The organism is Aurantiacibacter luteus, assembly GCF_001010945.1.
GTDB lineage: Bacteria > Pseudomonadota > Alphaproteobacteria > Sphingomonadales > Sphingomonadaceae > Alteraurantiacibacter > Alteraurantiacibacter luteus.
On the sequence record NZ_LBHB01000002.1, the window covers coordinates 56307 to 111190 of the forward strand.

The 54884-nt window shown below is 68.8% G+C and carries 55 protein-coding genes (2 of these 55 cut by a window edge); 36 read left to right on the forward strand and 19 right to left on the reverse strand.

Annotated features, from left to right (window positions below):
• Positions 1-50: the 3' end of an RlmE family RNA methyltransferase gene (locus AAW00_RS06650; protein WP_047003635.1), read on the forward strand. It extends 616 nt beyond the left edge of the window; the window shows 50 of its 666 coding nt (coding positions 617-666); the start codon falls outside the window, past its left edge; its stop codon occupies positions 48-50.
• Positions 51-71: 21 nt separating this feature from the next.
• Here the strand turns inward: AAW00_RS06650 and AAW00_RS06655 are convergent, their stop codons facing one another.
• The gene (locus AAW00_RS06655) at positions 72-749 is read right to left on the reverse strand and encodes a c-type cytochrome (protein WP_241461660.1); all 678 of its coding nucleotides are present in this window, start codon (positions 747-749) and stop codon (positions 72-74) included.
• Between the two features lie 163 nt (positions 750-912).
• Between AAW00_RS06655 and AAW00_RS06660 the strand changes: the two genes are divergently transcribed.
• The 11 genes from AAW00_RS06660 to AAW00_RS06710 all read left to right on the forward strand — a co-directional run bounded on the left by AAW00_RS06660 (position 913) and on the right by AAW00_RS06710 (position 11812).
• On the forward strand, positions 913-1809 hold the full coding sequence (locus AAW00_RS06660) for a prephenate dehydratase (RefSeq protein ID WP_047003637.1): 897 nt from the start codon (positions 913-915) through the stop codon (positions 1807-1809).
• On the forward strand, positions 1809-2276 hold the full coding sequence (locus AAW00_RS06665; RefSeq protein ID WP_047003638.1) for a GNAT family N-acetyltransferase: 468 nt from the start codon (positions 1809-1811) through the stop codon (positions 2274-2276). Before AAW00_RS06660 ends, AAW00_RS06665 begins: the two co-directional genes overlap by 1 nt.
• A gap of 72 nt (positions 2277-2348) precedes the next feature.
• On the forward strand, positions 2349-3026 hold the full coding sequence (locus tag AAW00_RS06670) for a hypothetical protein (protein WP_047003639.1): 678 nt from the start codon (positions 2349-2351) through the stop codon (positions 3024-3026).
• Entirely contained in the window at positions 3023-4276 is a 1254-nt protein-coding gene (locus AAW00_RS06675) for a DUF4350 domain-containing protein (protein ID WP_052761814.1), read from the forward strand. Before AAW00_RS06670 ends, AAW00_RS06675 begins: the two co-directional genes overlap by 4 nt.
• Positions 4273-5235 carry an AAA family ATPase gene (locus AAW00_RS06680; RefSeq protein ID WP_420911621.1) on the forward strand — a complete coding sequence of 321 codons (963 nt, stop codon included), beginning with the start codon at positions 4273-4275 and terminating at the stop codon, positions 5233-5235. The genes AAW00_RS06675 and AAW00_RS06680 overlap by 4 nt, the downstream gene beginning before the upstream one ends.
• 10 nt (positions 5236-5245) lie before the next feature.
• Positions 5246-6598: a DUF58 domain-containing protein gene (locus AAW00_RS06685; protein WP_241461719.1), complete on the forward strand. Its 1353-nt coding sequence runs from the start codon at positions 5246-5248 to the stop codon at positions 6596-6598.
• Positions 6598-7653, forward strand: a complete 1056-nt coding sequence (locus AAW00_RS06690) for a stage II sporulation protein M (protein WP_047003641.1) — start codon at positions 6598-6600, stop codon at positions 7651-7653. The genes AAW00_RS06685 and AAW00_RS06690 overlap by 1 nt, the downstream gene beginning before the upstream one ends.
• Positions 7650-8558, forward strand: a complete 909-nt coding sequence (locus AAW00_RS06695) for an RDD family protein (RefSeq protein ID WP_241461661.1) — start codon at positions 7650-7652, stop codon at positions 8556-8558. The genes AAW00_RS06690 and AAW00_RS06695 overlap by 4 nt, the downstream gene beginning before the upstream one ends.
• Positions 8559-8655: 97 nt before the next feature.
• Complete coding sequence (locus AAW00_RS06700) at positions 8656-9948, forward strand: mechanosensitive ion channel (protein ID WP_047003642.1); 1293 nt, start codon at positions 8656-8658, stop codon at positions 9946-9948.
• A 42-nt stretch (positions 9949-9990) separates the two neighbouring features.
• Entirely contained in the window at positions 9991-10509 is a 519-nt protein-coding gene (locus AAW00_RS06705; RefSeq protein ID WP_047003643.1) for a GNAT family N-acetyltransferase, read from the forward strand.
• 55 nt (positions 10510-10564) lie between these two features.
• Positions 10565-11812: a sensor domain-containing phosphodiesterase gene (locus tag AAW00_RS06710; RefSeq protein WP_047003644.1), complete on the forward strand. Its 1248-nt coding sequence runs from the start codon at positions 10565-10567 to the stop codon at positions 11810-11812.
• On the opposite strand, the gene AAW00_RS06715 is transcribed toward AAW00_RS06710, so the two are convergent.
• Positions 11809-13578 (reverse strand): cation:proton antiporter domain-containing protein, encoded by a 1770-nt coding sequence (locus AAW00_RS06715; RefSeq protein ID WP_047003645.1) that lies wholly within the window; start codon positions 13576-13578, stop codon positions 11809-11811. The two genes, AAW00_RS06710 and AAW00_RS06715, sit on opposite strands and share 4 nt — an antisense overlap.
• A 12-nt stretch (positions 13579-13590) precedes the next feature.
• Positions 13591-14595, reverse strand: a complete 1005-nt coding sequence (locus AAW00_RS06720; protein WP_047004455.1) for a zinc transporter ZntB — start codon at positions 14593-14595, stop codon at positions 13591-13593.
• Positions 14596-14667: 72 nt separating this feature from the next.
• On the opposite strand from AAW00_RS06720, the gene ispG reads away from it, so the two are divergent.
• The 8 genes from ispG to AAW00_RS06755 are packed head-to-tail and all read left to right on the forward strand — an operon-like array spanning position 14668 to position 20541.
• Positions 14668-15807, forward strand: a complete 1140-nt coding sequence (gene ispG, locus AAW00_RS06725) for a flavodoxin-dependent (E)-4-hydroxy-3-methylbut-2-enyl-diphosphate synthase (protein ID WP_047003646.1) — start codon at positions 14668-14670, stop codon at positions 15805-15807.
• 16 nt (positions 15808-15823) lie between these two features.
• Positions 15824-15967: a hypothetical protein gene (locus AAW00_RS14920; RefSeq protein ID WP_156169987.1), complete on the forward strand. Its 144-nt coding sequence runs from the start codon at positions 15824-15826 to the stop codon at positions 15965-15967.
• Position 15968: 1 nt separating this feature from the next.
• Positions 15969-16568, forward strand: coding sequence for a thioredoxin family protein (locus AAW00_RS06730; RefSeq protein WP_063359810.1), 600 nt, complete (start codon positions 15969-15971; stop codon positions 16566-16568).
• Positions 16565-17299, forward strand: a complete 735-nt coding sequence (locus AAW00_RS06735; RefSeq protein ID WP_241461662.1) for a polysaccharide deacetylase family protein — start codon at positions 16565-16567, stop codon at positions 17297-17299. The genes AAW00_RS06730 and AAW00_RS06735 overlap by 4 nt, the downstream gene beginning before the upstream one ends.
• On the forward strand, positions 17299-18240 hold the full coding sequence (locus tag AAW00_RS06740) for a histone deacetylase family protein (RefSeq protein ID WP_047003647.1): 942 nt from the start codon (positions 17299-17301) through the stop codon (positions 18238-18240). Before AAW00_RS06735 ends, AAW00_RS06740 begins: the two co-directional genes overlap by 1 nt.
• 26 nt (positions 18241-18266) lie before the next feature.
• Positions 18267-18791, forward strand: a complete 525-nt coding sequence (locus AAW00_RS06745) for a retropepsin-like aspartic protease family protein (protein WP_047003648.1) — start codon at positions 18267-18269, stop codon at positions 18789-18791.
• 5 nt (positions 18792-18796) lie between these two features.
• The gene (locus AAW00_RS06750) at positions 18797-19723 is read left to right on the forward strand and encodes a hypothetical protein (RefSeq protein ID WP_047003649.1); all 927 of its coding nucleotides are present in this window, start codon (positions 18797-18799) and stop codon (positions 19721-19723) included.
• Positions 19724-19776: 53 nt separating this feature from the next.
• Positions 19777-20541 carry a murein L,D-transpeptidase catalytic domain-containing protein gene (locus AAW00_RS06755; RefSeq protein ID WP_063359811.1) on the forward strand — a complete coding sequence of 255 codons (765 nt, stop codon included), beginning with the start codon at positions 19777-19779 and terminating at the stop codon, positions 20539-20541.
• A 52-nt stretch (positions 20542-20593) separates the two neighbouring features.
• On the opposite strand, the gene AAW00_RS06760 is transcribed toward AAW00_RS06755, so the two are convergent.
• A complete protein-coding gene (locus tag AAW00_RS06760; protein ID WP_047003650.1) occupies positions 20594-21937 on the reverse strand; it encodes a L,D-transpeptidase family protein in 1344 nt (447 codons plus the stop codon).
• A 155-nt stretch (positions 21938-22092) separates the two neighbouring features.
• Between AAW00_RS06760 and AAW00_RS06765 the strand changes: the two genes are divergently transcribed.
• On the forward strand, positions 22093-22995 hold the full coding sequence (locus tag AAW00_RS06765; protein WP_047003651.1) for a DMT family transporter: 903 nt from the start codon (positions 22093-22095) through the stop codon (positions 22993-22995).
• A gap of 25 nt (positions 22996-23020) precedes the next feature.
• Here AAW00_RS06765 and AAW00_RS14925 read toward each other — a convergent pair whose 3' ends face one another.
• Positions 23021-23197 carry a hypothetical protein gene (locus AAW00_RS14925; protein WP_156169988.1) on the reverse strand — a complete coding sequence of 59 codons (177 nt, stop codon included), beginning with the start codon at positions 23195-23197 and terminating at the stop codon, positions 23021-23023.
• A 147-nt stretch (positions 23198-23344) separates the two neighbouring features.
• Between AAW00_RS14925 and acnA the strand changes: the two genes are divergently transcribed.
• On the forward strand, positions 23345-26017 hold the full coding sequence (gene acnA, locus AAW00_RS06770) for an aconitate hydratase AcnA (protein WP_047003652.1): 2673 nt from the start codon (positions 23345-23347) through the stop codon (positions 26015-26017).
• 61 nt (positions 26018-26078) lie between these two features.
• Here the strand turns inward: acnA and AAW00_RS15395 are convergent, their stop codons facing one another.
• Complete coding sequence (locus AAW00_RS15395; protein ID WP_241461663.1) at positions 26079-26243, reverse strand: PEP-CTERM sorting domain-containing protein; 165 nt, start codon at positions 26241-26243, stop codon at positions 26079-26081.
• On the opposite strand from AAW00_RS15395, the gene AAW00_RS15400 reads away from it, so the two are divergent.
• A complete protein-coding gene (locus AAW00_RS15400) occupies positions 26242-26418 on the forward strand; it encodes a hypothetical protein (protein WP_241461664.1) in 177 nt (58 codons plus the stop codon). The two genes, AAW00_RS15395 and AAW00_RS15400, sit on opposite strands and share 2 nt — an antisense overlap.
• Before the next feature lie 39 nt (positions 26419-26457).
• Complete coding sequence (locus tag AAW00_RS15405) at positions 26458-27246, forward strand: hypothetical protein (protein ID WP_052761815.1); 789 nt, start codon at positions 26458-26460, stop codon at positions 27244-27246.
• Between the two features lie 339 nt (positions 27247-27585).
• On the opposite strand, the gene ruvB is transcribed toward AAW00_RS15405, so the two are convergent.
• Positions 27586-28614 (reverse strand): Holliday junction branch migration DNA helicase RuvB, encoded by a 1029-nt coding sequence (gene ruvB, locus AAW00_RS06780; RefSeq protein WP_047003653.1) that lies wholly within the window; start codon positions 28612-28614, stop codon positions 27586-27588.
• Between the two features lie 65 nt (positions 28615-28679).
• Between ruvB and AAW00_RS06785 the strand changes: the two genes are divergently transcribed.
• Positions 28680-29015 carry a GIY-YIG nuclease family protein gene (locus AAW00_RS06785; protein ID WP_047003654.1) on the forward strand — a complete coding sequence of 112 codons (336 nt, stop codon included), beginning with the start codon at positions 28680-28682 and terminating at the stop codon, positions 29013-29015.
• A 35-nt stretch (positions 29016-29050) separates the two neighbouring features.
• On the opposite strand, the gene ruvA is transcribed toward AAW00_RS06785, so the two are convergent.
• On the reverse strand, positions 29051-29656 hold the full coding sequence (gene ruvA, locus AAW00_RS06790; protein ID WP_047003655.1) for a Holliday junction branch migration protein RuvA: 606 nt from the start codon (positions 29654-29656) through the stop codon (positions 29051-29053).
• Between the two features lie 114 nt (positions 29657-29770).
• Here ruvA and aroC point away from each other — a divergent pair, with 114 nt between their 5' ends.
• The 5 genes from aroC to AAW00_RS06815 all read left to right on the forward strand — a co-directional run bounded on the left by aroC (position 29771) and on the right by AAW00_RS06815 (position 38798).
• Entirely contained in the window at positions 29771-30838 is a 1068-nt protein-coding gene (gene aroC / locus AAW00_RS06795) for a chorismate synthase (protein WP_047003656.1), read from the forward strand.
• Positions 30839-30979: 141 nt separating this feature from the next.
• Positions 30980-33187, forward strand: coding sequence for a catalase/peroxidase HPI (gene katG / locus AAW00_RS06800; protein ID WP_047003657.1), 2208 nt, complete (start codon positions 30980-30982; stop codon positions 33185-33187).
• Between the two features lie 362 nt (positions 33188-33549).
• Positions 33550-35106, forward strand: coding sequence for a catalase (locus tag AAW00_RS06805; protein WP_047003658.1), 1557 nt, complete (start codon positions 33550-33552; stop codon positions 35104-35106).
• A 90-nt stretch (positions 35107-35196) separates the two neighbouring features.
• Positions 35197-36672: an aldehyde dehydrogenase family protein gene (locus AAW00_RS06810; protein ID WP_047003659.1), complete on the forward strand. Its 1476-nt coding sequence runs from the start codon at positions 35197-35199 to the stop codon at positions 36670-36672.
• Positions 36673-36743: 71 nt separating this feature from the next.
• The gene (locus AAW00_RS06815; protein ID WP_047003660.1) at positions 36744-38798 is read left to right on the forward strand and encodes a S46 family peptidase; all 2055 of its coding nucleotides are present in this window, start codon (positions 36744-36746) and stop codon (positions 38796-38798) included.
• 4 nt (positions 38799-38802) lie between these two features.
• Here the strand turns inward: AAW00_RS06815 and AAW00_RS06820 are convergent, their stop codons facing one another.
• Complete coding sequence (locus AAW00_RS06820) at positions 38803-39576, reverse strand: LytTR family DNA-binding domain-containing protein (protein ID WP_047003661.1); 774 nt, start codon at positions 39574-39576, stop codon at positions 38803-38805.
• Between the two features lie 160 nt (positions 39577-39736).
• Between AAW00_RS06820 and AAW00_RS06825 the strand changes: the two genes are divergently transcribed.
• Positions 39737-40270 carry a DUF2306 domain-containing protein gene (locus AAW00_RS06825; RefSeq protein ID WP_052761816.1) on the forward strand — a complete coding sequence of 178 codons (534 nt, stop codon included), beginning with the start codon at positions 39737-39739 and terminating at the stop codon, positions 40268-40270.
• Position 40271: 1 nt separating this feature from the next.
• Here the strand turns inward: AAW00_RS06825 and AAW00_RS06830 are convergent, their stop codons facing one another.
• Genes AAW00_RS06830 through AAW00_RS06840 form a run of 3 tightly spaced genes read right to left on the reverse strand, consistent with a single transcriptional unit; the run spans position 40272 to position 42719 of the window.
• Positions 40272-40838, reverse strand: a complete 567-nt coding sequence (locus AAW00_RS06830; protein WP_047003662.1) for a Smr/MutS family protein — start codon at positions 40836-40838, stop codon at positions 40272-40274.
• Entirely contained in the window at positions 40835-42070 is a 1236-nt protein-coding gene (gene mltA, locus AAW00_RS06835) for a murein transglycosylase A (RefSeq protein ID WP_047003663.1), read from the reverse strand. The genes AAW00_RS06830 and mltA overlap by 4 nt, the downstream gene beginning before the upstream one ends.
• A gap of 16 nt (positions 42071-42086) precedes the next feature.
• Positions 42087-42719, reverse strand: coding sequence for a Tim44/TimA family putative adaptor protein (locus AAW00_RS06840; RefSeq protein WP_047004461.1), 633 nt, complete (start codon positions 42717-42719; stop codon positions 42087-42089).
• Positions 42720-42983: 264 nt separating this feature from the next.
• Between AAW00_RS06840 and secB the strand changes: the two genes are divergently transcribed.
• Genes secB through trpS form a run of 3 tightly spaced genes read left to right on the forward strand, consistent with a single transcriptional unit; the run spans position 42984 to position 46257 of the window.
• On the forward strand, positions 42984-43577 hold the full coding sequence (gene secB, locus AAW00_RS06845; protein WP_047003664.1) for a protein-export chaperone SecB: 594 nt from the start codon (positions 42984-42986) through the stop codon (positions 43575-43577).
• Between the two features lie 36 nt (positions 43578-43613).
• Entirely contained in the window at positions 43614-45224 is a 1611-nt protein-coding gene (gene murJ, locus AAW00_RS06850) for a murein biosynthesis integral membrane protein MurJ (protein WP_047003665.1), read from the forward strand.
• A 13-nt stretch (positions 45225-45237) separates the two neighbouring features.
• A complete protein-coding gene (trpS, locus tag AAW00_RS06855) occupies positions 45238-46257 on the forward strand; it encodes a tryptophan--tRNA ligase (protein ID WP_047003666.1) in 1020 nt (339 codons plus the stop codon).
• Here the strand turns inward: trpS and AAW00_RS06860 are convergent.
• On the reverse strand, positions 46254-46826 hold the full coding sequence (locus tag AAW00_RS06860) for a DUF805 domain-containing protein (protein WP_156169989.1): 573 nt from the start codon (positions 46824-46826) through the stop codon (positions 46254-46256). The genes trpS and AAW00_RS06860 overlap by 4 nt on opposite strands.
• 243 nt (positions 46827-47069) lie before the next feature.
• Between AAW00_RS06860 and AAW00_RS06865 the strand changes: the two genes are divergently transcribed.
• The gene (locus AAW00_RS06865; RefSeq protein WP_047003668.1) at positions 47070-47786 is read left to right on the forward strand and encodes a DUF4136 domain-containing protein; all 717 of its coding nucleotides are present in this window, start codon (positions 47070-47072) and stop codon (positions 47784-47786) included.
• A gap of 60 nt (positions 47787-47846) precedes the next feature.
• Here the strand turns inward: AAW00_RS06865 and AAW00_RS06870 are convergent, their stop codons facing one another.
• Positions 47847-48872 (reverse strand): winged helix-turn-helix domain-containing protein, encoded by a 1026-nt coding sequence (locus tag AAW00_RS06870; protein WP_052761817.1) that lies wholly within the window; start codon positions 48870-48872, stop codon positions 47847-47849.
• 122 nt (positions 48873-48994) lie between these two features.
• Between AAW00_RS06870 and AAW00_RS06875 the strand changes: the two genes are divergently transcribed.
• A complete protein-coding gene (locus tag AAW00_RS06875; RefSeq protein ID WP_052761818.1) occupies positions 48995-49543 on the forward strand; it encodes a hypothetical protein in 549 nt (182 codons plus the stop codon).
• Here the strand turns inward: AAW00_RS06875 and dut are convergent.
• The 5 genes from dut to ubiB form a co-directional block, all read right to left on the reverse strand.
• A complete protein-coding gene (gene dut / locus AAW00_RS06880) occupies positions 49540-49998 on the reverse strand; it encodes a dUTP diphosphatase (RefSeq protein ID WP_047003669.1) in 459 nt (152 codons plus the stop codon). The two genes, AAW00_RS06875 and dut, sit on opposite strands and share 4 nt — an antisense overlap.
• Complete coding sequence (locus AAW00_RS06885; protein WP_241461665.1) at positions 49991-51757, reverse strand: bifunctional phosphopantothenoylcysteine decarboxylase/phosphopantothenate synthase; 1767 nt, start codon at positions 51755-51757, stop codon at positions 49991-49993. Before AAW00_RS06885 ends, dut begins: the two co-directional genes overlap by 8 nt.
• 44 nt (positions 51758-51801) lie before the next feature.
• On the reverse strand, positions 51802-52890 hold the full coding sequence (locus AAW00_RS06890) for a hypothetical protein (RefSeq protein ID WP_047003671.1): 1089 nt from the start codon (positions 52888-52890) through the stop codon (positions 51802-51804).
• Positions 52891-52897: 7 nt separating this feature from the next.
• Positions 52898-53950, reverse strand: coding sequence for a hypothetical protein (locus tag AAW00_RS06895; RefSeq protein WP_052761819.1), 1053 nt, complete (start codon positions 53948-53950; stop codon positions 52898-52900).
• Positions 53951-54021: 71 nt separating this feature from the next.
• Positions 54022-54884: the 3' portion of a 2-polyprenylphenol 6-hydroxylase gene (gene ubiB, locus AAW00_RS06900; RefSeq protein WP_047003672.1), read on the reverse strand. 694 nt of this gene lie beyond the right edge of the window; the window shows 863 of its 1557 coding nt (coding positions 695-1557); the start codon falls outside the window, past its right edge; its stop codon occupies positions 54022-54024.

Below are 54884 nucleotides of genomic sequence, written 5' to 3' on the forward strand. Positions count from 1 at the left end.
GCTCGAGCGAGTGGTACGTCGTGGCGCAGGGCTTCAAGGGGCGCGGCTAGCACCCCTCGCGCGTTATCCGATCAGGTGTTGTTCTGGTTGGCGGTCGCGGGCTGAGCCGTGGGCACTGCGCCGTCCGTCGCGACGGCACCGGCCGCCTCGCCGGGCTGGTCGGTCGCCGCTTCGTCCGCGCCGGCACCGTCGGTCTCGCCCTCGGCGGGCGCATCGGCGGCCACAGGCGGCGGGAAGTCCGGGCCGCCGCCGCCTGCCGAGTGCAGGTAGGCGATCACGTCGGCGCGCGTCTGCGGGTCGGACAGGCCGGGGAAGGACATCTGGTTGTTGGGGATGAAGGTGCTCGGCTTGGTCAGCCACTGGTCCAGCGCCTCGTAAGTCCACTGGCCGCCGTGCGCCTTGATCGCCGCGGAGTAGGCGAAGTCGCTGGCATGCGCGCCGATGGTGGAACCGATTACGCCGTTCAGGTTGGGGCCGAGACCGCTCGGGCCGGCGGTGACCTGGTGGCACGACTGGCAGCGCGCGAAGGCCGCTTCCCCCGCGGCAATGTCCGCCACGGCCAGCCGGTTGCCGATGGGCTCGACCGCTTCGCCGCCGCCCTCGCCGCCCTCGACCGCCTCGATCGGATAGCCGGGCTGCACGCCTTCAGGCAGTTCGGCGCCGTTGCCGTGGAAATACATGTTGGCGACGATGGAGCCGCCCAGAGCGACGCCCGCGCTGGCCAGGACCCAGCCGAAAATGGTGTTCATGCGATCGTTCATGACGTGGTCGTTCTGCCGCTCTTTTAAGGCCAATGCGATTTGGCCTGCGCTCTAGTCACCCGGCGACAAGCGCGCAAGGGGCCAGATGACCGTATGCCGGGCGCAAGGGCGCTTGTCCGCACGGCCATGCGAGGCTAGCGCGCGCTTCACGATGGACTCCTTCCCCGCCCCCGCCCTCGCGATGGTCGAAACCATGCGCGCCGCCGCCGCCGCCGAGCCGGAGCGCGCGATCGCCTTCCAGGGCGCGCCGGGTGCCAATTCGCACCGCGCGGCGATGGAATGGGCACCCGATGCGCTGCCGCTGCCCTGCTTCAGCTTTGCCGCCGCGATCGAGGCGGTGGAGGCGGGCGAAGCGGCCTGCGCGATGATCCCCATCGACAATTCGCAGGCCGGACGCGTGGCCGACATTCATTTCCTGCTGCCGGAAAGCGGCCTCTTCATCGTAGGCGAACACTTCCTCGCCATCCACCACGCGCTGATGGCGACCAATACCGCCGGCCCGTTCCGCGCCGCCTACAGTCACCCCCACGCGCTCGCCCAGAGCCGCGAATACCTGCGCGCGCGCGGCATCGTGCCGATGAGCCATGCCGATACCGCGGGCAGCGCCGCCTGGGTGGCCGAGCAGGACGACCCGTCGATCGCCGCCATCGCCCCCGCTCTCGCCGCCGACCTCTATGGTCTCGTCATCGTCGAGGAGAACGTCGAGGACGCCGCCGACAACACCACGCGCTTCGTCGTCCTGGCCCGCGAGGCGCTGAACCCTGCGGCGCTGGCCGACCAGGCGGCGATGACGACCTTCGTGTTCGAGGTGAACAACGTGCCTGCCGCGCTCTACAAGGCGCTGGGCAGTTTCGCCACCAATGGCGTCAACATGACCAAGCTGGAAAGCTACCAGCGGGGCGCGAGCTTTGCCGCGACCATGTTCTATGCCGACATCGTCGGGGCGGCCGGCGAACCCGCCGTTGACCGCGCGCTCGACGAACTGCGCTTCCACTGCAAGAGCGTGCAGATGTTCGGCAGCTATCCGATGGCAAGGGCGCGGGGGTGATGCCCGCCTTCGTCATCGCGGCGGAGGACCCCGCAACCCCCGATATCGCCGCGCTGGTCGCGTCGCACCTTCGCGAGATGCACGCCTGCTCTCCCGCCTGCAAGGTCCACGCGATGCCCGCCGCGCGACTGGCGGAGAGCGATGTCATCATGTTCGCCGCGCGGGTGGACGGAGAACTCGCCGCCATCGGCGCTCTCAAGGCGCTGGGGCCGCTCGAGGGCGAGATCAAGTCGATGCGCGCCGCCGACGCCTTTCGCGGCACCGGGGCCGGGCGGGCGATCCTGGCACACATCCTCGCCGAGGCACGGGCGCGAGGGCTTTGCTGGATCGGCCTCGAAACCGGCCGCCACCCGGTGTTCGCATCGGCCCAGCGGCTCTATGCCGCGAACGGCTTTCGCGAATGCCCGCCCTTCGCCGGCTATGTCAGCGACGACTTCAGCCTGTGCATGGGCCTGCCGCTGGCCTGAGGCGCTGATTTCCCCGCGAAACCCGCGCCCTCGTCATTGCGCGGTAACGATTGGCGTGGCATCCCCGCCCGCGTGACGACGGGCAAGGGGACAGGGGCGCTGCCGGCGCGCGGGAGCGACTTCGCCGATGCCTGGCGCGAGATGCGCGGCAACGGCGACACCCAGTTCGCACCCGTCGAATTTCCCGCGCAGGAGCCTCCTCCCGACTGGCTGGTCAGCCTGCTGGACGCCATTGCCCGCCTTTTCGCCCCCATCGGCCGCTTCATCGTCGCCATCTGGCCGGTGCTGATGTGGGTGCTGATCGCCGCCGGTGCGGCGCTGCTGCTGTGGCTCGCCTGGCGCACCTTGGCGCCCGAGGGCACGCGGGCGAAGCGGAAGGCGCGGCGCGGTGGCGAGGACTGGGTGCCCGACCAGGGCGAGGCGCTGGCCCTGCTGGAGGAAGCGGACCGCCTCGCCGCGGCGGGCGACTACGACGAGGCGACGCACCTCTTGCTCAAGCGCTCGGTCGGCCAGATCGCCGCCGCGCGCCCTAACCTGTTCCAGCCGTCGAGCACGGCGCGCGAACTGTCGGCCGACACCCGCCTGCCCGAGGCCGCGCGCTCGGCCTTCGGCGTGATCGCGGGCCGGGTGGAGCGCAGCCTGTTCGCCCTCACCCGCCTGACGCAGGACGACTGGACCGCGGCGCGTACCGCCTATTCCGATTTCGCTTTGCAGGAACGGGCGCTCCAGCATCACGGATTGGCCGCGTGAGCCGGGCTCGCGGTCCCTTCCGCCCCGGCGCGGTGCTGGCGATGCTGCTGGTGGGCGCGCTCGCCTTCCTGCTGATGCTCTACGCCATCGGTCGCGGCTGGACGGGTGACAGCGAGGGGGAAGGCGGCGCCCATGCCGGGGCGAACGGGCTCAACGGTTTTTCCGGTCTCGTCCAGCTGCTCGATGGCAGCGGCTACGAGGTCGAGGTCAGCCGCAACCGCGCGCGGCTTTCCGACGCGGCGCTGGTCGTGCTCACCCCGCAGCTGAACGGCGATGCCGAGGCCATCGGCGAGGCGATCATGGAACGGCAGGACATGGACGCGGGGCCGACCTTGCTGATCCTGCCCAAGTGGTTTGCCCTGCCGGTCCCGCAGAACGATCAGGTCGAGAGCGAGCCCGGCTGGGTGGCGCTGGCCGGCGCGGCATCGCCCACGTGGTTCGGCGAGCTCGACTGGGCCGAGGGCGGCGAGCTGGCGCTGGGCGAGACGCGCGGCTGGAACGGTTTCGGCGCGAGCGGAGCCCTGCCCGATCCGGACAAGGTGCAGGCGCTGGTCAAGCAGCCGAATCTCGAAATCGAGCCCGTCGTCGTCGACAGCGAGGGAGACGTGCTGGCGGGTCGCCTGCAATCGACCGCGGACTACTACGACTACGAACCCTACCCGGTCATCGTGGTGTTCGAGCCCGACCTCCTCAACAACTACGGCCTCGCCGACCGCGGACGGGCCGAAGCGGCGGTGGCGCTGATCGACGCGGCGATGGACGGCGAGGACCTGCCGATCGTCTTCGACATGACGCTCGCCGGGCTGGGCTCTGCCGAGAACCTGCTGACCCTCGCCTTCCGTCCGCCGTTCCTGGCCGCGACGCTGTGCCTGTTGCTGGCCGCGCTGGTGATCGGCTGGCGCGCCTTCAATCGCTTCGGTCCGCCCGTGGCGGAGGCCCCGGCGATGGCGCGCGGCAAGCGTCAGCTGGCAAGGAACGGCGCGGCGCTGGTGGCGCGGGTGAAGCGCTTCCACCTGCTCAAGGACCCCTACGAGGCGCTCGTCGGGCGGCGGGTGGCCGCGCGGCTCGGCCTGCGGGTGGCCGACACCGACGCGCGCGAGGCGGCGATCGACCGCGTGCTGGCCGCGCGCGGGCACGCCGGCCCCGCCTTTGCCAGCCTCGCCGCAGATCTTCGCGCCGCGGACCATGCGCGCGACATCATTCGTGCCGCCACGGCACTCCGGAACTTCGAAAGGACCCTCACCCCATGACCATGACGCTGGAACAGACAGCCGAGCTCGCAGGCCGCATCCGCGGCGAGATCGGCAAGGCCGTGGTCGGCATGGAGAGTACGGTCGAACACCTGCTGATCGCGCTGCTCAGCCAGGGCCACGTGCTGCTCGAAGGTCCGCCGGGCACGGCCAAGACCTTCCTCGCCAACTGCTTCGCCTGCGCCACCGGCCTCGATTTCGGGCGCATCCAGTTCACGCCCGACCTGCTGCCGGGCGACATCCTCGGCTCCAACCTGTTCAACTTCCAGACGAGCCAGTTCACCCTGACGCGCGGGCCGATCTTCTGCGAGGTGCTGCTGGCCGACGAGATCAACCGCACTCCGCCCAAGACCCAGGCCGCGCTGCTGGAAGCCATGCAGGAACGCAAGGTGACGCTGGACGGCGAGACCCATTCGCTGGGTGACACCTTCATGGTCGTCGCCACGCAGAACCCGATAGAGAACCAGGGCGTCTATCCGTTGCCCGAGGCCCAGCTCGACCGCTTCGCCTTCAAGCTGCTGGTCCCCTACCCCAGCCTCGAGGAGGAAGCGCAGATCGTGCGCCGCTTCGGCGAGCGCAGCGGGCCGCAGAAGCCCGCCGACTTCGGCATCGCGCGGGTGGCCGACGCCGCCACCATCGCCGCCGCGCAGGAAAGCGTGAAGCATGTGACGCTCTCGGACGAGGTGCTGCACTACTGCGTCGCGCTGGTGCGCGCCACGCGCGACAATGCCGACATCGCCAGCGGTGCTTCCCCTCGCGCCGCGGTCCTGCTCGCCAACGCCGCCCGCGCCCGCGCCGCGCTGGAGGGCCGCGCCTACGTGGTGCCCGACGACGTCAAGGCGCTCGCCACCGCCTGCCTGCGCCACCGCCTGCTGCTCAGCCCCGCGGCCGAGATCGAGGGCAAGCTGGTCGAGGATCTCGTCGCCGGCATGATCGAGCAGACCGAGGCGCCGCGGTGAGGTGAACCGCATCCGCGCCCTCCTTGCCCGCGTGCCCGCCCCACCGGTCGTGCCGACGGCGCGCACGCTGGTGCTGCTGGCCTTGCTGGCCCCGCTCGCCGTGGTCGTCGCCGCCACCGCGCCCGGCGCCTGGGTCGTCGCGCCCGCGGCGGGGCTGGCGCTGCTGCTGGTCGTGCTGATCGACGGCTGGCTGGCGGGATCGCTGAGGGACCTGCGCTACTACGTCCCCGCCGACGTCGAGGTGGGCCAGCCCGCCATGCTGCGCGTCGATGCCACCATCGAGCGCGACGGCGATGCTGCCTTGCCCGAGGCCGCCATCGGTTTCGACCCGCGGCTGGGCGAACACGGGCGCGCCGCGTTTCGCCTGCAGCCGACCGGGGAGGCCAACGGCTTCACCGGCATGGGAGAGGCCGTGCCGGTGCGGCGCGGCTCCGGCGCGTTGCACGACCTGTGGCTGCGCTGGGCCGGCCCGCTCGGCCTCGCGGTCCGGCAGCGGCACCTGGCGCTCGAAGCCACCTTGCGCGTGTGGCCCGACCTCTCGCCGGTGCGCAGCCCCGTGCTCCAGCGCTTCCTGCGCGACAGCCAGTTCGGCCTCGTCGCCCGGCGCATCCGCGGCGAGGGCACGCAGTTCGAGGCGCTGTCCGAATACGAGGCGGGCATGGACCGCCGCCGCATCGACTGGAAGGCCAGCGCCCGCCACACCGCGCTCTACGCCCGCGAGAACGAGAGCGAACGCGACAACCAGATCGTCTTCGCCTTCGATTGCGGGCAGTCGATGATCGAGCCGGTCGACGGCCTGCCGCGCATCGACCGCGCCGTCTCCGCCGCACTGACCGCGGCCTATGTCGCGCTGAAGGGCGGCGACCGGGTGGCGCTGTTCGGGTTCGCCGACCAGCCGCAGCTGATGACGCCCTTCGTCGCCGACACCCGCGCCTTTCACCGCCTGCAGAGCGCCGCGGCGGAGCTCGACTACACGCCCCGCGAGCCCAACTTCACGCTGGCGCTGGCAACGCTCGCCTCGCGGCTGAAGCGTCGCAGCCTGATCGTGCTGTTCTCCGATTTCGCCGATCCGACCTCCGCCGAGCTGATGGTCGAGAGCGTGGAGCGGCTGGTGCGCCACCACCTCGTCATCTTCGTCACCATGATCGATACCGAGCTCGAGGACCTCGCCGCCATCGAGCCCGCTTCCATCGGCGACATCGCGATGGCCGTCAGCGCCGATTCGCTGGTCCGCCAGCGCGCGCTGGTGCTGGAGAGGTTGCGGCGGCTGGGAGTCAACGTGATCGAGGCCGCGCACGATGCCATCGGCTACCGCCTGATCGACCTCTATCTCGAGAAGAAGCGTAGCGAGGCGATCGGCTGATGGCGCTCGCCCTGTTCCGCAAGGCCGAGATCGTGCCGCCCGCCGACATCGAGGCGGCCAGCCTGCGCTCCGACCGTTTCCGGCTTGAGCGCGAGGTCGACTGGCAGCGGCTCGACGCTATCGTCACCGCGCTGGAGAAGGGCCGCCCGCGCGCGATCAGCGACGACGACCTCCTCGACCTGCCCGTGCTCTACCGCAAGACCGCCTCCAGCCTCGCCGTGGCGCGCGAGACATCGCTCGATGCCGCCGCGCTCGACTATCTGGAGGCGCTGGTGCGGCGCGCATGGTTCCAGATCTACGGGCCGCGCGTGGGCTTCATCGGCTGGCTGCGCCGCTTTTTCGGGGGCGGCTGGAGTACCTCGGTGCGCGCCATCTGGCTCGACATTTGCATCGCGCTGGCGGTCTCGGTGGCGGGCGCGCTCGTCGGCTGGCTGCTTGTCGCGCGCGACCAGGAATGGTTCTACGCGCTCGTCCCCGCAGGGATGGCGCAGGGCCGCGTGCCCGGTGCCTCGCGCGAGGTCCTGCAAGAGGCATTGACCCACGACGGCAGCACCGAAGGACTGACGACGTTCGCCGCCTCGCTTTTCTCCAACAACACCGGCGTCGCCATCATGGCCTTCGCGCTGGGCTTCGCCTTCGGCGTGCCGACCCTGCTGCTGCTGGTCTACAACATGGCGCTGTTGGGCGCGATGCTGTGGGTCTTCCACGATGCCGGGCTGGGCTACGAATTCGGCGGCTGGCTGAGCGTTCACGGGACGACCGAACTGCTCGCCATCGTCCTTGCAGGGGCCGCGGGGCTGCACGTGGGGCGCACGATGGCCTTTCCTGGCGAGCGCTCTATCCTCGCCGCCATGCAGGCCGCGGGCCTTCGCGCGGCGCAGGTGATGGCGGGGGTGGCGCTGATGCTGGTGGTGGCGGGCCTGCTGGAAGGCTACGCCCGCCAGCTCGTCGAGAGCACCGAAATCAAGTATGTCATCGGCGGCTTCATGCTGACGCTGTGGGTGCTCTACTTCCTCGGCATGATGCGCCCTCCCGAAAGCGAAGGCGAGGCATGAGCGGGGCCGTCATCCAGATGCGCGTCGATGCCGAAAGGAATAGGGGCAAGCGCGACCGGATGCTGGTGACGCCGGAAGGCCTCGCCCTGCCGCTGACCGTGGCGAGCCGGGGCAGCCGCGCGGGCGCGCTGCTGCTCGACCTCACCTTCATCGTCATCGGCACCGTCGTCTTCCTGCTCACCCTCGCCTTTCTCGGCCTCAGCATCTTCAACGTCGGCGATTCGCCCAGCGGCCCCATCGAGATCGTGCTGGTCGTCATCATCCTGCTGCTGTTCCTCGCCCGCTACGGCTATTTCATGGCTTTCGAACTCGGCCCGCGCGGGGCGACGCCGGGCAAGCGGCTGCTCGGCATCCGGGTGGCGGCGCGCCCAAGTAACTACGAGGGGGGCGGGCAGCTGACTGCCGAGATGGTTATCGCGCGCAACCTCGTGCGCGATGTAGAGGTCTTCCTGCCGCTGTTCTTCATGCTGGGCGGCGGAGAACAGGCGGGCGTGGCGGGCCTTGCGGCCTTCGTCTGGCTGGCGGTGTTCGTGCTGTTCCCGTTCTTCAACAAGGATGCCCTTCGCGCGGGCGACCTGGTGGCCGGGACCTGGGTGGTCGAATCGCGCGTGGCGAAGCTGAAGGAGGCCATGTCCCTCGCCCCGGACCGCCGCGCCGACTATCGCTTCGGGCCGGAGGAACTCTCGGTCTACGGCGAGCACGAGCTGCAGGTGCTCGAGAACGTGCTGCGGCAGGGCCAGGCCGATGCGCAGCGCGACGTGGCGCTTGCCATCACCCGCAAGATCGGCTGGCAGCTGGGCGCGGGCGACGAGCGCGAGTTCCTCGAGGCATTCTACGCCGCGCTGCGCGGCCACCTGGAAAGCGGGATGCGCTTCGGCAGGCGCAAGCGCGACAAGCATTCCTGAGTCCCTTGCCGCCACGGCGCCGACTTGTGCACAGGCCCGTTTCGCCGCCGTGACAAGGCGTGATACAATCCCTGCAATATCAACGGGGAGACCACCGATGAGGATAGGAAACTACCGCTGGGACAACGAGCTGGCGCTCGAGGTCCTGCAAAAAATCGGGCTCGCGCTCGTCGTGCTGCTCGTCACCTGGCTGCTCGCGCGAGCCGCCAAGTGGGCCTTCGCCAGGCTGGTCGACAACGTCGGCTTCCTCCAGCGCTCCACCTCGTCGGGCACCTCCATCGGCGAGCAGCTGGGCAAGATCGTCGGCTTGCTGATCTGGGGCTTCGGCCTGCTCGTTGTGCTGACCGTGCTCGGCCTCGGCAGTGTCGCCGGACCGATCGACACGCTGCTCAACAACGTGATGGCCTTCATTCCCAAACTGGTGGGCGCGGGGCTGATCTTCTTCATCGGCCTGATGCTGGCACGCATCGCTCGCGACCTGATCGTCGCCACCCTGCAGACCGTCGACTTCGACAAGTGGGCGAACCGCGGCGGGGTGGAGACCGCGACCGGCAACACCACCATCTCCAAGACCATCGGCACCATCGTCTATGCCGTGATCGTGATCTTCGTCTCGATCCTGGCGCTCGATGCGCTGGACCTCGAGAGCGTGTCGGGTCCGGCGAGCGACATGCTGCGCCTCATCCTCGATGCCATCCCGCGGATCATCGGCGCGGCGCTGCTGCTGGCGCTGGGCTATCTCATCAGCCGCTTCGTGGTGCAGGTGCTGCGCGAAGTGCTGCCCGGCCTCGGCGTCGACCGCGCGCTGTCCTCCAGCGAGGTGCTGCCCGCGGGCACCGCCGTCTCCGATGTGATCGCGCGCGTGGTGCAGGTGGCCATCGTCCTGTTCTTCGCCATCGCCGCCACCCGCCTGCTCGGCTTTCCCGAGCTGACCGCGATCCTCGATCAGGTGCTCGAGCTCGGCGGACGGGTGGTGTTCGGCGCGGTGGTGATCGGCGTAGGCTTCGCCATCGCCGGTTTCCTCGTGCGGATGATCAGCGGCACGGGCGGGCAGACGACGCTGGCCGCCAGCATCGTCAAGTGGGCGACGATCGTGCTCTTCACCTTCATGGGCCTGCAGTTCATGGGCGTGGGCGAGGAGATCGTGCAGACCGCCTTCACCGCCGCCGCCATCGGCGCGGGCGTAGCGGGCGCGCTGGCCTTCGGCCTCGGCGGACGCGAATGGGCGGGCCGCAAGCTCGAGCAGATCGACAGGCACGTGGAGAACTATTCGCCCACGACCATTGAGCGGCCGGCCTCGCGCCGCGTGGCCGACGCGCCGGGTACGACATCGAGCATGTCCGATCCCTCGCCATCGGACGATCCAGCCGACCTGCCGCCGGGCAGTTAAGGCTACCGCATTTCCCGGAACGTCATTACGGGGCGCAGGGTCATGATCCTGCGCCCCGCTTCGTTAGCCGATGCCGAACCGCTTGCCCGCCTGGGCCGCGAGAGCTTCTGCGCCGCATTCGAGCACCTCTACCGCCCGCAGGACCTCGCCACCTTTCTGCACGATGTCTATTCGGTAAACGCGGTGCGGGGCGAGATCGCCGATCCGACGATCACCCACCGCCTCGCGCAGGACGAGCCCGGCGGCCCTCTCACCGGCTTCGTCAAGATGCGCGCGCCCAGCTGGTATGCCGAACATTCGGATGCCGCGCGGCCCATCGCGCTCGGCCAGCTCTACACCGACCCCGCGCGCACCGGCGAGGGCATCGGTGCCGCGCTGATGGACTGGGCGCTCGGCTTTGCCCGCGATGGCGGGCACGACGCGGTACAGCTGTCGGTCTGGGCGGAGAACCACGCCGCACAGCGCTTCTATGCCCGCTACGGCTTTGCCAAGATCGCCGACATCCACTTCCCCGTCGGCGAACAGCTGGACGAGGAGTTCCTTTTGGAACTGCGCCTGTAAAGCGCTACGTCAAGGTTAAGCACCCTTTAGGGGTTTTGCGGCACAGCTGGCGGCGATGGGTATCGCAGCACTTCAACTCCCCGATCTGGACTCCCCCGCACGGCCCCTGCCGGACGAGTTGGTCTCCGATCCCGGCATCGACCGCATCCTCGCCAGCGTGCGCGGGCATCTCGGCCTCGACATCGCCTTCGTCGCGCGCTGGGTGGAGGGCGAACAGCGCGAGCTGACGCACGTTTCCAGCGACCTCGACCTGCCGATGGGCCCGGGCTACCGCAATCCGCGCGAGGAGGGCTATTGCTGGCACATCCTCAACGGCCGCCTGCCCGAGCTGATCCAGGATCCCGCCGACTACCCGCTGACCGCGACCATGGAGATCACCGAGTTCCTGCCGGTGGGCTGCCATCTCAACACGCCGCTGCGCCTGTCCGACGGCACCGTCTGGGGCAGCTTCTGCGCGCTCGGGCGCAAGACCGACCGCACCATGACCGAGCGCGACCTAGGCATCCTCAAGAGCTTTGCGGGCCTTGCCGCCGAGCGCATCGAGAGCTCGCTGGAGGGCGACATGCTGCGACGCGGGGCGCGCGAGCGTGTCGTTTCCATGCTGGACGGGCACGGCGTGTCCACCTTCCTGCAGCCGATCGTCTCGCTGGAAACGGGCCAGCCGGTGGGCGTCGAATGCCTCTCGCGCTTTCCCGACCTCACCAAGCGCGGGCCCGATGCCTGGTTCGAGGATGCCGAACTCGTCGGCCTGGGCGAGGAACTGGAGACCACCGCGCTCAAGGTGGCGCTGGAAAGCATCGCGCACATTCCCGATGGTATCTACGCCACCATCAACGCCTCGCCGCGCACCGTGGCCTCGGGCGCGGTGCGGCGCCTGCTGGAAACCAGCAGTGCGAAGAACCTCGTCGTCGAGGTGACCGAGCACAGCGACGTCGAGGATTTCGACCTGCTCGCGCGCGAGATCGCCGCGCTCAAGGCCCATGCCCGCATCGCCATCGACGATGTCGGCACCGGCTACGCGGGGCTGCGTCACATCGTCGACCTGCAGCCCGACATCCTGAAGATGGACATGGTGCTGACCCGCGGGATCGAGCGCGATCCGGCGAGGAAGGCCATGACCGCGGCGCTGGTGCAGCTGGGGCGGGAACTCGGCTGCAGCATCGTGGCCGAGGGCATCGAGACCGAGGTCGAGGCCGAGGCGATGAAGGCCCTCGGTGTGGATCTCGGCCAGGGCTACCTGTTCTCGCGCCCGCTACCCACGGTGGCGGCGCAGCAGTACCTGCTCGGCTTTACCCGCCACTAGCGGGTGGAAGGCCCGTCCAGCCGCAGCACGCGCTGCTGTTCGCGCGTCATGTCCTGCGCCGCGTAGATATCGCCGCCCTCGATCTGCAGGCGCATCCGCTCGCGGTCGTTCTCGCGGTAATGGGCCGCGGCCGAGCTGCGTTCCTCCTCGCTCAGCCCGACGTACTCGAGAGCCATGAGCGCCATGCTGATCGACGATTCAAACACTTCGCGCATGACGTACTGCGCGGGCGAGCGGGCGAGTTCGATAACCGACCGTCGGTCGAACCCGCGCACATAGATCGCCGCATCGCCCCAGGCCTGGTGCACCGAGGCGATCAGCTCGGCATCGGGCACCTCGTCCATGCAGAACATGATGAGCTGCGCCTCGGCGGCGCCCGCCTGGCGCAACATGTCCATGCGTGTGCCGTCGCCGTAATAGACTTTGCTGCCGAATTCGTCGGCCACGTCGATCTGCTCCGCGTCGCGGTCGATCACCGTCACCGACAGGCCGCCCGCCATAAGCACCTGAGCCACGCTTTGCCCGAACCGGCCGTAACCGACCACCACCGCGCTCGCACCCTCGGGGCGCGGTTCCTCGCGGGTTTCTGTGCTCTCGGTGTCCTCGCGGCGGATGCGGCGGGTGACCATCATCAGGAACGGCGTCGCGGCCATCGACAGGGTGACGATGGCGCCGAAGATGCTGGCCGATTGCTGTTCGATCAGCAGCGCGTCCTGCGCCACGGTGTAGAGCACGAAGGCGAACTCGCCGCCCTGGCTCAGAAGAAGGCCGAGCCCGACCGCGGCCTGCCAGCGCATCTTCATGACGAGGCCGATGGCGGTGATGATCGTCGTCTTGACGAGGATCAGCAGCGCCGCGAACCCGAACACGAACAGCGGCCGCTCGGCGATGGCGCCGAGGTCCAGCATCATGCCGACAGCAACGAAGAAAAGGCCCAGCAGGATGGCGCGGAAGGGCTCGATATCGGCCTCGAGCTCGTGCCGGTAGGGGGTGTCCGCCAGCATCACCCCGGCGATGAAGGCGCCCAGCGCGGGCGAGAGGCCCAGCCACTGCATCAGCGTGGCGCTGGCGAGCACGGTGAACAGCGCCGCCACGATGAACAGCTCGCGCTCCCCCATGCCGCCGATCAGGCGGAACAGCGGACGGATCAGCAGGCGGCCCGCCAGGATTAGGCCGACGATGGCCCCCACGGTGATGAGCGCCAACTGCCAGCCACCCGGCCCCTCGTCGGCCATCGGATTGCGGCTCATCGCGGTGACGATGGTAAGCAGCGGAATGATCGACAGGTCCTGGAACAGTAAAATGGCAAAGGCCTTCTCGCCGAAGGGCGTGCGCAGGCGGCCCGCGCTCTGCAGCATCGGCAGCACCTGCGCCGTCGACGACAGGCCAAGCGGCAGCCCGATCGCCAGCGCCGCCTCCAGCGTGTAGCCGGTCAGCGCGAGGATGGTCGCCGTCACCGCGAGCCCGCAGGCCGCGACCTGCGCCAGCCCCAGCCCGAAGATCAGGTGCTTCATGCGCCACAATCGCTCCGGGCTCAGCTCCAGCCCGACCACGAACAGCAGCATGGTAATGCCGAGTTCGGCGACGGTCGCCATCTCCTCGGCTCCGCCCACCCAGCCGAGCACGGACGGGCCGAGCAGCGCGCCCGCGACGAGATAGCCCAGCGTCGCGCCGAGCCCCGCGCGGCGGAACAGCAGCACGGCAAGCAGCGCGAAGCCCAGCATCAGCAGGGCATCGAGCAGGATCAGGCCGTCATGCGCGCCCATCGGCCCCGCCTCTCACAGCCATTTCCATTTCCAGAACAGGATCACCTGCGCGATCAGGATTGCGCCGCAGATGCCGCAGACGATCCAGAAGCCGTTGGCGCTTTCCACCCATGGCAAGCCGCCCACGTTGATTCCCAGCAGGCCGGTTATGAAGCCCAGCGGCAGGAAGATCGCGGCAACGATGGTCAGCAGGTAGTTCGTCCGCTCCGCCCGCGCATCGGACCGGGCGCGGATGTCGTCCTGTAGGACGACGGCGCTTTCCTTGGAGATGTTGATGTCGTCGAGATAGCGGCGCAGGCGGTCGATGCTCTCGGCGATCTCGCGCCGGTCGTCCTTCTCGAACCAGGCGGGCGCGTCGCGGGCGATGGTCTCCAGCGCCTCGTGCTGCGGGGCCATGTGACGTTGCAGCGCCAGCCCGTTGCGTCGGATGATCGAGATGCGCCTGAGCTTCTCGCCCGTATCCTGGTCGAGATCGGCATCCTCCATCGCGTCAATGGCATCGTTCATGTCGACGATGGAACTGCCCATGCGCCCGATCATCGCCTCGATCAGGTCGGTAATGGTGCGCCCGGCATCGTGCGGGCCCCGGCCGGCGTCGATCTGGGCGAGCACGTCGCGCGGGGTTTGCAGGCGGCGACGGCGCAGGGTGACGAGGCGGTGGCCGTCGCACCAAAGCTGCATCGAGACCATGTCCTCGGGCTCCGCGCCGGGATTGAAGTTGATGCCGCGCAGAACGGCCACCAGCGTATCGCCCTCGCGGAAGGCGCGCGGGCGGGTGGATTCGTCGGTCAGCAGCTCCACCGTCGGCTCTGGCAGGCCGAGGCCGTGTTCGAACCACCGGGCCGCATCCGCGTGGTTGCGGCACAGGTGTATCCACATGACCTCGTGCGGGAACGCGGGCTGCCATGTCTGCACCTCAGCCCAGGAGATCGGCCGCCCCCCGCCGCGCCCGTCGAGCACGCGGGCGAAAAGCACGGGGCCGTCGAGGTCCTGGTCGTCGGTATGGAGAGCGCTCATCGCATTGCCGCCTAGCGCCTCGCGGCGCACCTGTCATTGCCCCGTCATCCTTCGCGGCCTATATCGCGCCTCATGTCTTCCATTCGTCCCTGGCGCACGATCGAGCGCCGCAAGTCCCGCCAGATCATGGTCGGCAAGGTCCCCGTCGGCGGCGATGCGCCGATCAGCGTGCAGACCATGACCAACACGCCCACCGAGGACGTGGGCGCGACCATCGACCAGATCCGCCGCTGCGAGGAAGCGGGCGCGGACATCGTGCGCGTGTCCTGCCCCACGGCGGAGAGCACCGCGCGCTTCGACGAGATCACCCGCGCAGCGAACGTGCCGATCGTCGCCGACATTCACTTCCACTACAAGCGCGCGCTGGAAGCCGCCGACAAGGGCGCGGCCTGCCTGCGCATCAACCCGGGCAATATCGGCTCGTCCGAGCGCGTGGCCGAGGTCGTCCGCGCGGCCAAGGCCAACGGCTGCGCCATCCGCATCGGCGTCAACGCCGGCAGCCTCGAGAAGGACTTGCTGGAAAAGTACGGCGAGCCCTGCCCCGAGGCGCTGGTGGAAAGCGCGCTCGACCATATCAAACTGCTGCAGGATCACGACTTCCACGAATACAAGGTGGCCGTAAAGGCGAGCGACGTGTTCCTCGCCGCCGCCGCCTACCACGCGCTGGCCGAGACGGTCGATTGCCCGTTGCACCTCGGCATCACCGAGGCGGGCGGGCTGATCGGCGGCACGGTCAAGTCCAGCATCGGGATGGGCAGCCTGCTGTGGGCGGGCATTGGCGATACCATCCGCGTCAGCCTGTCGGCAGAACCCGAGCGCGAGGTAAAGGTCGGCTTCGAGATCCTCAAGGCCTTGGGCCTTCGCACCCGCGGCGTGCGCGTGGTCTCCTGCCCCTCGTGCAGCCGGCAGGGCTTCGACGTGATCCGCACGGTCGAGGCTCTGGAGGCTAGGCTGGAACACATCAAGACGCCGATGAGCCTCTCGGTCCTCGGCTGCGTGGTCAACGGGCCGGGCGAGGCGCGCGAGACCGACATCGGAATTACCGGTGGCGGCGCGGGCAAGCACATGGTTTACCTCTCGGGTGTGACCGACCACCATGTCGAGTCGGACCACATGCTCGACCATATCGTCGCGCTGGTCGAGGCGAAGGCGGCGGAGATCGAGGCGGGCACCGCCACGGCCTTCGATCCGCACGCACAAGCGGCTGAATAGAGGGGGAGTACCGATCATGGCCGACGACAAGAGCACCGGAGAGAAGCTGACCGACGAAGAGCGCGCACGCATCGTCGCCGAGAAGAACGCGGCCGCAGGCGGCGATAGCGGCCCGGTTGGCACAAAGGGCTGGGACAAGCCCGGCGCCGCCAAGAAATAGCATGACGATCGGGCGGGGCGGCAACGGCGTGCTGCTGGCGCTCGCCCCGCTGGCAGTCCTGGTACTGTCATGCTGCGCCACCGTGCCGCAGGACAACGTGGCACAGGTCACCATGGCACGGGCAAGCGCCCATCCCGAGGCCGCGCCCTTCGATCCCGAAGCCGATGCCGACGCCGCGCTCGGCGCTGCCCTCGCCCGCGCCGCCACGGAAGATGGTCGGGTGCTGCTGGTGACCGGCGCGAACTGGTGCCACGACAGCCGCGCGCTGGCGGGCTGGCTGGGCACCGATCGGTTCCGCCAGCTCGCCGCCGACCATTTCGAGGTCGTCTATGTCGATGTCGGCCACCCGCAGGCAGGCGAAGGCCGAAATCTCGATGTGCCCCGCCGTTTCGGACACGAACAGCAGGGCACGCCCAACCTGCTGGTGCTCACGCCCGAGGGACTGGCGGTGAACGCCGATACCGCCGCCGATTGGCGCAACGCCGCCAGCCGCAGCGAGGACGCGATCTACGACGCGCTGGTGGACCTGGCGCACCGGCCTGCGCCGACCGGCAACGGCCAGGACATCGCGCCCGGCGACCAGGACGACGCCACCCGGTGATCCTGTCCCGCGAGCGTTTTCCCTTGCGCCGGCTTGCGGTCGGCCTCGTCCTGCTGCTGGCGCTGGTTGCGGGGCTGTTCCAGCTGAGCCGCGCGCCGTGTTTTCAGCTTGTCGGCGATCTCGTCTGCCGGGTCGAGACGGATCAACGCGTCGTGGCCCTCAGCTTCGACGACGGGCCGACGGCGCAAGGCGTCGATGCCGTGCTCGCCGAGCTTGAGCCGCGCGGGCTCAAGGCCACATTCTTCCTCATCGGCAACGACATGGAGCAGCATCCGCAGCAGGCTCGGCGATTGACGGAGGCGGGGATGGAGCTGGGCAACCACACCTACAGCCACCGCACCATGCTACTGCACACCCCCGGCTTCTATGCCGAGGAGGTGACCCGCGCCGATGCCCTGCTGGACGTGGCGGGGCGCACGGGACCGAAGCTTTTCCGTCCGCCCTACGGCAAGCGCCTGCTCGGCCTGCCGCAGGCGGTGGACGCGGCGGGGTATACCACCGTCACCTGGGACGTGGCCGACAATGTGGGCGCCCATCCGACACCCCGCGCCTATGCCGATGACATCCTCTCGCGGGTGCGCCCCGGCTCGATCGTGCTGATGCACCCGATGTACCGCGGCAACGGCGTTGAGCGCGAGGCGCTGGCGCTGGTGCTCGACGGGCTCGCCGCGCGCGGCCTTCGCGTGGTGACGGTGGGCGAACTGCTGGCGCTGCGCGGAGCGAGCGATTGATGCTGCACGTCGTCCACCACGCCGATTACATGGCCCCTGCCCCCACGCGCGGCAGTTTCCGCTTCGACAAGTACATGGCGGTGATGCAGGTGCTGCGCGCCAGCGGCTTCGCCATCACACAGCATGCGCCCGAGCCCTCTCCCCGTGAATGGCTGGAGGCGGTCCACGATCCGGCCTACGTCGAGGAAGTCTTCACCGCCAGCGTGCCGCGCGAAAAGGAGCGGCGGATCGGCTTTCCCGTCACCCCGCACATCGCCCAGCGCGTCCGCCACACCAACGGCGACACCTGGCTCGCCGCACAACTCGCGCTGCGCCACGGCTATGCCGCCAACTCCGCTGCCGGCAGCCACCACGCGCTGCACGAGACGGGCGCGGGTTACTGCGTGTTCAACGACCTCGCCGTCACCGCCAACCGGCTGCTGACGACGGGTGATGCGAACCGGGTGCTGATCGTCGACTGCGACGTCCACCAGGGCGACGGCACCGCCAGCCTGATGGCGGGGCGCGAGGACGTGTTCACGCTCTCGCTCCACGCCGAGAAGAACTTCCCCGCGCGCAAGGCCCGCTCCAGCCACGACGTGAATCTCCCCGACGGCACCGACGACGATGCCTACATGGAAGCGCTGGCCGGGCACCTGCCGCGCGTGCTGGACGAATTTGCGCCCGATTTCGTGCTCTACCAGGCGGGCGTCGATCCGCACCGCGACGACAAGCTGGGCCGCCTCGCGCTGACCGACGAGGGACTGATCGCCCGCGACCGCTTCGTGCTGGGCGAGGCCCGGTCCCGCGGCCTACCCGTCGCCAGCGCGCTGGGCGGCGGCTACGGCGAGGACCCGGTGACGGTCGCCGCGCGCCACGCGCGCTCGATGCTGGCCATGGCCTACCCCAGGGCTCCGGTCGAACACCTGCTGGCGGTCGGCACGGCATTTACCCCGGTTTAAGGGGCGCTGCGCTAGCCTGCCGGGCGATGGATTTTCGCATTCCCCTCGCGGTCGTGCTCCTCGTCGGAGGCGCGATAGGCCTGCTCATGCCGACGGGCGATGCCGTGCCGCGAGAGGGCGAGGCCGAAGCGGCCCCCACCGATGCTTCGCTCGCGCTGGCCGGTAGCGCTGTGACCTGGGACGAGGAGGAAACCGCGCTCGAACGGGAAAGCGACGGGCATTTCTACGCCGATGTGGTGATCGATGGCACGCCCACGCGGATGCTCGTCGATACCGGGGCGAGCGTCATCGCGCTAACCGGGGAGGATGCCTCGGCGCTCGGCCTCACTTGGGACGACAGCCAGATCGTGCCCGTGGCGCAGGGCGCGAACGGCGTGGTCTACGGCGTCCATACCCAGCTCGGCGAGGTGCGCGTGGGCGCCTTCGAGGCGGAGAATGTCGCCGCCATGATCATTCCCGAGGGCCTGTCCGTCTCGCTGCTCGGCCAGTCGTTCCTCTCCACCATCGCCAGCGTCCGCATCGCCGACGATCGCATGGTGCTGGCGAGCTGACGGCCGTGAGCAAGTTCTCTCTCCTCCCGCGCCGCTGGCGCGTAAAGGCCGATGCCGCGCGCCATGCCGAGGCCATCGCCGGCGTGCTCGACACCGCGCCGATCCGCCCCGCTCAGGACGGCGTGGTGCTGTTCTCGATGATCGGTACCGCCGTGCTGCTGCCCTACCTCGTCGCGGTGAAGAGCCTGTGGCGCGAACTGGGACGCGGGCGGGTGGCGATCCTCGACGACGGCACGCTGACCGCGCAGGACCGCGCCATCCTCGCCCACCACTGCGGCGACCCGGAGATCTTCGCCATCGCCGGGGTGGACACCGCGGGCTTTCCCAAGGGCGGCTGCTGGGAGCGGTTCCTGACCATCCTCGACCACCGAGGCGGCGAGTACTGGATCCAGCTCGACAGCGACACGGTAACGCTTGGCCCCGTGCCCGAACTGGCGCAGGCGCTGGCGACCAACCGCAGCTTCACCCTGCTCGGCGGGCCGGAGGGGGAGAGCTTGCCGCTGGACCTGAAAAGCTTTGCCGCGGCAGCCTATCCCGATGGTCCGCAGGACGGCCACATCCAGACGCAGGTCGAGAGCCGCCTCGGCCAGCTCGACCGTCCCGGCTGGCGCTACGTGCGCGGCTGCGCGGGCTTTGCCGGGTTCGCCGCGGGCGGACCGGGGCGCAACCTTGCCGCCGCCTTTCTCCACGAGATGTCAGGCTTCGTCGGCGCGGAGCAGATGGCGACCTGGGGCACCGAGCAGATCGCCAGCAATTTCCACGTCGCCAACGAACCGGGCGCGGTGCTGCTGCCCTACGATCGCTACATGAACTACTGGAACGAGGACTGGGCCGGGGGCACAGCCTTCGTCCACTTCGTCGGCACCCATCGCTACGACAACGGTGCCTACGAGCGGGCGAGCCTTGCCGCCATCGAACGACTGAAAAGCTGAACCGGTCGCAAGCGTATGGACAAGGTTCAGCCTTTGCCCGCTAAGACGATGCGATGAACCGGCGCCAGCTTCTCACCCGCACCCTCGCCGCCTCCGCCGCGCTTGCCGCGCCCGCCAGGGTGTTCGCACAGGCCGGACCCTCGGCAAGGGATACCCGCCTGCTCGAAATCGCCCGCCAGCAGGTGGAGCGCGTGGGCGCGTCGCTGTGGCACCGCGACGTGGTGGGGATTGCCGACTTCGGCCTCCATTCCAGCTTGCCGCGCTTCCATTTCGTCGATCTGGTCGGCGGGCGGGTGAACAGCGCGCTGGTCGCCCACGGCAGCGGCTCCGACCCCGAACACGACGGCTGGCTCAACGGTTTCTCCAACCTGCCCGACAGCTGGGCGACCAGCCGCGGGGCCTACATCACCTGGGAATGGTACGTCGGCCGCTTCGGCACCTCGGTGCGGCTGGGCGGGCTCGATGCCGACAACTCCAACGCGCTCGACCGCGCCATCGTGATGCACCCGGCGAGCTACGTCACGCCCGAACACGTCGCCCGGTGGGGCCGCTGCGGGCGCTCCAACGGCTGCCCCGCCTTCGGCCCGGATGTCTTTCCGGAGGCGCTGGTGCGGCTGTCGGGCGGACGGCTGATCTATGCCGATGCGCTGGGGATCGGCGATTACGGCGAGGACGTGGCCACGCCGTGGCAGGCCCCCATCGACTTCGCCGCCGTCGCCGCCGCCAACCGCGCGCGCTATGCCGCAGCCGACGATCCCGATGCGGACGAACTGGCACGCATCTATGCGGCGGCCAATCCGGGGCTGGCGGGCAGCTGAGTTTTCTGGGCAGAGAGCCGCCCCGGACCCGGTCCGGGACGGCTCCCGTAGGTCACACCGTCGTGCGGATGTCGTCGACGATCTCGATCACTTCCTCGTCGGTCTCGCGGGCGCGGTTGCCGACGCGCGGCGCATCGAGCGCGGCGAGCACCGGCGCGTCGCGGCCGTAGATGTCGTTGAACGAGCGCAGATTGCCCTCGATGTCGGTGCCATAGGTGAAATAGGTAATGTAGACCGGCATGGTCCGCTCCACCGGCACGCGCGTGTAGTCGCCGCTGGTGCTGATCTCCACCGCCTCGTCACGCGTCGCACCGCCGCCCAGGATCGCGACGGTCATCGCCAGCTCCAGTGCCCGTTCCACCCGCACGCAGCCGTGGCTGCGCGCACGGTTCTCGCTGGCGAAGAGGTTGCGGGCCGGCGTGTCGTGCAGGAAGATCGCGTGCGGGTTGGGCATGTCGAGCTTCATCATGCCGAGCGAATTGCCCGGCCCCGGCTGCTGCACCACGGTGATCCAACCGTTATCGCCGCGGGTGGCGCGATAACCGTTGGCGCGCGCCCATGCGGGATTGTTCAGCACCCGGTTGCCCAGCCCCTCGCCGCGCACGATCGACTGCGGCACGGTCCAGGTCGGGTTGAAGACCACGCCCTCCACCGTCTCGGCCAGCTGCGGCGTGGGCGAGGAGACCGCGCCCACGATGGTGCGATAGGTGCGGATGATCTGGTTATTCACCGTCAGGCGCAGCTGGTATTCCGGCACGTTGGTGATGAGGTACTGGCCGCCAAGGTCGCGCGCCAGCCAGCGCCAGCGATCCATGTTGGCGCGAATCAGGCGACGCTGCGCGGTGTTGGCGCGCGGCGTATCGGCCAGCGCCTCGCGCAGGGCGGCATAGTCGGGATGGGTCGGCGCGAGCGAGGCGAGCGTGCCCGCGACATCGCCGCTTGCCAGTGCCTGCTCCATCAGACGGCCGGTGGGCAGCAGGTCGGCATCAGGATCGACCACGAACCACTGGCGGCGCGCCTCCATCGGTGTACGCCCGTCGCGCAGGTCCTCCACCAGCCAGGCAAAGGCGCCGCTGGCGCGCTGGTTCAGCGCATCGCTCTCGCCGCGCTCGATCTCGGCGCGCAGCAGGTCCGGGCGATAGTCCGCGGGGTCGAGGCCCTCCGCGCCCACCGCCTCGATCGCGGCCAGCAGCGCGCGGGCATTGCCCAGCGACCAGTTCTGCACGCTCGCGATGCGCGGGTCGGCCTGCACCACCTCGCCAGCCTGCGCGTCTGCCGAAACAGTCACTTCCGCGGCGTCGTCGAGGAAGTTTTCCGGCAGCAGCGTCTGCGCCGAAGCGGCGAGCGGGCTGAAGGCAATGGTGGCGAGCGCGCCGAGCGGGGCGACCAAACGCATGATAACTGTATCCCTGTTAGACCGAGTGGGGGCAGCGCGGATTATGCCGCCTGAGGCGCTTTTCTTCAACTCCGGCCGCTTTCGCCCGCCTGAACCGGCCCGGTTTGGCGACGAAGCGTGGTGACGACGCCACAGGCCGCGCCTAAGGGCGGCAGGTGAGCAAGCCTTATCATCCTCTCCTGCCGTTCGCGGCCGCGCTCGCGGGTGTGGCGTGCCTGTCGCTGATGGACGTGCTGATGAAGGACGCGGCGCTGGCGGTGGGCGTCTACACCGCCTCGCTCCTGCGCTCGTTTCTCGCCGCCCTCATGGTTGCGCCGTTCTGGCTGGCGACGGGCTTTTCCTGGCCGCGCGGGGCGGTGATGCGGCTGCATGTCGAGCGCGGCGTGCTCTCGGCCTTCATGGCGCTGTCCTGGTTCTTCGCCCTCACCCGCCTGCCGGTCGCGGAGGCCATCGCCATCAGCTTCGTCGCCCCGCTGATCGCGCTCTATCTCGCCCGCGTCATGCTGGGCGAGACGATCAGCCGCACCGCCATCTTCGCCTCGTTACTGGGGTTCGCCGGCACGCTGGTCATCGTCGGCGGGCGGATCGGCACCGTCGGGCTGACGGCGGACACCGCGCTCGGCCTCGCCTCGCTGGCATTCTCGGCCATGCTCTATGCCTACAATTTCATCCTCATGAGGAAGCAGGCGCAGCTGGCCGGCCCGCTGGAGATCGCGGTGTTCCACGGCGGGGTGAGCGCGCTGGTGCAGGCGCTGGCGCTGCCGTTCCTGTTCGTGCTGCCACAGGCGGACGCGCTGGGCGGCATCGCGCTCTCCGCCCTGCTGACGGCGGCGGGCGCGATGACGCTGGCCTTTGCCTACGCCCGGGCAGAGGCGCAGGTGCTGGTGCCGGTGGAATACACCAGCTTCGTATGGACCGCGCTGTTCGCCTTCGTGCTGCTGCGCGAGACGGTGAGCGCGGCCACTGTCCTTGGCGTCGTGCTGATCGTGGCGGGCTGCTGGATTGCCGCGCCCCGGCGCAGGCGCGCCGCAGCCCCGCTCGCCCGCCCGGAAGCCTGAGCGCCGGAGACCTGAGCGCCCGCCGTCAGCCCGCGGCCGCCTCGGCGGTCACGACTTCCTCTGGCGTTTCCTCGTCGGCCCAGTCGGTGCTCTGCCAGATCAGGCCCGCCGCCGCGCCGAGAAAGGCGGCCACGATCAACGCGCCGAGCATGATCGGCACGCCCATCGGCGACTGCTTCCGGCCCGGTCGATGCAACGCCATTTCAAAGGTCCTCTTTCCGGCCTGCAAGGGGGCCTTGCCCCCCTTGACGCAAGGCCTGCAAACGCGCAGGTCGCCACGCAAACACGCCCTCGCCGCTCCCTCGCGCAGGGATGGCGGTTTCGCAACTCGAAAAGGACCAGACGCACCATGACCCAGGTCGGCGCCGACACGCACGCAACCCGCAAGACCCTGAGCGTGGGAGGCAAGGACTACGCCTACTACTCGCTCGCGGCGGCGGCGGAGAAGTTCGGCAATGTCGACCGCCTGCCCTTCAGCATGAAGGTGCTGCTGGAGAACATGCTGCGCTTCGAGGACGAGGGCTTCACCGTGGGCGAGAGCCACGTGCAGGCCATCGTCGACTGGCAGGACAATCCCGTCACCGGCGAGGAGATCCAGTACCGCCCCGCGCGCGTGCTGTTGCAGGACTTCACCGGCGTACCCTGCGTGGTCGACCTTGCCGCCATGCGCGATGCCATCGGCAAGCTGGGCGGCGATACCGCCAAGATCAATCCGCAGGTGCCGGTCAACCTCGTGATCGATCACTCGGTCATGGTCGACGAGTTCGGCCACCCCAAGGCCTTCGAGAACAACATGGCACTCGAATACGAGCGCAATGCCGAGCGTTACGACTTCCTCAAGTGGGGCGCGGTCAGCCTGGAGAACTTCTACGCCGTGCCGCCGGGCACCGGCATCTGCCACCAGGTGAACCTCGAAAACATCGCGCGCGGCGTGTGGTCGACCGAGGATCAGGACGGCAATCTCGTCGCCTATCCCGATACCTGCGTCGGCACCGACAGCCACACCACCATGATCAACGGCCTCGGCGTGCTGGGCTGGGGCGTTGGCGGTATCGAGGCGGAAGCGGCCATGCTCGGCCAACCGGTCTCCATGCTGATCCCCGAGGTCGTCGGCTTCAAGCTGACCGGCAAGCTGGCCGAAGGCGTGACCGCCACCGACCTGGTGCTCACCTGCGTGCAGATGCTGCGCGAGCACGTGGTGGTCGGCAAGTTCGTCGAATTCTACGGCGAGGGCGTCGCCAACCTCAGCCTCGCCGACCGCGCCACCATCGCCAACATGGCGCCGGAATATGGCGCCACCTGCGGCTTCTTCGGCATCGACGACAAGACGCTCGAATACCTGCGCCTGACGGGCCGCCCCGAAGAGACCATCGCGCTGGTCGAGGCCTATTCCAAGGCGCAGGGCATGTGGTTCACGCCGGAGAACGAGCCGGTCTTCAGCTCCACCCTGTCGCTCGACATGGGCAGCGTCGTCCCCAGCCTCGCCGGGCCCAAGCGCCCGCAGGACAAGGTCGCGCTGCCCGAGGTGGACGAGCTGTTCAACGGCGACCTGGAAAAGACCTACGGCAAGGACGCGCCGGTGCGCGTGGACGTCGAGGGCAAGGACCACGACGTGGGCGACGGCGACGTGGTGATCGCCGCCATCACCAGCTGCACCAACACCTCCAACCCCGACGTGCTGATCGCCGCCGGCCTCGTGGCCAGAAAGGCCAACGAGCGCGGCCTCAAGCCCAAGCCGTGGGTCAAGACCAGCCTCGCGCCGGGCTCGCAGGTGGTCACCGACTACCTCGAGAAGAGCGGCCTGCAGTCCGACCTCGATGCGCTCGGCTTCGATCTCGTGGGCTACGGCTGCACCACCTGCATCGGCAATTCCGGCCCGCTGGCCCCGCCGATCAGTGCGGCGATCAACGGCAACGACCTCGTCGCCGCCAGCGTGCTGTCGGGCAACCGCAACTTCGAGGGCCGTGTTTCGCCCGACGTTCGCGCCAACTTCCTCGCCAGCCCGCCGCTGGTCGTCGCCTATGCGCTGAAGGGCACCGTCACCGAGGACATCACCACGACCCCGATCGGGCAGGACCAGGACGGCAACGACGTGATGCTCGCCGACATCTGGCCCTCGAACGAAGAAGTCGCCCAGAACCGCGCCGCCAACATCGACCGCTCGATGTTCGAGAAGCGCTATGCCGACGTCTACAAGGGCGACGAGCACTGGCAGGCGATCAAGGTCGATGCGAGCGACACCTACAACTGGAACCCGGCCAGCACCTACGTCGCCAACCCGCCCTATTTCGAGGGCATGAGCATGACCCCGGCGCCGGTCGAGGACATCGTGGGCGCGAAGCCGCTCGCCGTGCTGGGCGACAGCGTGACGACCGACCACATCAGCCCTGCCGGATCGATCAAGGAAGACAGCCCGGGCGGGCGCTACCTGCTGGATCACCAGGTCGCCAAGAAGGACTTCAACTCCTACGGCAGCCGCCGCGGCAACCACGAGGTGATGATGCGCGGCACCTTTGCCAACATCCGCATCAAGAACGAGATGGTGCCCGGCATCGAGGGCGGCGTGACCACCTACAAGGGTGTGCAGATGGCCATCTACGATGCCGCCATGAAGCACCAGGCCGACGGTACCCCGCTGGTGGTGGTCGCCGGGAAGGAATACGGCACCGGCTCCAGCCGCGACTGGGCGGCCAAGGGCACGATCCTCCTGGGCGTGCGCGCGGTGATCGTGGAAAGCTTCGAGCGCATCCACCGCTCCAACCTCATCGGCATGGGCGTGCTGCCCTTGCAGTTCAAGGACGGCGAGACGCGCCAGACGCTGGGGCTGGACGGCGAGTGCAGCTTTACGATCAAGGGCCTCGGCGAGCTTTCGCCGGGCCAGGACGTCGAAGTCGAGGTGACGAAGGGCGACGGCTCGACCATGACCTTCGCCGCCAAATGCCGCATCGATACCGCCAACGAAATGGAATACTACCGCAACGGCGGCATCCTCCACTACGTGCTGCGCAAGCTGGCGGCCTGACGAAAAAAGGGCGGCTCCTTGCGGGCCGCCCTTTCCCCTGTTGATCGGTTGCGCCGTGCGATCAGGCGGCGGCGACTTCGCCTTCGCCCGCCTCGCTGCCATCCTTGCGGCGACGGCGCAGGAAGACCGCACCGGCACCCGCGCCGAACAGCAGCAGCATCCCGGGCGCGGGGACTTCGGTCGGCGGAATATCGCCGGTACTGGTCGGCGGATCGACCGGCGGCATGTCACCCGAGGTCGAGGAGCTCGTAGAGGTCGAGGAGCTCGTAGAGCTCGAGGTGGAAGTCGAACTCGAGGTACTGGAACTTGTAGAGCTGCTGGTGCTCGAGCTCGTGCTGGTCGAGGTGCTGACATCGCCCGAGGTCGAGGTAGAGGTCGACGTGGTGCTGGATTGCTGCTGACCTTGCTGCTGCCCCTGGTTCTGGTTTTGGTTCTGATTGATGTCCCCAGAGCTGGTGACATTGCCAGAGCTCGTCGAGGTCGAGCTGCTGCTGGTCACCGCCCCGGTCGAGCTCGAGACATTGCCGGAGCTGGTCGACACGCCGCCCGTCGAGGACGAGACCTGGCCGGTCGAGCTCGACACGTTGCCCGAGGTCGAGGTGCTGCTGATCCCGCCCGTGCTGGTCGATACCTGGCCGGTCGACGAGCTGATCTGGCCCGAAGAACTCGTCGTCGAGCTGGTGATGCTGCCCGTGGTGCTGCTGAACTCGCCCGAACTGGTCGACGTCGAACCGCCCGAAGTCGACGTCGAGGTAGATCCACTGGAAGTAGAGGTCGAGCCGCCGTTGTTCGAGTTATCGATGTCGATGTTAATGTTGCCGGTAGTGCCGCTCGTGGTGCCGGGCGTTCCACTGGTGGTCGTGGTCGTGGTCGTGCTCATGTCCACCGCCGCCGTCGCACCGGCGCTTGCGCCGCCACCGCCGCCAAAGAAACCGCCGAAGAAGCCGCCGCCGAAGCCGCCGCTGGCACCCCAGCCGCCGCTGCCGCCGATCACGATCGGTTGTCCGCCGCCGCCGCCGCGAATCGGCGCATCGGGCAGCGGGGGAAGCGGCAGGGGCACGCCAGCGAGCGCATATTCCGCCGGCGCTTCCTCGTCGCAGCAGGTGCGCTCGATGGTGCGGCGCGCGCGGTGCTGTTCGCGGGGACGGCGCGGGATGACGCGCTGCGCCGGACCGTCCGTCTTGATATCGACCAGTTCGACTTCGCCGTCGTCCTTGTCGGACTTGTAGCGGACCTGCGACGTCTGCGGCTCGGCGACGTGGACCGCGCCTCCACCGATGATCGCTCCACCAGCGGCGGCGATGCTCAGTTTCGCGATTGCCATACGTACGGACATGAACGGTCTCTCTCGAATGCCTGGATCGGGCCTGCGGCACCCCTGTGATGCCGACGGCCTTTTTCCGGTTCATCCCAGAGAGACGCGCAAAACCTTACCGGGCAATGGGGTTAACCATGATTCCCGCGGCGGAATCGCAAAAAAATCGCACGAATCCGCGCTTCGCCGCCGGTCTGTCCCGGAATGGAACCGAAAGCGGGGCCGTGGCGAGCCAGACGGCACGGCGCGCGGCCTATTTGCCGGGTTCAAAAAGCGCAGTCTGGCTGCCCGAGGGCGGCGGAAGGCCGAGGTGAGTCCATGCCGCATCGTTGAGGCAGCGCCCGCGCGCGGTGCGGGCCACCAGGCCGAGCTGGATGAGGAAGGGTTCTATCACCTCCTCCACCGTATCGCGAGGTTCGGCAAGGCCTGCGGCGAGCGTCTCCACCCCGACCGGGCCGCCCTTGTAGATGTCGGCGATCATGGTGAGGTAGCGCCGGTCCATCGCGTCGAGCCCCAACGCATCGATCTCCAGCCGGGTCAGTGCCTCGTCGGCCACGGCGGCGGTGACCTCGCCCGCACCCCTCACCTGCGCGAAGTCGCGCACGCGGCGCAGCAGCCGTCCGGCGACGCGCGGCGTGCCGCGACTGCGGCGGGCGATTTCGCGGGCACCCTCGGGCGCCATCGCCACGCCGAGCAGCCGCGCCCCGCGATTGACCACCTCGGTCAGCTCCGCCTCGGTGTAGAAAATCAGCCGCACGGGGATGCCGAACCGGTCGCGCAAGGGAGTCGTCAGTAGCCCCTGCCGCGTCGTCGCGCCGACGAGCGTGAAGGGCGGCAGGTCGATGCGCACGGAGCGGGCCGACGGACCCTCGCCGATGATGATGTCGAGCGCGCGGTCCTCCATCGCCGGGTAGAGCACCTCCTCGACCACGGGGTTGAGGCGGTGAATCTCGTCGATGAAAAGGACGTCGTTCGGCTCGAGGTTGGTGAGCAGCGCGGCGAGGTCGCCCGCCTTGGCGATCACCGGCCCACTGGTGGCGCGGAAACCGACGCCCAGCTCCTTGGCGACGATCTGCGCCAGTGTGGTCTTGCCGAGGCCCGGCGGCCCGAAGAACAGCACGTGATCCATGGCCTCGCCCCGCCCGCGCGCGGCCTCGACGAATACGCGCAGGTTATCGCGCGCCGCCTCCTGCCCGATGAACTCGGTCAGCGACTTGGGCCGCAGCGCCGCGTCCGGGTCGTCCGGCTGGCGCTGGGGGGAGTGGAGGGGCTGGTCTGTCATGCAGCGAATTTCCAACCGTCACCCTGAACTTGTTTCAGGGTCCATCGAGCGGCGCAACCACGTGCATGCCGAGCGAGCGACAACCCTGCGTCTACATACTCGCCAGCAAGGCCTACGGCACTCTCTATATCGGCGTCACCAGCGATCTTGTCGCGCGCGTCTGGCAGCATCGCAATGACGCGGCACCAGATTTCACGAGCCGATACGACGTCAAAACTCTCGTGCGATACGAACTGTTTGCCACGATCCACGAGGCCATAGCGCGCGAGAAGCAGTTGAAGCGCTGGCACCGGCAATGGAAGATCAATCTGATCGAAAGCGAAAACCCCGACTGGCACGACCTTGCGCCAGGCATTGGCCTGCCACCGATCACTCCGCGGCTTGGGCAGGATGGATCCTGAAACGAGTTCAGGATGACTTGTGAAGAGAGCGAGCCTCACCCCGCCGCCCGCCTGAGCGCCACGCGGATGAGGTCGCCCTCCGCCGTATCCTCGCCCAGCTCCTCCTGCGCGCGCGCCACGGCCTGCGCCGCCACGGCGGGTTTGAAGCCGAGGTTCTGCAGCGCGCTGACGGCATCGGCGCTCGCCCCGCCGGCGTGGCTGATCGCTGCCGTTCCGGCGAGTCCTCCGCCGCCCGGAAGCGCGCCAGCCTTGTCCTTCAGCTCGTTGACGATGCGGCCCGCCAGCTTCGGCCCCACCCCTTGCGCGCGCGCCACGCTGGCGGCGTCGCCGGCGGCGCAGGCGTCGCGCAGCTCGCCGGCCGAGAGCGCCGAGAGGATGGCCAGCGCCACTTTTGATCCCACCCCCTGCACGCCCGTCAGCAGGCGGAACCAGTCGCGCTCCCCCGCTTCTGCGAAACCCAAGAGGCGCATGTCGTTCTCGCTCACCTGCAGATCGGTAAAGACGGTGCAGCGCCCGCCCCGCTCGCCTAGCGCGGAGAGGGTCCGGGCCGAGCAGTGGACGAGATAGCCCACCCCGCCCACGTCGATGACCGCCCAGTCGGCGCCGGTTTCGTCGAGAGTGCCGGTGAGTTTCGCGATCATAAATCTGTTTCGGCGCTACCGCTTTGCTGCTTGAGCGCAACCGTTTGGCGGACAAAGCAGGAACAGTCCAGCCTCGCTGGACACTTGCCCGCATCTGCGCCAAATCCGCGCGCCATGAGCTGGAACACCTTCGGACGCGTCTTCCGCTTCACCACCTGGGGGGAGAGCCACGGGCCTGCGCTGGGCGTGGTGGTGGACGGGTGCCCTCCGGGCCTCGCCCTGTCGGAGGCGGACATCCAGCCTTTCCTCGACGCGAGGAAGCCGGGCCAGAACCGCTACACCACGCAGCGGCGCGAGGCGGACGAGGTGCGGATCCTCTCGGGCGTGTTCGAGGGCCGGACCACCGGTACGCCGATCAGCCTGATGATCGAAAACACCGACCAGCGCAGCAAGGACTACTCCGAGGTCGCCAAGGCCTATCGTCCCGGCCACGCCGACTACACTTACGATGCCAAGTACGGCTTCCGCGACTATCGCGGCGGCGGGCGCAGCTCGGCGCGCGAGACGGCGGCCCGGGTCGCGGCGGGCGCGGTGGCGCGGCTCGTCGTGCCCGAGGTTTCCATCACCGGCTACGTCGAGGCCATCGGCGGCGATGCCATTGATCCTGCGGCCTTCGATGCCGGCGCGATCCGCGACAACCCCTTCTGGTGCCCCGACCCTGCCGCCGCGGCGCGATGGGAGTCGCTGGTGGACGATGCCCGAAAGGCTGGCTCCTCGCTCGGCGCGGTGGTTGGCTGCCGGGCCGAGGGCGTTCCGGCGGGCTGGGGCGCGCCGCTCTATGCCAAGCTCGATGCCGAACTCGCCGCCGCGATGATGAGCATCAACGCGGTCAAGGGCGTGGAGATCGGCGACGGGTTCGCCGCCGCCGCCAACACCGGGGAAGGCAATGCCGATGCCATGCGGCCCGGAAGCGAAGGCCCGCAATTCGCCGCGAACCACGCGGGCGGGATCGCCGGGGGCATCAGCACCGGCCAGCCCGTCACCTGCCGCCTGGCATTCAAGCCGACGAGCTCGATCCTGACGCCGGTGGAGACGATCGACCGCGAGGGGAACGCCGCCGAGATCGTCACCAGGGGCCGCCACGACCCCTGCGTCGGCATCCGCGGCACGCCGGTGGTGGAAGCGATGATGGCGCTGGTTCTGGCCGACCAGAAGCTGCTGCACCGGGCGCAATGCGGCTGACGAGAGAGGCGACGGCACGGCTCGTCCTGTAATCGCCCCAGCCAATCATTGAGTGGCATCCAATCGATTGGACTAATCAGCGGCGCGTCCCCATCATAAGATCCACGATTCGACCCGTACCCATTTGAGAGGACAAACATCATGGACGCTGAAACTGGTTCCATCGAGGGCGGCTGCCCCTTCACTGGCGGCAACGTCGACATGCGCGCGCTGTTCGGCCGCACCAATCGCGACTGGTGGCCCGACGCGCTGCAACTCGACATCCTGACGCAAGGCGGCAAGAACGCCGATCCTTACGGCGACGACTTCGACTATGCCGAGGCGTTCAACGCCGTCGATTACGCCGGGCTGAAGGCCGACCTGACCGCGCTGATGACCGACAGCCAGTCGTGGTGGCCGGCGGACTACGGTCACTATGGCCCGTTCTTCATCCGCATGGCCTGGCACGCGGCGGGCACCTATCGTACAGGCGACGGTCGCGGCGGCGCGTCGAGCGGGCAGCAGCGCTTCGCCCCGCTCAATTCCTGGCCGGACAACGGCAACCTCGACAAGGCCCGCCGCCTGCTTTGGCCGATCAAGCAGAAGTACGGCAAGAACATCAGCTGGGCGGACCTGTTTATCCTCACCGGCAATGTCGCCATCGAGAGCATGGGCGGCCCGGTGTTCGGCTTCGGCGGCGGCCGCAAGGACGTCTACGAGCCCGAGACCGTCTACTGGGGCACCGAGGAACTGTGGGTCGACCAGGGCGTCGAAACCCGCATCATCCCCGACGAGGGCAAGGCGTTGGAGAACCCGCTCGCGGCGATCCAGATGGGTCTTATCTACGTCAATCCCGAAGGGCCGGGCGGCAACCCGCACGATGCGGAGGGGATGGCCCGCGACATGCGCGAGACCTTTGCCCGCATGGCCATGAACGACGAGGAGACCGTCGCTCTTACCGCCGGCGGCCACGCATTCGGCAAGTGCCACGGCGCCAAGCCTGCCGACACTTTCGGCAAGGCACCCGAGGGTGAGAGCCTGCACACCATGGGCTTCGGCTGGCTGACCGACCCCGAGGAGATCGGCAAGGGCCACATCACCACTTCCGGCATCGAGGGTGCGTGGACGCCCAACCCGACGCAGTGGGGCAACGACTACTTCCGCCTGCTGTTCAAGTACGACTACGAGCTGGTGGAGAGCCCGGCCGGTGCGAAGCAGTGGACGCCGATCAACCCCGATCCCGAAGACATGGCCCCCGACGCGCGCGACCCGTCGAAGAAGGTGCCGACCATCATGACGACGGCGGACATGGCGCTGAAGCGTGATCCGGAATATCGCAAGATTTCCGAACGCTTCCGCGACGACCAGGCCGCGCTCGACGACGCCTTCGCCCGCGCCTGGTTCAAGCTGACCCACCGCGACATGGGCCCCAAGGCCCGCTACCTCGGCCCCGAAGTTCCGGAAGAGACGCTGATCTGGCAGGACCCGGTGCCCGCCGGTTCAAAGCCCTCTGACGGTGACGTCTCGGCTTTCAAGGCCAAGGTGCTGGATAGCGGCCTGTCGGTGCGCGAGCTGGTCAAGGCGGCCTGGGCCTCGGCCTCGACCTACCGCAACTCCGACCACCGTGGCGGCGCCAACGGTGCCCGCGTGCGTGTTGCTCCGCAAAAGGACTGGGCGGTCAACGACCCGGAAGAGCTGTCGAACGTGCTTGCCAAGCTCGACGAGCTGCGCGGCAACCTGTCGATGGCCGATGCCATCGTGCTTGCCGGCGCCGCGGCGATCGAGAAGGCGGCGAAGGACGGCGGCTTCGACGTCAGCGTCGATGTGACCACCGGCCGCGGCGACGCGACCGAGGAGCACACCGATGCCGCCAGCTTCGAGCCGCTCGAGCCCTATGCCGATGCCTTCCGCAACTACCTGAAGACGAAGGCCAGCGTGAAGACCGAGGACATGATGGTCGACAAGGCCAACCTGCTCGGCCTCTCCATTCCGGAGATGACCGCGCTGGTCGGCGGCATGCGGGCGCTGGGTGCCGTCAGCAAGCACGCCAAGCACGGCAACGACATCGGCGTCCTCACGGATCGTCCCGGCGTCCTCTCGAACGACTTCTTCGTCAACCTGCTGCACATGGGCACGCTTTGGGAAGTGGTCGACGAGAGCGGCGACGAGGAGTTCGTCGGCAAGGACCGCGAGAGCGGTGAGGAACGCTGGCACGCCACGCGCACGGACCTCGTCTTCGGCTCCAACTCGCAGCTGCGCGCCATCGCCGAGGTCTTCGCGGAAAACGGGGGCGAGAAGCGCTTCATCGAAACCTTTGTCTCGGCTTGGGTCAAGGTGATGGATGCCGATCGTTTCGATCTTGCAGGTTGATTAGGAATCGCTAATCTATGCGGCAGAGGCAGGATTTAAGAACCTTCACATCTGCCGCAGAAAATTTTGTAAGTGTCTAAAAAAGCTAGGGAACCAAATTTTATCCGTTGCGTATTACTACCGACGGTTTAGAGATTCCCAGACACGGAAACGATAAAGCCCGGAGAGCTTGCCCCCCAAGTCTCTTCGGGTCGCTGGAGGCCCTCGGCAGTTTGCTGTCGGGGGCCTTTTCAGTTGTGATACGGTGACCGCCGCTAATCGTTTAGAGCGATTGAGCGCCGGGGAATAATCGATCGTCTCAATGGGAACGCCCGCCTGCGGCGACCGTAATCCTCAATGCATTCCAGCGCGAGGATCCGACCATGGTAGACAAGAAGCACGTTCCCCACACCACCACCGATGCCGGCATCCGCGTGCAGAGCGACGAGCACTCGCTGACCGTCGGCAGCGATGGCCCGATCGTGCTGCATGATCACTACCTGCTCGAGCAGATGGCCAACTTCAACCGCGAGCGCATCCCCGAACGCCAGCCGCACGCCAAGGGCTCCGGCGCCTTCGGCCACTGGGAATGCACCGCCGATGTCTCGCAGTACACCAAGGCCAAGCTGTTCCAGAAGGGCGCCAAGACCGAGGTGGCGATGCGCTTCTCGACCGTCGCGGGCGAGCGGGGCAGCCCCGACACCTGGCGCGATCCGCGAGGGTTCTCGGTCAAGTTCTATACCGAGGGCGGCAATTTCGACATGGTCGGCAACAATACGCCGATCTTCTTCATCCGCGATCCGATCAAGTTCCAGAACTTCATCCGCAGCCAGAAGCGGCGCGCCGACAATGGCCTGCGCGATCATGACATGCAGTGGGATTTCTGGACCCTCTCGCCCGAAAGCGCGCACCAGGTGACCTATCTGATGGGTGACCGCGGCGTGCCCAAGAACTGGCGCGAGATGAACGGCTATTCCAGCCACACCTACAGCCTCGTCAACGCCAACGGCGAGAAGTTCTGGGTCAAGTTCCACTTCCACACCGATGTCGGAAGCGAGAGCGGCAACGCCCACCTGACGCAGGACGAGGCGGACAAGATGGCCGGCATGGACAGCGACTATCACCGCCGCGACCTGTTCGATGCGATCCACAAGGGCGATTACCCCAGCTGGACGCTGAAGTGGCAGGTGATGCCTTATGAGGATGCCAAGACCTACCGCATCAACCCCTTCGACCTGACCAAGACCTGGCCGCACGCCGACTATCCGCTGATCGAGGTTGGCAAGCTGACGCTCGACACCAACCCGGTCGACTGGGACACGCAGATCGAGCAGCTCGCTTTCGAGCCCAACAACATGGTGCCGGGCATTGGCCTGTCGCCCGACAAGATGCTGCTGGCCCGCGGCTTCTCCTACGCCGATGCGCACCGCCACCGCCTGGGCGTCAACTACAAGCAGATCCCGGTAAACGCGGCGAAGAATGCGGAGGTCAACAGCTACTCGCGCGCCGGCGCCATGCGGGTGACCAACGCGGTCGATCCGGTCTATGCGCCCAACAGCTACGGCGGTCCGGCGGCCCAGCCCGACATGGGCGGCGAGGCGGGTCTGTGGCACGCCGACGGCGACATGGTCCGCACTGCCTACAAGCTGCGCGAAGACGACGACGACTTCAGCCAGGCCGGCACGCTCGTGCGCGAGGTGATGGACGATGCCCAGCGCGAACGCTTCGTGAAGAACGTCGCCGGGCACCTTGCCGACGGGGTCAGCGAAAAGGTCCTCGTGCGCGCCTTCGACTACTGGAAGCAGGTCGATGCCGACATCGGCGCGCGTATCGAAAAGGCGACGCGCGAGAAAGTCGGCGGCAAGTCCGAGGCCCCCGGCATGGCGAGCGCGCTCTCCATCGCCGGCGAGGGCGCGGAGATGAAGGAAGCCGCCGAATAATGCGCCTGCCGCACTGACACGTTTCGGGGGCGGGCCGCGATGCGCGTGGCCCGCCCCCTCTTGTTTGCACATGACGAAAGGAGGCGCGCAATGGCCGCCTATGACAACCTCGACCGCCCGTTCCTCGCTGGCGAATGGCGCAAGGGCACGGGCGACACGCTCACCAACCTTTGCCCGTGGGACGAAAGCACGATCTTCGAGATGCCCGGCGCCACCCCTGCGGACGTGGACGAGGCCTTCGAGGCCGCCGCCGAGGCGCAGAAGGAATGGGCCAAGCTCCCGCCCTCGGCCCGCGCGGCCAAGATGCACGCGATTGCCGACATCATAGAGGCGCGCAAGGACGAGATCGCAGGCTGGATCGTGCGCGAGGTCGGCGGCACGAAATTGAAGGCGGCGCTCGAACTGATGCTGGTGACGCAGGTCGTGCGGACCGAGGCGGCAAGCCTGCCCTTCATGGCCGAGGGCGCGATCCTGCCCGAGGACCTGCCCGGCAAGGAAAGCCGCACCTACCGCCGCCCCGTCGGCGTGGTCGCACTGGTGAGCCCCTGGAACTTCCCGCTGCAACTGACCGCGCGTACGCTGTTTCCCGCGCTGGCGCTGGGCAACGGCGTGGTGGTCAAACCCTCCAGCGATTCCATCGTTACCGGCGGCACCATCTTCGCCGCCATAGCCGAGGAGGCAGAGTTGCCGCCGGGCCTCGTCGCCGTGCTGCCGGGATCGGGCAAGGCCATTGGCGATGCCGTGGTGCAGCATCCGATCGGCTCGGTCGTGTCCTTCACGGGCTCGACCCCCGTGGGTCGCAAGGTCGGGCAGGCGGCGCTCAAGTCCGACAAGCTCAAGTCGCTCGAGCTGGAACTCGGCGGCAACTCGCCCATCGTCGTGCTCGACGATGCCGACGTTGACTATGCCGTCGAGGCGAGCGTGTGGGGCAAGTTCATCCACCAGGGGCAGATCTGCATGATCGCCAACCGCATCGTGGTGGAGGACAAGATCTACGACGAGTTCGCCGAGAAGTTCGTCGCCCGCACGAAGAAGCTCGTCGTCGGCCAGCGCGAGGATCCCGCCTGCATGGTCGGCCCCGTCATCAATCGCGACCAGCTCGACAAGGTGATGGAGCTGATCGGCAAGAGCGGCGCGACGAAGGCTTTGGGCGGTGAGGCGGACGGCCTCGTCATCCCGCCGCACGTCTTCACCGACGTCGCCGAGGACGATGCGCTGGTCGCCAACGAGATCTTTGGCCCCGTCGCTCCGATCCAGCGCGCCCGCGACGAAGAGCACGCCCTCAAGCTCGCCAACGCAACCGAGATGGGCCTCTCCAGCAGCGTTTTCAGCCGTGACGAGGGCCGCGCCCTGCGCTTCGCCCGGCAAGTGCAGGCGGGCATGACGCACATCAACGACCAGACGGTGAACGACAGCCCGTTCAGCCCCTTCGGCGGGGCGAAGAATTCGGGCATCGGGCGCTTCAACGGGCGCTGGGCGGTGGAGGCCTTTACCGCCACCCACTGGATCAGCGTGCAGCACGAGAAGCGCCAGTTCCCCTTCAGCGCGGACGACGTGCCGGGCTGACGGGAAATCCCCTTGCGTTCAGCTTGGCCGGGGTAGATGCAGCCGAAACCAGTTTTCGGAGAGACTCGACCATGCGTATTCGCCTCGCAATCCTTGCTTCATCGTCCATCGCCGCGTTCGGCTTCGCCGCCACCCCGGCCGCCGCCGAGGAGGGTATGTGGACCTTCGACGGCTTCCCGACCGAGCAGATGATGTCGGAGTATGGCTGGGCGCCCGACCAGGCCTGGCTTGACCGGGTGCAGGCCGGCGCGGTGCGCCTGACGGGCGGCTGCTCGGCCAGCTTCGTCTCGCCCGACGGCCTGATCCTGACGAACCACCACTGCATCGCCAGCTGCCTGTTCGACAACTCGAGCGCCGAGAGCGACTACCTCGACCACGGCTTCGTCGCCGCGCGCCGCGAGGACGAGCTGCGCTGCCCCGGCCAGCAGGCCGAGGTCGTCACCGGCATCACCGACGTGACCGCCCGCGTGCAGGGTGCCTTCGCCAACCTCGAAGGCGAGGCGCTGGTGCGCGCGCGCAATGCCGAGATCGCCGCCATCGAAAGCGAGAGCTGCACCGACACCGCCACCACCCGCTGCCAGGTCGTCACCCTGTTCGGCGGAGGGCAGTACAAGCTGTACACCTACCGCAAGTATTCCGACGTTCGCGTCGCCTGGGCACCTGAAGACCGCGCCGCGACCTTCGGCGGCGATCCCGATAACTTCAATTTCCCGCGCTATTCGATGGATGCGAGCTTCCTGCGCGCTTACGAGAACGGCCAGCCCGTCTCCACGCCGAACCACCTGCGCTGGGATCCGCGCGCGCCGCAGGACGGTGAGATCACCTTCGTCGTCGGCAATCCCGGCTCGACCAGCCGACTGTGGACCGAGAGCCAGCGCGCTTTCGAGCGCGAGGTGCGCCTGCCGGTCACCGTCGCCACCACGTCCGAACTGCGCGGCCGCCTGATCCGCGCGATGGAGGAAAGCCCCGAGCACGCGCGCGAGGGTCTCGATACGCTGAACGGCCTCGAAAACAGCCTGAAGGTCTATATCGGCCGCACCACCGCGCTCAACGATCCCGGCTTCACCGGCCCGCTCGCCCAGGCCGAGGCGGACCTGCGCGCCCGCAGCGCCGGCAATGCAGAGGTCGGCGATCCGTGGGCCACCGTGGACGCGGCGGTCGATGCCTACCGCGACCTCTACATGCCCTACCGCTTCATCACGCCCTCGAGCAGTCTCTACAGCTACGCCGAGGCGCTGGTCTATGCCGCGCAGGAACGCGCCAAGCCCAACGGTGAGCGCCTGCCCGGCTTCACCGACAGCGCGCTCCCGCTCGCCGAACAGCGCCTGCTGGGCGAAGTGCCGGTCTATCCCTGGCTGGAGGAGCTGACGCTCGCCTGGAGCCTTTCCAAGGCGCGCGAGTATCTCGGCGTCGACGATGCCGACACCCGCCTGCTGCTGGGCCGCGAAAGCCCCGAGCAGCTGGCCGAGCGGCTGGTCTCGGGCACCCGCCTCGCCGATGTCGAGTATCGCCGCCAGCTGTGGGAAGGCGGCATGGACGCCATCGAGGCATCCGACGATCCGATGATCCAGTACGCCCTGCGGCTCAACGCCCGCGACCGCGAGTTGCAGCAGCTGGTCGATGCCTCCTACGCGGCCCCGCTCGCCACGGCCGGGGCAAAGCTTGCCGATGCGCGTTTCTCCGCCTTCGGTGACAGCCTCTATCCCGACGCGACCTTTACCCTGCGAATCTCCTACGGGCGGGTGCAGGGCTGGGAGGAGCGCGGCAACATGGTGCCCTATCGCACCGTGATGGGCGGCACCTTCGAGCGCGCCACCGGCAACGCCCCGTTCGACGTCGCCCCCGCCTTTGCCGAGATGCAGGACCGCATCGACCCCGCCGTCACCTACGACTTCGTCACCACGAACGACATTATCGGCGGCAATTCGGGTTCGCCGGTGATCGACCGCAACGGATCCGTGATCGGCGCGGCTTTCGATGGCAACATCCACTCGCTGGGCGGCAACTACGGCTACGACGGCACGCTGAACCGCACCGTGGCGGTGAGCACCGAAGCCGTGCAGGAAGCGCTGGAGACGATCTACCCGGCCCCGGCGCTGGTGGCGGAACTCAACGCCGGGCGCTGAGCGGTCAGAGCCAGCCGGCCTCCTTCAGCGGCGCCACCTGCGCGCGGCTGACGGGGGCCTCCAGCCCGTTGTCGAGCACTAGCCGGACGTTGCGCCCATCGCGGCGCACGTCCGCCACCGCGCCCCGCGCCACCCACCAGCTGCGGTGGACTTGCTCACCCTCCACGCCGTCCATCTCGGCCACGGCATCGCGCATCCTGAGCAAGACCAGCTCGCTGCCGAGCATGGTGTGCGTGCGCACGTAGTGGTCCTCCATCTCCAGCGCCACGATGTCGGTGCCGAGGTGCGGCGGAAGGCGGTCGAGGAAGCGGGGCAATGGATGCGCGGCGGGAGCGAGCGGCTGCGGCTCCGGCGGCGATGCCGCGAAGCTTTCGCGCGTGGCGGGCAGCAGGTTCATCGCCAGCGTCACCACCGCGCCCACGACGGCAACGAAGAAATAGTGGGTCAGTGCGCCTTCTGCGGTGGGCACGGGGCTGCCGTTGATCAGCCAGACCAGCACGGCCATCGGCATCGAGGCGATGAGCACCGCGGCGGTCCACAGCGACCAGCGCGGCAAATCGAGCACGCCGCCCAGGCGCAGCACGATCACTCCCACCGGTTTGTAGAAGGCATAGCCCGCCACCGCGAGGACGACCCAGTAGGCGGCGCGCGCCGCGAACGACATCGCCCCCGTGCCGAGCGGCGCGAGCAGCGCCAGCACCAGCCCGATGCCCGCGAGCACCGCCACGTCGACGATCACCTGCCGGATGGCGGTGGGGGTGGGTGCCGAAAGTCGCATCAGGGGTCCGAACCTAGCGCCCGTTCGCGCTTCGTAAAGTGGAAGGGTCGCGGATTGGCGCGCCGTTCACGTATCCACGCGACCATCGGCGAAACCCGCGTTGCCCGCCGGCGGCAGCGCGGCACAACGGCCTGGCAACCCGCCACGGAGACCTTTTGCCATGACCAGCTTCGCCCTCCCCTTCGCCTCCGCCCCGGCCCGCCCCGGCTTCGACATCGGCCCGCTGACCCGCAGCCTCGTCGCGCTCGCCGCCATCAGCATGACCTTCGTCTGCTTGCTGGCGCTCGGCCGTGCGGCAATGGGCATGGCGGGCGACCTCGGCCCCTATACGAAGCTGCCGGTGATCGTGCACGTCGCCGCCGTCCTGCCCGCGGTGCCGCTCGGCGGTTATCTGCTTGTGGCGCGCAAGGGCGATGCGCGGCACAGGCTGCTGGGCAAGGTCTGGCTGGTGCTGATGCTGGTCACCGCGACCAGCGCGATCTTCATCAAGACCTCGGGCAGCTTCAGCTGGATCCACCTCTTCGTTCCGCTGACCTTTCATGCCGCCTGGCAGACCATCGCCACCGCGCGGCGCGGCGACATCGCCGGGCACAAGCGGCACCTGGTGCGCACCTACCTGCTGGCGCTGATGATCCCCGGCATTGCGGCGATCCTGGTGCCGGACCGGCTGATGAACGTCATGCTTTTCGGCTGAGCTAGCGCCGCCGCTTCAGGACCAGATACAGCGCGCCGTCGCCCCCGTGGCGGCGGTGCGCCTGCCTGACCGCGGCGATGTCGGCGGCGTGGCTGCCGGCGGCCAGCCAATCGAGGATCTTGGCGCGGATCGCACCGCGCTTCGAGCCCCGGTCGGCGGCATCGACCGGACGGCTCTTGCCCGTCACCACCAGCACCAGCCGCGCGCCCATCGCCTTGGCCTGCACCAGCCCGTCGTCGAGCCGGCGGTAGGCCTGGTCGAGCGTGTGGCCGTGCAGGTCGAGGGTGAAGTCCGGATCGGTCGAGGTGCGCGCGAGGCGACGCTCCCAGTGGCTGTCGAGACCCGGAGCGGGTTGCGGCGGTGGCGGCGGCGGCGGTGCGGCTCTCGGGGCCGGGGCAGCGCGGGTCACGGCGGGCTTGGCCTTGACGAAGACCGGCGGTGCCTTGCCAGCCTTTGCAGGCCCCGGCGCGGCGGGCGCGGGCCGGACCGGAGCGAGCGGCGTCACCGTCTTGGCCAGCCGCTCCCACGCGGCGGCCTCTTCGGCAGAGAGGCCGCGCGGATGGCTCATCGCGGGTAGCGGGCGGCGGCCTCGTTCGGCAGCAGGACATAGGCCTGCCCGCGCCCGCTCATGCCGCCCGCCACCTCGCGCGCGCGGCTGCCTGCGCCCCAGTAGGTGTCGAACCGATTGGGCCCGCGGATGGCCCCGCCGGTGTCCTGCGCGATCCACAGCCCGTCCGCCACGTCGCGGTCGAGGTCGAGCAGGACCGGCGCGCCGTAGGGCACGTACTTGGGATCGACCGCCACGCTGCTTTCGCCCACCACCGGCACGCCGATGCTGCCGAGCGGGCCGATGGCGGCGTTGGGGCCGGTCAGTTCCTGAAAGAAGATCCAGCTGGCGTTCTCGCGCATGATGGCGCGGCCCTCGGCCGGGTAATCGCGCAGGTAGGCGACGATGCCCTGCATGGAGGTCGCGTAAGGGGTGCCCTCGCCGATCAGCCCGCGTTGGCGCATCAGGGCGCCAATGCCGGTGTAGCCGTGGCCGTTCTGCTGGGCATAGCCGATCCGCACGACCTCGCCCTGCGGCGAGACCAGCCGGCCCGAACCCTGGATCTGGAGGAAGAAGAATTCGATGGCGTCGGCGGCATAGCCTATCACCGGCGCGCGGCCTTCGAGGCTGCCGTTCTCGATCGCCGTGCGGTCGTCGAATTCCACGCAGCGTCCGTCGGGCAGGCGGCGGCTGAGCGGGGCGCGGCCGGTGCGCTCGCTCATGGCGATGTCGTCGCGCCAGCATCGTTCCAGATCGTAGGGAACGCCGTAGACCGGCACGTCGGTGGCGGCGCGGCGGGTGCGGTAGCCGGTGATCTCGGGCTCGAAGTAGCCGGTGGCGAAAGCCTCGCCGGTGCCCACGCGAACCGGAGTGAAGTAGGCGGCAAAGAATTGCGCGGCCCTCTCGCGCGGCCAGCTGGGCGCGGCGGCGCAGGAGGTCGCCCAGTCGGCCGTCTGGGTCAGGCCGGAGAGGTCGGCGCGGCTCGTGACGACACGGCAGCTGCGGGCAAAGGCGTCGAGCGCGGCAGCGGCATCGGCGGCGTCGATACGGGCGAGCGCGGCGGTCGGCACCCGCACCGCGCCAAGCTCGAAAGCGCTTGCGGCGACGGGAGCGGGCGCGGGCGGTGGCGCCGTGCCGGAAGGCGGCGGCGGAGGCGGCTGCGCCACATCGGGCAGGCGACCCTCGGGTATGACACGTCCGCAGGCGGCGAGCGCCAGCAGGGCGACGGCGGCAAAGGTGGAACGGAGCGACATCACCCCGCGGGCGCTATCAGCCCGCGTCGGTCTCGTCGAGCAGCCAGTTGGGATCGGCGCTGCGCACGTCGCGCTTGAAGGTCCAAACGTCGCGGCTCTCGATCGCGTCGTCGAGCGAGCCGGCGATGACCTGGCCGTTCCTGTCGCGCGTCACGCTGGCGATATCGGCCACGAAACGTACCGCGATGCGCGCCATGTTGCCGTCGAGCATGGCCGAATGGATCGTGCTGTCCTCGATGCGGATCAGGCGATTGTCGAGCGTCTGCCCGGCAGCCTCGCGGTCGTCGATGGCGGCGGCGAAGCTGGCGTAGACGTCGTCGTCGCACAGCTCGCGCAGCTCCTCGCGGTCGCCGCGCCAGAACGCCTCGAGCACGAATTCGTAGGCACCTTTCGCGCCTTCCATGAACGACAGCAGTTCGAACCGGCGATCGGCGGCGGAAATTTCGCGGAGGCCACGCTCGATCGCGACGGGGAAATGGTCGAGCACGCGATCGGTGCGCGGCGCGTCGGCGGCGGGCTGCACCGCCACCTCTGCCGCCTTGCGCGCCTGTTCGGCCTGCTCGAGACGGCTGGCGATCATCTCCTCCTCGTGCTCGGCCTTCTGGCCCAGCACCGAATAGAGCCGCATGCCGAGAAACGCGGCAATCATGGCGAGGATGACGATTTCCCAGATAACCACTTAGCGATCTTTCCCAAGTCTGCGAGCCCCGCGAATTGGTCCCGTCGCGGGCGGTCGGGCTGTCATGAACCAGATAGGGTCTCATGGCAAACTAACAACCGCGGCTTAAGGTCCGCTGAAGCCGCCCCTGCCCCGCCCCGGTACCGACCTGCCGCGACGTTGCCCCGCGTGCGCAAGGGTGATAGGCGCGCCCGCAATCCCATCTTCCGGACAGATACGAAAGACCAACGCACAATGGCCGACGAACAAGGCAACGACGTCCTCACCGATCTCGACAACATGGCGCCCGCCGGTGGCCCGCAGCCGATGAACGGCGCGGACACCCAGCCGGTCGCCGGCATCGTCACCCAGTACGTGAAGGACCTCTCGGTCGAGAACCCGCGCGCGCCCGACAGCTTCCAGTGGCGCGACCAGCCCGAGATGGACGTGCAGTTCAACATCGGCGCGGCCAAGGTCAACGAGGAGCTGACCGAGATCGAGCTGAAGGTGACCGCCACCAGCAAGACCGCGCAGGGCACCGCCTACATCGTCGACCTCGCCTATTGCGGCCTCGTGGGAATGCGCAACATGGCCGAGGACCAGAAGCAGATGTTCCTGTTCGCCGAGGCGCCGCGCATCCTGTTCCCCTTCGCCCGCCGCATCATCGCCGATGCCGTGCGCGATGCGGGCTTCGCTCCGCTGATGCTCGACCCGATCGATTTCAACGGCCTCTACGTCCAGCAGCTCGCCGCCCGGCGCGCGCAGGAACAGGCCGGCGGCGACCAGGTGGGCGGCGAGCAGCCGCCGCAAATGGGCGGCCGCGGCGACGGCACCGGCGGCGCCAACTAGGGATCGCTTGGGGCGCGAAAGGGCCTTGGGGGCGGCATGAGTCTCGTCAAGAACGTCGGCACCATCGGCGCGCTGACGCTGGTGAGCCGCATCTTCGGCTTCGCCCGCGACATGCTGCTCGCCCGCGTGCTGGGCGCGGGGCTGGTGGCCGACGCCTGGCAGCTCGCCTTCACCCTGCCCAATACCTTTCGCCGCCTCTTCGCCGAGGGCGCGTTCAGCGTCGCCTTCGTGCCGATGTACACCCGTCGCCTGGCCGACCCCGAGCGCGGCGGCGAGGCGGGAGCGGACGAGTTCGCGGGCGACGTGCTCTCGGTCTTCGTCTGGGTGCTGCTGGGCTTCACCGCGCTATGCATCCTCGCCATGCCGGGCATCGTCTGGCTGCTGGCGCGCGAGTATCAGGACGTGCCGGGCAAGTTCGAGCTTTCGGTCTGGCTCAGCCGCGTGACCTTTCCCTACCTCGGCCTCGTCAGTCTGGTCGCCATGCTCTCGGGCGTGCTCAATGCGCGCAGCCGCTTCGCGCCGGGGGCCTTCGTGCCAGTGCTGCTCAACATCGTGATGATCGGCGGCATCGTGACCGGCTGGTATCTGCGCGGGCAATCGGACGACGACCTGGTGGTGGGCTGGGCGCTGGCCATCTCGCTGGTGGTCGCGGGCGTCGCGCAGCTTGCCTATATGTGGTGGGCCATGCGCCGGGCAGGGGTGCGCCTCGCGGTCAAGCGACCGCGGTTCACGCCCGAGGTCAAGCGGCTGCTCATGCTGATGCTGCCCGCCACCTTCGGCGCGGGAATCTACCAGATCAGCCAGCTGGTCGACACATTCTTCGCCACCTCCCTGCCGCAGGGCTCGCTGAGCCTGCTCAAGTATGCCGACCGGCTGAACCAGATGCCGCTCGGCATCTTCGGCATCGCCTTGGGCACCGCGATCCTGCCGATGCTGGCGCGCCACATCCAAAGCGGCGACAAGGGCGAGGCCCAGCGCCTGCAGGCGAACGCGGTGGAGATCGCCACACTGCTCTGCCTGCCGAGCGCGGTCGCCCTCTCGATCTGCGCCGAGGCCTTTACCACGGGCATCTTCCAGGGTGGCCGGATGACGCCCGAGGATACCGCCATCATGGGCAACATCGTCGTGGCGCTGGTCTGCGGCCTGCCCGCCTACGTGCTCATAAAGGTGTTCCAGCCCGCCTTCTTCAGCCGCGAGGATACGCGCACGCCGGTGTGGGTCGCGGCCTTTGCGCTGGCGGTGAACATCGCGCTCAATTTCTATGTCGTGCCGCGCTACGGCATCGTCGGGCTGGCGGGCGCGACGGCTTTCACCGCGACACTCAACGTCCTGACGCTCTACACCATCCTGCAACTGCGCGGCTGGTTTGCCTTTACCGGCAAGCTGGCGAGCCGCATCGCGCGCCAGATCGTGGCGACGGGGGCCATGGCGGCACTGCTCGTATGGCTCGTGCCGCTGCTGGAGCCCTACTGGCGCGGCAACGCCTTCGAGCGGGTGTGGTCGCTGGGCGCGCTGTGCCTGTCGGGCGCGGTGGTCTTCTTCGCCCTGGCGCTGCTGATCGGCGCGCTCGACAAGGACCTCGTGCGCCAGCTAACGCGGCGGCGCGCCGTTCCCAAGGCCGAAGGGCCGCCCAACCTTTCCGAATAGCGAGTACCCTCACATGATCGTCGTCTCCGGCATCCAGCCGACGGGCAAGCCGCACCTCGGCAACTACCTCGGCGCCATCCGCAACTACGTAAAGCTGCAGGACGAGGCCGAGGCGCAGGACGGCAAGTGCCTCATCTTCCTCGCCGACCTGCACGCCATTTCCATGCCGCACGACCCAGCGCAGCTGCACGCCAGCACGCTGGAGATGGTCGCGACGCTGGTCGCCTGCGGGCTCGATCCGGCCAAGAGCGTCCTCTTCAACCAGGCACAGGTGCCCGCCCATGCCGAACTGCAGTGGCTGTTGATGGGCACGGCGCGCATGGGCTGGCTTAACCGCATGACGCAGTGGAAGGACAAGGCCGGCAAGAACCGGGAAGGGCAGTCGGTCGCCCTGTTCGGCTACCCGGTGCTGCAGGCCGCCGACGTGCTGCTCTACCAGGCGACCCACGTGCCCGTGGGAGAGGACCAGAAGCAGCACCTCGAACTGGCGCGCGACATCGCGCAGAAGTTCAACAACGATTTCGCATCCGACGATGCGCCGGTCTTTACCCTGCCCGATCCGTATATCCCGGAGGAAGCCGCGCGGATCATGAGCCTGCGCGACGGGGCTCGCAAGATGTCGAAGTCCGAGCCGTCCGACATGAGCCGCGTCAACCTGACGGACGACGCGGAGACGATGGCGGAAAAGGTGAAGAAGGCGAAGACCGATCCCGAGGTGCTGCCGAGCGAGGGGGCAGGGCTGGCCGAGCGGCCCGAGGCGCGTAACCTCGTGGGCATCTACGCCGCGCTCGCCGGGCAATCGGTGAACGAGGTGCTGCGCCAGTACGGTGGGCAAGGCTTCGGCGCGTTCAAGCCGGCGCTCGCCGATCTGCTGGTCTCCGTCCTCGGCCCGATCCGCGATCGCTTCGTCGAGCTGAAGGACGACCGCGAGGCGCTGGACGCCATTCTCGCGCGCGGAGCCGCGCAGGCGCGCGAGTTCTCGCGCCCGACGCTCGATGCGGCCTATTCCGCGCTCGGGCTGGTGCGCGGCTAGACGACCTTGCGCCCGAACCCGCCGCTGCGCGGGAGGGCGCTTGCGGGCCGTGGCCGGGCCGGTCTGGCGGTGCGACGAAAGTCTTCCAGCGCGCGCGCGATGGCCGCGTCCGCGCCCGCCCCGTGGGGGTCGAAGTCCACATCGTCGTCGGAAAAAACGGCCGCATAGTCCTCGCCCGCACCGCCGCGCGACCGGATCGCGCCGATTACCAGCGTGAAGACGAAGTCGCCGAGATAGACCAGCGTGGCGAGCCCCGAGGCTCCCAGCGTATTCGCCTGTGCCGCGCCGGAGGTAGCGAAAGTCGCCACGCCCGCCACCACGCTCGCGCCCATCAGCAGCCACGGCAGCGAGGGTGCCCAACCGATGTCGCGGCAACGGCGCATCATGATGACGCGGAACCACACGCCGAGCGGCAGGACCAGCACCACTGCGATGCCGCCCTTCACCCAGTCCCCCGACAGAAGCGCAGCCCCGGCCCCTACCATCAGGATCACGCAGGCCACCGAATAGATCAGGAACAGCAGCCAGTAGCGGCTGCGTCCGATGCGTTTTCCCGGTCGATTCGCCATCGGCATGGCCGATCCCCCAACAGTGCAATCGCAAAAGGCTCGCTGCCAACTTGACGCGTGATCACTGAAAATCCTGTAAATTTTTGGCAGGCTCCTGATTTTGCCTAACAATCCGCAAGGCCCCGGTTCAATCGCAGTTCACTCCATCCTTGATATCACCCGGCTCATCGTAGAGTTTCCTGCGCGCCAAAAATGAGGGGCCGCGCGCGTCCATTCGCACTTTTACGCAAGAGAGAGTTCGTCATGACCATCACCTCCATGATCAAGAAAGGCGCTAAATTGGCGGCCATTCCGGCGCTCGCCCTTGGTCTTTCCGCCTGCGCCACGGCTGGCTTCAACGCCGACGTTTCGCGCTTCCAGAGCCAGCTTCCCGCGCCGCAGGGCCAGAGCTTCTACGTCGTCGCCGACGATCCGGCGCTCGCCGGCGGGCTCGAGTTCTCGCAGTACGCCCGGTACGTGGCGGGCGAGATGCAGCAACTGGGCTATGTCCAGGCCGCATCTCCCGAAGCCGCGACCATGCTGGTGCGCTTCGATTACGGAGTCGACAACGGGCGCGAGCGCGTGCGTTCGACCGGCTTCGGCTACCGCGACCCGTTCTACGACTCGTGGTACGGCTACAGCCGCCCGGTCCTCTACCGCGACCGCGTGGGCCGCACCCGCGTAGCCTACCTGCCCAGCCGCGGCTGGGGCTACGGCTGGAACGATTCGTTCTTCGGCGGGCCCGACATCCGCAGCTACACCGTCTACACCAGCGGCGTGGAGCTGAAAATCGACGACGCGGCGAGCGGCCAGCGCCTGTTCGAAGGCCAGGCCGAGGCGGCATCGACCTCGAACCGGTTACAGTACCTCGTGCCCAACCTTGTCGAGGCGCTGTTTACCGACTTCCCCGGCAACTCGGGCGAGACCGTTCGCATCTCGGTCGCGCCGGAGGATATGCCGGCCCAGCGCAGCCGCCGCTGATCGCATCATACGGACAAGAAGGGCGGGCTTTCCGATGCGGGAGGCCCGCCTTTTTCGTATCTAGCCGCGCCGCGCCCACAGGTTCGCCAGCGCCATGGCCAGCACGAAGGCCGCGCCCTCGGCGACGGCGGTCATTCCCATGGCGGCGGCGCTGAAGGTGTCGGCTCCGGTCAGTGCGCCGAGCCGCTCCATCGCCAACTGCACGCCGGGCAGGCCCAGTTGCAAGCTCCACAAGGAGGTCGCCAGAAGCACCCCGCGCGCGGCGTGGATGACCACGCCGGCGAGGGTGCCCGCCACCAGAGCGCCCGCCAACACCGTGCGGCGTGGACGCGCGGTCAGCCCCAGCCAGGCCGCGCAGCCCGCGGCCAGCCCCAGCACCAGCCCCTCGAACGCGCCCGTCACCTGCCCCAGTCCGCGCGCGCCCATCAGGCCCACGCCCTCGCGCGCCAGCATCGAGCCCATCGCGCCGATCGCCAGTCCGCCGAGCGCCGCGCCGGGCACCACGAAGCCGTCCGCCCGGCCGCGCCAGGCGAGCGCAGCCGCGATCCCCGCGCCCACGCCCGCGCCCGCCAGCAGGCCGAGCGCCCCGACCAGCGCGGCGAGCACCAGCACCCCGCCCGCCCCGCCGGTCCCGGCGACCGCGCCGTAGGCCAGCCCCGCCACTGCGCCCGCCGCCAGCCCCGACACCGTGCAGGCCCCGGCCACGCGCGACGGCAGGGAGAAAGGCGGCGCGGCCTCCGCATGGGATACAGGCGCTTCCGCACCGTCCTCCAGCTCGCCCACGAAGCGGTAGCCATGCTTGGGCACGGTGCGGATGAAGCGCGGGTTGGCCGCATCGTCGCCCAGCGTGCGGCGCAGGGTGCGGATGCACTGGGTCAGCGCCTCGTCGGTCACGGGGATGCCCGCCCAGACCTCGTCCATGAAGCGGTCCTTGGAGACGAGCGCGCCGTGCTCGTGCACCAGCAGAGCCAGCGCGTCGAAGTACCTGCTGCCGAGCTCGATCGTCTCTCCCGCGCGGCTGAGGCGGCGGTCGGCGATGTCGAGCTCGTAGCCGCCGAAACGGTAGATGGCTGGCGCGTCCCCCATGGCTGCGGTCCTATCGACCTCGGCGCGGCGGGCAAGGTTTTCAGGCATTGCTCACGAATTGCTCATGCCGCTCAGGGGCGAGCGGAGGCAGGACGGGGTCATCAGAGATACGGAGACCCGATATGACAACGACCCACCCGAAACTGCTCAACGGCTGGCGCGTGGCCGGCTGGGGCAGCCTCGCCGCGCTGCTGCTGCTGCCCGCCATCGCCATGCAGGTGGACGCACCCGGCGTCCTGTGGACGGCGAGCGACTTCGTGTTCGCCGCGGTGCTGCTCGGTTTCCTCGGCCTGGTGGTGGAATTGGCCGTGCGGCTGGCGCGAGGCGGCATGCAGCGTGCAGGCTACCTGATCGCAGGCTTCACCGCGTTCTTCACCATGTGGTCGAATGCCGCCGTGGGCATCATCGGCGACGACGAGTGGGTCAACCAGTTCTTTTTCTGGATGGTGCTGGGCGGCATCGTGTTGAGCTTGCTAACCCGCTTTCGACCCGTCGCCATGCGCTGGATTTGCGGCGCCATCGCCGCAGGCCAGATCGTAATGGGATTCGTCGCCACGCAGGCCATGCCCGGGCACGAGGTCGAGTGGGGACTTCTCGCTTTCTTCGCCCTGCTTTGGGGAAGCGCGGCCTGGTGTTTCGACCGCTCGGTGCGACAAAACCGACGGAGCTAGAGAGCGCCGTGCCCCCCGGTCGAGCCGAACCCGCCCGCGCCGCGCTCGGTATCGGCGAGCTCGTCCACCTCCTGCCACGCCGCGCGCGTCACCGGGGCCAGCACCAGTTGCGCCACGCGGTCGCCGCGCTCGATGGCGAAGGGCTCCTCGCCATGGTTGATGAGGATGACCTTCAGCTCGCCGCGATAGTCCGAATCGATGGTGCCGGGGGTGTTGGGTACGGTGATGCCGTGTTTCAGCGCCAGGCCCGATCGCGGACGCACCTGCACCTCGTAACCGTCGGGGATCGCCATAGCGAAACCGGTCGCGACCGCGTGGCGCGCACCGGGGCGGATGGTGACGGCCTCGGCGCTCACCACGTCCATGCCTGCCGCGCCGTGGGTTGCGTAGACGGGGAGGTCGAGCCCGTGGCCGTGCGGCAGGCGCTTCACTTGCACCGCGACAGGTTCAGGCATCGACCTTGAGCCTGTCGGCGACCTGCAGCACAAGCTTCATCGCCACGTCCTGCTTGGTCATCTGGTCCCACTGTTCGACCATGCCTTCGCGCACGAGGTGGACCTGGTTGTCCTCCCCGCCCATGACATCGCCGGACACGTCGTTGGCGACGATCCAGTCGACGCCCTTGCTCTTGCGCTTCTTGCGCGCGTGCTCGACCACGTTGCCGGTTTCCGCGGCGAAGCCGATCAGCAGTTCGGGCCGCTGCGCGCTCGCGGCGACGCTGGCGAGGATGTCGGGGTTCTCGGTCAGGATCAGCGCGGGCGGAGCGCTGCCGCGCTTCTTGATCTTTTCGCCCTTGTAGTCGCGCGGACGCCAGTCGGCGACGGCGGCGACCATGATGGCGACATCGGCGGGCAGCGCCTCGCGCACGGCATCGGCCATTTCCTGCGCGCTGCCGACATCGATGCGGTCCACGCCCAGCGGGGTGGCGAGATGCACCGGGCCGGACACCAACGTGACCCGCGCGCCCGCGGCGGCGGCGGCGGCAGCGATGGCGAAGCCCTGCTTGCCGCTCGAACGGTTGGCGAGATAGCGGACCGGGTCGATCGGCTCGTGCGTGGGGCCGGCGGTGACGAGCACGTGACGCCCGTAGAGCGGGCGATGTTCGATGTCTTCTTCGAACCCCGGTTGCCCGGCGAGGGGATCGAAAGCATCGAGCGGGGGATCGAGCGAGAGTTCGGCGCGCGAATCCACCGGGTCGCTGGCGGCAAAGGCCATCGGATTGACGGGCGCCGCCGCCTCCTCGCCCTCGAAGGGCTGCGGCGCGGCCTGGCGGGCGTTGACGTGGTGGTTGATCGCCTCGCGGTCGGTCGGCGGGGCGGCGCTGGCGCTGCCCTTCTTGGCCATCAGGCCGCCGAAGTTGGAATAGTCGGGCTCGGGCAGTTCCGGCCCCTCGACGATGCCCTCGGGCAGCTCCATGTCGGCGTATTCGTCGTCCGCGGCCGGATCCTCGTGCCCCCAGTGCGGCGTGGCGCGCTGGATGAGCGAGCCGAGCAGGCCGCCCAATCCCGAACCATGCCCGCCGCCGCCTGCGGGCGCGGCATCCTCCTCGTAGCCTTCCTCATCCTCGCCGTAGTCGCTGACGTTGTAGCGGCGCGCGAGATAGGCGGCGATGTCGGCGCTGGCGGCTCCGGCGTCGAGGCCGAGCGCCTCGGCGATCTCGACCCAAACCGCTTCGGGCTCGGGCAGGCGGCCGGGGCCGAATTCGCCGCAGGCCATGTCGCCCATGTCGGGCTCGACGACGTTTACGCCACGCTCCCGCAGGGTGGCGACGTTGCGGACTGTCGCCTCGTGCTGCCACATCTTCACGTTCATCGCCGGGACCGCCATCACGGGGCGGTTGGTGGCGAGGATCAGCGTGGTGGCGAGATCGTCTGCAATGCCGGCCGCCATCTTCGCCATCAGGTCAGCGGTGGCGGGGCAGACGACCACCAGGTCGGCTTCGCGCGAGAGCTGGATATGGCCGATCTCGGCCTCGTTCTTCAGATCCCAGAGGCTGGTGTGGACCTGCGCGCCCGACAGCGCGGCGAGCGCCATCGGCGTGACGAACTGCGCGCCGCCCTCGGTCAGCACGCAGGTGACCTCGGCCCCGCCCTTCCTGGCAAGGCGGACGAGTTCGCACGACTTGTAGGCGGCAATGCCGCCGCCCACGACAAGCAGGATGCGCGGGGTAGTCGTCTCGCCCTCCGGTTCGATGCGCTGCTGAAGCACGTTCACGTCGCCCATACCTTAATCCAAGCGAGCGGCTTGGCAAACGATGGTTAAGATTGCTTTAGCCTCGCCCGCCCGGCGGCGGCGAGCAGGTCCGCCAGCGCGCGCGGCACGAAGGCCAAACCGGCGAAGTAGGTGGGCAGCGTCAGCTGCACCCAGTAGAAGTTCTCCGGCCGTGCGAAGACCGCCATCGCGCCGAGGAACCCGGCGAACCACAGGGCGGCGAACAGGCCTGTCCGCCCGCCGAGGCCAAGCCAGCCGACGAGCGGCAGGATCGCCAGCGGCGCGGCGAGCCATTGCGGCAGCAGCAGCAGCGCGGTGAGCTTCGCCAGCGCGGCGAGCGGCAGCGCGGGGCCGGCCAGCGCGCTCCACCCCTGCGATGCGGGATCGCCGGGCAGAACCCTTGCCTCCACGCCCTGCTGGTGCAGGATCATGGCCAGCGAGAACGCCGCGAGCACGGCCAGCACCGCGAGGGCCTCCCCCGCCCGCCTCTGCCACGCGGCGAACGCCAGCCAGAGCGCGAGGAAGGGCGCGGCGAGCTCGCGAAAGGCCAGCGCCAGCGCGGCGCACAGCAGAGCGGGCCACCAACGGTGCGGGCGATAGAGCGCCAGCGACAAGGTCAACAGCATCCCGGCGGGCAGTTCGTGGATAAGCGGCGCGGCCGGGATCGCGGCCGCCGCGCCGCCGAGCATGGCGAACACGCCGACCGCGACCGTCTCCGCCCGCGAGACCGCCCCGCGGAAGCGCCAGAGCAGCGCGATCGCCGTCAGCAGCCACAGCGCCTTCAGCATCAGGGCCGTGCCGGTCAGGCCGATCCAGCGGTGGAGCATGGCCAGCGTCGGCAGGCGCACGGTGACGAAGGGCCGCACCGGATAGTCCCCTGCGCGCTGTTCGGCCACGGCGGCGGCGTAGTAGTCCTCGCCCGCGACGACCCGCTGCGAGATGCGGCCATAAAGCGCAAGGTCGCCCTGCCCCGCGCCGTTCTGCGCGGTCGATATGGCCTCCGGCTCGCCCGCCGGGGGCACCGCCGCCAGCGCCGCCCAGGCCATGCTCGCGGCGAGCAGCGCCAGCATCAGCACGGCCGCCCAGCGCGGCAGACGGGAGAGGGGGTTGGGATTCGGGTCGCGCCAGAAGGTCATGCGCCCCTCAGTTTCCGCGCGCGGAGGCCCACAGGCTCGCCAGCGCGCGCGGCACGAAGGCGAGGCCGACGAACCAGACCGGCATGACCATCAGCGCCCAGTAGAAGTTGTTGTCACGCCCCGCGATGGCGAATAGCAGGGAATAGCCCGCGCACAGCAGGAAGCCCGTCTCGCCGAAGCGCGTGCGCCAGCCCGCCCAGCCGAGCAGCGGCAGCAGCGCCAGCGGCGCGGCGAGCCAGCCGGGGAGCAGGTAGAGCGGGCTCGACAGCGCGACGTTGGATGTCACCCCGCCAAGGCCGCGCAGGGCGAACCAGTTCGGCCCTTCGGGGTCGGCGGGCGTGGTGAATTGCGCCACCTGCCCGAGGTGCGCCACCAGCCCCGCGCCGAACAGGGCGATCACCGCGCCCCACGCCAGCGCCTCCCCCCGGTTGCCGCGCAGCAGCGCCAGCGCGCCCATCAGCAGCACGAAAGGCAGCGCCAGTTCGCGCACCGCCAGCGCCAGCGCCCCCGCGATCAGCGCGGGCCACCAGCGCCGCGGGCGATAGAGCCCAAGCGCGAGCGCGATGAGCATTCCCGACCAGACCTCGTGCAGGGCGAGATATTGGGGCTTCAGCCCCATGACCGCGCCGATGACGACGAGCAGCAGGATGATCCTGAGCTTGTTGGTGGTGCCGGAAATGTCGCGTAGCCGGTAATGCCAGGCGACCAGCGTGCCGATCCCGAGTAGGGCGGCGAGCACCATCAGGCCGTACGGGCCCACGGCCGCATGGACGTGCGCCAGCGTCGGCAGCCGGACGGCGAGGCCGGGCCGCACGGGGAAGCCCCGCGCGCGCTGTTCCTCGACCGCCGCCTGGTAATAGTTGTCGCCTGCGCGGACCCGCTCGGCGATGACGTCATAGAGCTGGAGATCTGTATCCCGCCCCGGAGCTGCTTCAGCACCGGCGGACGTTGCCGGTGCAGTGCTGGCCACGGGGCTGGAGACCCTCGGCGCGGCATCGTAGATCGCGCTGCGCTCGGTCAGCGCTGCCCCCACCAGAAGCGCCGAAAAAGCGGCGAGCATCAGCCATGCCGCGCCCGGTGCCCAGTGCGCGAAGCGGTCCCAGTCGCTCGCCCTGCGCCGAATGCGTCCCTTTATCCGAGCCACCCTGCCCACAGTCCCCCGTAAACCAGCGCGCCCCCGGCCAGCGCTGCCACCGCGTAGCCCAGCCATCCGCGACCTTCGCGCGCGCGCCGTTCCCACACCAGCTCGATGTCGGGCAGCGGGGGCGGTTCGGGCGCGGCGCCCTTGGGCGGAAAGGCATCCTCGATCCGCCGCACCAGCGCAGGCAGCCGCAGCAGCGTGTCGACATCGGTGCGCAGCCGGTCGGCAAGCGCCGCCTCGGGCCCCAGCTCGTCACGAATCCAGCTGCGAACGAAGGGTGCGGAAACGTCCCACATGTTGATGGCCGGGTCGAGCTGCGTGGCGATGCCCTCGACCATCACCATCGTCTTCTGCAGCAGCAGCAGGTGCGGCTGGGTCTGCATGTCGAAGTCGCGGGTGATGGCGAACAGGCCGTCGAGCATCTGTCCGACGCTGAGTTCGGAAACCGGTTTGCCGCGCATCGGCTCGCCCACGGCGCGCAGGGCCGTCGCGAACTCGTCGACCGAGTGGTAGGCCGGCACGTACTGTGCCTCGAAATGGATCTCGGCCACGCGGCGATAGTCGCCCACGGTCAGGCCGTAGAGGATTTCCGCCAGCCACTGCCGTGCGCGGCGGTCGATGCGGCCCATGATGCCGAAATCGATGGCGACGATGGTCCCGTCAGCCTTCACGAACAGGTTGCCTTGATGCATGTCGGCGTGGAAGAACCCGGCGCTGATGGCCTGCGTCAGGAAGGCCAGCACCAGCCGCCGCGCGAGGTCGGGCAGGTCGTGGCCGGCGGCGATCAGCGCCTCGCGGTCGGATATCTTGATGCCGTCGACCCACTCGATGGTCAGCACGCGGCCGTTGGTGC

Bases quoted from the DNA above. Each gene is read 5' to 3' on its own strand.
- AAW00_RS06655 (WP_241461660.1), bottom strand. From the start codon at position 749: ATGAACACCATTTTCGGCTGGGTCCTGGCCAGCGCGGGCGTCGCTCTG.
- AAW00_RS06660 (WP_047003637.1), top strand. From the start codon at position 913: ATGGACTCCTTCCCCGCCCCCGCCCTCGCGATGGTCGAAACCATGCGC.
- AAW00_RS06665 (WP_047003638.1), top strand. From the start codon at position 1,809: ATGCCCGCCTTCGTCATCGCGGCGGAGGACCCCGCAACCCCCGATATC.
- AAW00_RS06680 (WP_420911621.1), top strand. From the start codon at position 4,273: ATGACCATGACGCTGGAACAGACAGCCGAGCTCGCAGGCCGCATCCGC.
- AAW00_RS06690 (WP_047003641.1), top strand. From the start codon at position 6,598: ATGGCGCTCGCCCTGTTCCGCAAGGCCGAGATCGTGCCGCCCGCCGAC.
- AAW00_RS06695 (WP_241461661.1), top strand. From the start codon at position 7,650: ATGAGCGGGGCCGTCATCCAGATGCGCGTCGATGCCGAAAGGAATAGG.
- AAW00_RS06700 (WP_047003642.1), top strand. From the start codon at position 8,656: ATGAGGATAGGAAACTACCGCTGGGACAACGAGCTGGCGCTCGAGGTC.
- AAW00_RS06705 (WP_047003643.1), top strand. From the start codon at position 9,991: ATGATCCTGCGCCCCGCTTCGTTAGCCGATGCCGAACCGCTTGCCCGC.
- AAW00_RS06710 (WP_047003644.1), top strand. From the start codon at position 10,565: ATGGGTATCGCAGCACTTCAACTCCCCGATCTGGACTCCCCCGCACGG.
- AAW00_RS06715 (WP_047003645.1), bottom strand. From the start codon at position 13,578: ATGGGCGCGCATGACGGCCTGATCCTGCTCGATGCCCTGCTGATGCTG.
- AAW00_RS06720 (WP_047004455.1), bottom strand. From the start codon at position 14,595: ATGAGCGCTCTCCATACCGACGACCAGGACCTCGACGGCCCCGTGCTT.
- ispG (WP_047003646.1), top strand. From the start codon at position 14,668: ATGTCTTCCATTCGTCCCTGGCGCACGATCGAGCGCCGCAAGTCCCGC.
- AAW00_RS14920 (WP_156169987.1), top strand. From the start codon at position 15,824: ATGGCCGACGACAAGAGCACCGGAGAGAAGCTGACCGACGAAGAGCGC.
- AAW00_RS06730 (WP_063359810.1), top strand. From the start codon at position 15,969: ATGACGATCGGGCGGGGCGGCAACGGCGTGCTGCTGGCGCTCGCCCCG.
- AAW00_RS06740 (WP_047003647.1), top strand. From the start codon at position 17,299: ATGCTGCACGTCGTCCACCACGCCGATTACATGGCCCCTGCCCCCACG.
- AAW00_RS06745 (WP_047003648.1), top strand. From the start codon at position 18,267: ATGGATTTTCGCATTCCCCTCGCGGTCGTGCTCCTCGTCGGAGGCGCG.
- AAW00_RS06755 (WP_063359811.1), top strand. From the start codon at position 19,777: ATGAACCGGCGCCAGCTTCTCACCCGCACCCTCGCCGCCTCCGCCGCG.
- AAW00_RS06760 (WP_047003650.1), bottom strand. From the start codon at position 21,937: ATGCGTTTGGTCGCCCCGCTCGGCGCGCTCGCCACCATTGCCTTCAGC.
- AAW00_RS14925 (WP_156169988.1), bottom strand. From the start codon at position 23,197: ATGGCGTTGCATCGACCGGGCCGGAAGCAGTCGCCGATGGGCGTGCCG.
- acnA (WP_047003652.1), top strand. From the start codon at position 23,345: ATGACCCAGGTCGGCGCCGACACGCACGCAACCCGCAAGACCCTGAGC.
- AAW00_RS15400 (WP_241461664.1), top strand. From the start codon at position 26,242: ATGTCACCCGAGGTCGAGGAGCTCGTAGAGGTCGAGGAGCTCGTAGAG.
- AAW00_RS15395 (WP_241461663.1), bottom strand. From the start codon at position 26,243: ATGCCGCCGGTCGATCCGCCGACCAGTACCGGCGATATTCCGCCGACC.
- AAW00_RS15405 (WP_052761815.1), top strand. From the start codon at position 26,458: ATGTCCCCAGAGCTGGTGACATTGCCAGAGCTCGTCGAGGTCGAGCTG.
- ruvB (WP_047003653.1), bottom strand. From the start codon at position 28,614: ATGACAGACCAGCCCCTCCACTCCCCCCAGCGCCAGCCGGACGACCCG.
- AAW00_RS06785 (WP_047003654.1), top strand. From the start codon at position 28,680: ATGCCGAGCGAGCGACAACCCTGCGTCTACATACTCGCCAGCAAGGCC.
- ruvA (WP_047003655.1), bottom strand. From the start codon at position 29,656: ATGATCGCGAAACTCACCGGCACTCTCGACGAAACCGGCGCCGACTGG.
- aroC (WP_047003656.1), top strand. From the start codon at position 29,771: ATGAGCTGGAACACCTTCGGACGCGTCTTCCGCTTCACCACCTGGGGG.
- katG (WP_047003657.1), top strand. From the start codon at position 30,980: ATGGACGCTGAAACTGGTTCCATCGAGGGCGGCTGCCCCTTCACTGGC.
- AAW00_RS06805 (WP_047003658.1), top strand. From the start codon at position 33,550: ATGGTAGACAAGAAGCACGTTCCCCACACCACCACCGATGCCGGCATC.
- AAW00_RS06810 (WP_047003659.1), top strand. From the start codon at position 35,197: ATGGCCGCCTATGACAACCTCGACCGCCCGTTCCTCGCTGGCGAATGG.
- AAW00_RS06815 (WP_047003660.1), top strand. From the start codon at position 36,744: ATGCGTATTCGCCTCGCAATCCTTGCTTCATCGTCCATCGCCGCGTTC.
- AAW00_RS06820 (WP_047003661.1), bottom strand. From the start codon at position 39,576: ATGCGACTTTCGGCACCCACCCCCACCGCCATCCGGCAGGTGATCGTC.
- AAW00_RS06825 (WP_052761816.1), top strand. From the start codon at position 39,737: ATGACCAGCTTCGCCCTCCCCTTCGCCTCCGCCCCGGCCCGCCCCGGC.
- AAW00_RS06830 (WP_047003662.1), bottom strand. From the start codon at position 40,838: ATGAGCCATCCGCGCGGCCTCTCTGCCGAAGAGGCCGCCGCGTGGGAG.
- mltA (WP_047003663.1), bottom strand. From the start codon at position 42,070: ATGTCGCTCCGTTCCACCTTTGCCGCCGTCGCCCTGCTGGCGCTCGCC.
- AAW00_RS06840 (WP_047004461.1), bottom strand. From the start codon at position 42,719: ATGATTGCCGCGTTTCTCGGCATGCGGCTCTATTCGGTGCTGGGCCAG.
- secB (WP_047003664.1), top strand. From the start codon at position 42,984: ATGGCCGACGAACAAGGCAACGACGTCCTCACCGATCTCGACAACATG.
- murJ (WP_047003665.1), top strand. From the start codon at position 43,614: ATGAGTCTCGTCAAGAACGTCGGCACCATCGGCGCGCTGACGCTGGTG.
- trpS (WP_047003666.1), top strand. From the start codon at position 45,238: ATGATCGTCGTCTCCGGCATCCAGCCGACGGGCAAGCCGCACCTCGGC.
- AAW00_RS06860 (WP_156169989.1), bottom strand. From the start codon at position 46,826: ATGGCGAATCGACCGGGAAAACGCATCGGACGCAGCCGCTACTGGCTG.
- AAW00_RS06865 (WP_047003668.1), top strand. From the start codon at position 47,070: ATGACCATCACCTCCATGATCAAGAAAGGCGCTAAATTGGCGGCCATT.
- AAW00_RS06870 (WP_052761817.1), bottom strand. From the start codon at position 48,872: ATGGGGGACGCGCCAGCCATCTACCGTTTCGGCGGCTACGAGCTCGAC.
- AAW00_RS06875 (WP_052761818.1), top strand. From the start codon at position 48,995: ATGACAACGACCCACCCGAAACTGCTCAACGGCTGGCGCGTGGCCGGC.
- dut (WP_047003669.1), bottom strand. From the start codon at position 49,998: ATGCCTGAACCTGTCGCGGTGCAAGTGAAGCGCCTGCCGCACGGCCAC.
- AAW00_RS06890 (WP_047003671.1), bottom strand. From the start codon at position 52,890: ATGACCTTCTGGCGCGACCCGAATCCCAACCCCCTCTCCCGTCTGCCG.
- AAW00_RS06895 (WP_052761819.1), bottom strand. From the start codon at position 53,950: ATGCTCGCCGCTTTTTCGGCGCTTCTGGTGGGGGCAGCGCTGACCGAG.